Source organism: Paenibacillus sp. 01T443 (assembly GCF_056398325.1).
This window is the reverse complement of record NZ_JBFTPE010000017.1, coordinates 1-57,671: the sequence shown is the minus strand read 5'-3', so window position 1 is coordinate 57,671 and position 57,671 is coordinate 1. Positions and strand designations below refer to the sequence as shown.

46 protein-coding genes and 1 pseudogene are annotated in these 57,671 nt (G+C 48.5%); 5 read left to right on the top strand and 42 right to left on the bottom strand.

The window, feature by feature from the left end; all coding sequences use genetic code 11:
* The first annotated feature begins 69 nt into the window (after positions 1-69).
* Positions 70-972 carry a cation diffusion facilitator family transporter gene (locus AC1DLI_RS25850; protein WP_477607337.1) on the top strand — a complete coding sequence of 301 codons (903 nt, stop codon included), beginning with the start codon at positions 70-72 and terminating at the stop codon, positions 970-972.
* Between the two features lie 84 nt (positions 973-1,056).
* Here the strand turns inward: AC1DLI_RS25850 and AC1DLI_RS25845 are convergent, their stop codons facing one another.
* The 31 genes and pseudogenes from AC1DLI_RS25845 to AC1DLI_RS25695 all read right to left on the bottom strand — a co-directional run bounded on the left by AC1DLI_RS25845 (position 1,057) and on the right by AC1DLI_RS25695 (position 37,224).
* On the bottom strand, positions 1,057-1,626 hold the full coding sequence (locus AC1DLI_RS25845; RefSeq protein WP_477607336.1) for a hypothetical protein: 570 nt from the start codon (positions 1,624-1,626) through the stop codon (positions 1,057-1,059).
* 172 nt (positions 1,627-1,798) lie between these two features.
* Positions 1,799-2,710: an RNA polymerase sigma-70 factor gene (locus AC1DLI_RS25840; protein ID WP_477607335.1), complete on the bottom strand. Its 912-nt coding sequence runs from the start codon at positions 2,708-2,710 to the stop codon at positions 1,799-1,801.
* Entirely contained in the window at positions 2,700-4,019 is a 1,320-nt protein-coding gene (locus AC1DLI_RS25835; protein ID WP_477607334.1) for a phytoene desaturase family protein, read from the bottom strand. Before AC1DLI_RS25835 ends, AC1DLI_RS25840 begins: the two co-directional genes overlap by 11 nt.
* Before the next feature lie 133 nt (positions 4,020-4,152).
* Positions 4,153-4,449, bottom strand: coding sequence for a GrpB family protein (locus AC1DLI_RS25830; protein ID WP_477607397.1), 297 nt, complete (start codon positions 4,447-4,449; stop codon positions 4,153-4,155).
* Positions 4,410-4,562 carry a GrpB family protein gene (locus tag AC1DLI_RS25825; RefSeq protein ID WP_477607396.1) on the bottom strand — a complete coding sequence of 51 codons (153 nt, stop codon included), beginning with the start codon at positions 4,560-4,562 and terminating at the stop codon, positions 4,410-4,412. Before AC1DLI_RS25825 ends, AC1DLI_RS25830 begins: the two co-directional genes overlap by 40 nt.
* Positions 4,559-4,981 carry a hypothetical protein gene (locus tag AC1DLI_RS25820; protein WP_477607333.1) on the bottom strand — a complete coding sequence of 141 codons (423 nt, stop codon included), beginning with the start codon at positions 4,979-4,981 and terminating at the stop codon, positions 4,559-4,561. Before AC1DLI_RS25820 ends, AC1DLI_RS25825 begins: the two co-directional genes overlap by 4 nt.
* Positions 4,982-5,057: 76 nt before the next feature.
* Positions 5,058-5,303: a hypothetical protein gene (locus AC1DLI_RS25815; protein ID WP_477607332.1), complete on the bottom strand. Its 246-nt coding sequence runs from the start codon at positions 5,301-5,303 to the stop codon at positions 5,058-5,060.
* Positions 5,304-5,702: 399 nt separating this feature from the next.
* On the bottom strand, positions 5,703-8,132 hold the full coding sequence (locus AC1DLI_RS25810; protein WP_477607331.1) for a polysaccharide lyase 8 family protein: 2,430 nt from the start codon (positions 8,130-8,132) through the stop codon (positions 5,703-5,705).
* Positions 8,133-8,295: 163 nt separating this feature from the next.
* Entirely contained in the window at positions 8,296-10,377 is a 2,082-nt protein-coding gene (locus AC1DLI_RS25805; protein ID WP_477607330.1) for a hypothetical protein, read from the bottom strand.
* A 195-nt stretch (positions 10,378-10,572) separates the two neighbouring features.
* On the bottom strand, positions 10,573-11,805 hold the full coding sequence (locus tag AC1DLI_RS25800; protein WP_477607329.1) for a glycoside hydrolase family 130 protein: 1,233 nt from the start codon (positions 11,803-11,805) through the stop codon (positions 10,573-10,575).
* 13 nt (positions 11,806-11,818) lie between these two features.
* The gene (locus AC1DLI_RS25795) at positions 11,819-12,694 is read right to left on the bottom strand and encodes a carbohydrate ABC transporter permease (protein WP_309000224.1); all 876 of its coding nucleotides are present in this window, start codon (positions 12,692-12,694) and stop codon (positions 11,819-11,821) included.
* A 14-nt stretch (positions 12,695-12,708) separates the two neighbouring features.
* Positions 12,709-13,626 (bottom strand): ABC transporter permease, encoded by a 918-nt coding sequence (locus tag AC1DLI_RS25790; RefSeq protein ID WP_477607328.1) that lies wholly within the window; start codon positions 13,624-13,626, stop codon positions 12,709-12,711.
* A 204-nt stretch (positions 13,627-13,830) separates the two neighbouring features.
* Entirely contained in the window at positions 13,831-15,351 is a 1,521-nt protein-coding gene (locus tag AC1DLI_RS25785; RefSeq protein ID WP_477607327.1) for an extracellular solute-binding protein, read from the bottom strand.
* A gap of 190 nt (positions 15,352-15,541) precedes the next feature.
* Complete coding sequence (locus tag AC1DLI_RS25780) at positions 15,542-17,818, bottom strand: AraC family transcriptional regulator (RefSeq protein WP_477607326.1); 2,277 nt, start codon at positions 17,816-17,818, stop codon at positions 15,542-15,544.
* A 386-nt stretch (positions 17,819-18,204) separates the two neighbouring features.
* Positions 18,205-18,387, bottom strand: a pseudogene (locus AC1DLI_RS25775) (iron-containing alcohol dehydrogenase); the annotation flags it as partial.
* A gap of 21 nt (positions 18,388-18,408) precedes the next feature.
* Complete coding sequence (locus tag AC1DLI_RS25770; RefSeq protein WP_477607325.1) at positions 18,409-18,696, bottom strand: hypothetical protein; 288 nt, start codon at positions 18,694-18,696, stop codon at positions 18,409-18,411.
* A 95-nt stretch (positions 18,697-18,791) separates the two neighbouring features.
* Complete coding sequence (locus AC1DLI_RS25765) at positions 18,792-20,678, bottom strand: substrate-binding domain-containing protein (protein WP_477607324.1); 1,887 nt, start codon at positions 20,676-20,678, stop codon at positions 18,792-18,794.
* Positions 20,675-21,886: a response regulator transcription factor gene (locus AC1DLI_RS25760; protein WP_477607323.1), complete on the bottom strand. Its 1,212-nt coding sequence runs from the start codon at positions 21,884-21,886 to the stop codon at positions 20,675-20,677. Before AC1DLI_RS25760 ends, AC1DLI_RS25765 begins: the two co-directional genes overlap by 4 nt.
* A gap of 24 nt (positions 21,887-21,910) precedes the next feature.
* Positions 21,911-23,683 (bottom strand): cache domain-containing sensor histidine kinase, encoded by a 1,773-nt coding sequence (locus tag AC1DLI_RS25755; RefSeq protein WP_477607322.1) that lies wholly within the window; start codon positions 23,681-23,683, stop codon positions 21,911-21,913.
* 121 nt (positions 23,684-23,804) lie between these two features.
* The gene (locus AC1DLI_RS25750) at positions 23,805-24,857 is read right to left on the bottom strand and encodes an ABC transporter substrate-binding protein (RefSeq protein WP_477607321.1); all 1,053 of its coding nucleotides are present in this window, start codon (positions 24,855-24,857) and stop codon (positions 23,805-23,807) included.
* Positions 24,858-24,926: 69 nt separating this feature from the next.
* A complete protein-coding gene (gene yjfF, locus AC1DLI_RS25745) occupies positions 24,927-25,955 on the bottom strand; it encodes a galactofuranose ABC transporter, permease protein YjfF (RefSeq protein ID WP_477607320.1) in 1,029 nt (342 codons plus the stop codon).
* Entirely contained in the window at positions 25,952-26,962 is a 1,011-nt protein-coding gene (locus AC1DLI_RS25740) for an ABC transporter permease (RefSeq protein ID WP_477607319.1), read from the bottom strand. Before AC1DLI_RS25740 ends, yjfF begins: the two co-directional genes overlap by 4 nt.
* The gene (locus AC1DLI_RS25735; protein WP_477607318.1) at positions 26,934-28,469 is read right to left on the bottom strand and encodes a sugar ABC transporter ATP-binding protein; all 1,536 of its coding nucleotides are present in this window, start codon (positions 28,467-28,469) and stop codon (positions 26,934-26,936) included. The genes AC1DLI_RS25740 and AC1DLI_RS25735 overlap by 29 nt, the downstream gene beginning before the upstream one ends.
* Before the next feature lie 284 nt (positions 28,470-28,753).
* Positions 28,754-29,119 (bottom strand): GNAT family N-acetyltransferase, encoded by a 366-nt coding sequence (locus AC1DLI_RS25730; RefSeq protein ID WP_477607317.1) that lies wholly within the window; start codon positions 29,117-29,119, stop codon positions 28,754-28,756.
* A 74-nt stretch (positions 29,120-29,193) separates the two neighbouring features.
* The gene (locus tag AC1DLI_RS25725; protein WP_477607316.1) at positions 29,194-29,697 is read right to left on the bottom strand and encodes a GNAT family N-acetyltransferase; all 504 of its coding nucleotides are present in this window, start codon (positions 29,695-29,697) and stop codon (positions 29,194-29,196) included.
* 35 nt (positions 29,698-29,732) lie between these two features.
* A complete protein-coding gene (locus AC1DLI_RS25720; RefSeq protein WP_477607315.1) occupies positions 29,733-30,962 on the bottom strand; it encodes an MFS transporter in 1,230 nt (409 codons plus the stop codon).
* A 146-nt stretch (positions 30,963-31,108) separates the two neighbouring features.
* On the bottom strand, positions 31,109-31,654 hold the full coding sequence (locus AC1DLI_RS25715) for a GrpB family protein (protein WP_477607314.1): 546 nt from the start codon (positions 31,652-31,654) through the stop codon (positions 31,109-31,111).
* Between the two features lie 256 nt (positions 31,655-31,910).
* On the bottom strand, positions 31,911-33,086 hold the full coding sequence (locus tag AC1DLI_RS25710; RefSeq protein WP_477607313.1) for a styrene monooxygenase/indole monooxygenase family protein: 1,176 nt from the start codon (positions 33,084-33,086) through the stop codon (positions 31,911-31,913).
* A gap of 118 nt (positions 33,087-33,204) precedes the next feature.
* Entirely contained in the window at positions 33,205-34,920 is a 1,716-nt protein-coding gene (locus tag AC1DLI_RS25705; protein ID WP_477607312.1) for a cellulase family glycosylhydrolase, read from the bottom strand.
* A gap of 332 nt (positions 34,921-35,252) precedes the next feature.
* Positions 35,253-36,305, bottom strand: a complete 1,053-nt coding sequence (locus tag AC1DLI_RS25700) for a Gfo/Idh/MocA family protein (protein WP_477607311.1) — start codon at positions 36,303-36,305, stop codon at positions 35,253-35,255.
* A gap of 31 nt (positions 36,306-36,336) precedes the next feature.
* Positions 36,337-37,224 (bottom strand): sugar phosphate isomerase/epimerase family protein, encoded by an 888-nt coding sequence (locus AC1DLI_RS25695; protein ID WP_477607310.1) that lies wholly within the window; start codon positions 37,222-37,224, stop codon positions 36,337-36,339.
* A 125-nt stretch (positions 37,225-37,349) separates the two neighbouring features.
* Between AC1DLI_RS25695 and AC1DLI_RS25690 the strand changes: the two genes are divergently transcribed.
* Positions 37,350-38,234, top strand: a complete 885-nt coding sequence (locus AC1DLI_RS25690) for a helix-turn-helix transcriptional regulator (RefSeq protein ID WP_477607309.1) — start codon at positions 37,350-37,352, stop codon at positions 38,232-38,234.
* 60 nt (positions 38,235-38,294) lie between these two features.
* The gene (locus AC1DLI_RS25685; RefSeq protein ID WP_477607308.1) at positions 38,295-39,203 is read left to right on the top strand and encodes a DUF4358 domain-containing protein; all 909 of its coding nucleotides are present in this window, start codon (positions 38,295-38,297) and stop codon (positions 39,201-39,203) included.
* Between the two features lie 81 nt (positions 39,204-39,284).
* Here the strand turns inward: AC1DLI_RS25685 and AC1DLI_RS25680 are convergent, their stop codons facing one another.
* Positions 39,285-41,174, bottom strand: coding sequence for a beta-L-arabinofuranosidase domain-containing protein (locus AC1DLI_RS25680; protein WP_477607307.1), 1,890 nt, complete (start codon positions 41,172-41,174; stop codon positions 39,285-39,287).
* A 189-nt stretch (positions 41,175-41,363) separates the two neighbouring features.
* Here AC1DLI_RS25680 and AC1DLI_RS25675 point away from each other — a divergent pair, with 189 nt between their 5' ends.
* A complete protein-coding gene (locus AC1DLI_RS25675) occupies positions 41,364-42,230 on the top strand; it encodes a helix-turn-helix transcriptional regulator (RefSeq protein ID WP_477607306.1) in 867 nt (288 codons plus the stop codon).
* Positions 42,231-42,311: 81 nt separating this feature from the next.
* Here the strand turns inward: AC1DLI_RS25675 and AC1DLI_RS25670 are convergent, their stop codons facing one another.
* From AC1DLI_RS25670 to AC1DLI_RS25625, 10 genes are all read right to left on the bottom strand, one after another.
* Entirely contained in the window at positions 42,312-43,484 is a 1,173-nt protein-coding gene (locus tag AC1DLI_RS25670; protein ID WP_477607395.1) for a sugar ABC transporter permease, read from the bottom strand.
* Between the two features lie 2 nt (positions 43,485-43,486).
* Positions 43,487-45,010 (bottom strand): xylose ABC transporter ATP-binding protein, encoded by a 1,524-nt coding sequence (locus tag AC1DLI_RS25665; protein WP_477607305.1) that lies wholly within the window; start codon positions 45,008-45,010, stop codon positions 43,487-43,489.
* 86 nt (positions 45,011-45,096) lie between these two features.
* Positions 45,097-46,200, bottom strand: coding sequence for a D-xylose ABC transporter substrate-binding protein (gene xylF, locus AC1DLI_RS25660; protein WP_477607304.1), 1,104 nt, complete (start codon positions 46,198-46,200; stop codon positions 45,097-45,099).
* Positions 46,201-46,338: 138 nt separating this feature from the next.
* Positions 46,339-47,880, bottom strand: a complete 1,542-nt coding sequence (locus tag AC1DLI_RS25655; protein ID WP_477607303.1) for a response regulator — start codon at positions 47,878-47,880, stop codon at positions 46,339-46,341.
* Positions 47,873-49,324, bottom strand: coding sequence for a sensor histidine kinase (locus tag AC1DLI_RS25650; RefSeq protein WP_477607302.1), 1,452 nt, complete (start codon positions 49,322-49,324; stop codon positions 47,873-47,875). The genes AC1DLI_RS25655 and AC1DLI_RS25650 overlap by 8 nt, the downstream gene beginning before the upstream one ends.
* Positions 49,321-50,298 (bottom strand): substrate-binding domain-containing protein, encoded by a 978-nt coding sequence (locus AC1DLI_RS25645; protein WP_477607301.1) that lies wholly within the window; start codon positions 50,296-50,298, stop codon positions 49,321-49,323. The genes AC1DLI_RS25650 and AC1DLI_RS25645 overlap by 4 nt, the downstream gene beginning before the upstream one ends.
* Positions 50,299-50,579: 281 nt before the next feature.
* Positions 50,580-51,014: an L-fucose mutarotase gene (gene fucU, locus AC1DLI_RS25640; protein ID WP_308998761.1), complete on the bottom strand. Its 435-nt coding sequence runs from the start codon at positions 51,012-51,014 to the stop codon at positions 50,580-50,582.
* Positions 51,015-51,065: 51 nt separating this feature from the next.
* Positions 51,066-52,568, bottom strand: coding sequence for a rhamnulokinase (locus AC1DLI_RS25635; protein ID WP_477607300.1), 1,503 nt, complete (start codon positions 52,566-52,568; stop codon positions 51,066-51,068).
* 38 nt (positions 52,569-52,606) lie between these two features.
* A complete protein-coding gene (locus AC1DLI_RS25630; RefSeq protein WP_076266723.1) occupies positions 52,607-53,266 on the bottom strand; it encodes a class II aldolase/adducin family protein in 660 nt (219 codons plus the stop codon).
* A gap of 15 nt (positions 53,267-53,281) precedes the next feature.
* On the bottom strand, positions 53,282-55,072 hold the full coding sequence (locus AC1DLI_RS25625) for an L-fucose isomerase (RefSeq protein ID WP_477607299.1): 1,791 nt from the start codon (positions 55,070-55,072) through the stop codon (positions 53,282-53,284).
* 126 nt (positions 55,073-55,198) lie between these two features.
* On the opposite strand from AC1DLI_RS25625, the gene AC1DLI_RS25620 reads away from it, so the two are divergent.
* Positions 55,199-56,212: a LacI family DNA-binding transcriptional regulator gene (locus AC1DLI_RS25620; RefSeq protein WP_477607298.1), complete on the top strand. Its 1,014-nt coding sequence runs from the start codon at positions 55,199-55,201 to the stop codon at positions 56,210-56,212.
* Positions 56,213-57,671 lie beyond the last annotated feature (1,459 nt).

Sequence of the window (57,671 nt, the reverse complement as noted above, 5' to 3'; positions counted from 1 at the left end):
ACCCACATGAAACTCCTTTTGTATAATGGCACGGTACCTTTTAAGAATGCTGGAGGCCTGACTACTCAAATGGAATCAACAAACAGACAATCTGCTTTTGCAATTTGGACTAGCTTAATTAGCAATATACTTTTAACTGCCATGAAACTTATTGTTGGTCTGCTTTTTGGCAGCCAGGTGCTCATTGCAGATGGCGTTCATAACGCTGGAGACGTTTTTGCAACTGCAGCCGCATTAATTTCAATGATGATTTCAAAACGGCCACCAGACAAAGACCACCCCTATGGGCACGGTAAAGCGGAGGTCATAGGTGCTGGTATAGTAGCCGTAGTACTTGTCCTAGCAGCTGTCTACATGGGGTACCACTCGGTCATGGCGCTAAGGGAACCTCCTCATGGAGCAACACTACTAGTACTCATCGCAGCTGGAATCTCACTGATATGGAAACAATGGCTTTATGTCTACACCATGCGTGTCGGCAAAAATGCCAATAGCAGCGGTTTGATTGCAACCGCTTATGATCATTTAGCTGATGTATACGCGTCTCTCGCTGCAGTCGTTGGTATCGCTCTTTCCATGCTTGGAGAACGCTATAATATTCATTTTCTGAAATACGGGGATCCCTTCGCGGGCATCATCGTGGCCTATTTTGTGCTAAAGTTAGCGATTCATATGGGACGGACCTCAGTTGATGTATTAATGGAGAAAAACATAGATGACGATCGAATGGAGAAAATTTTACAGCTGGTTCAGTCCATCCCGGAAGTAAAGAGAATTGACAAAATTCGGGCTAGGGAGCATGGACACTACATGATAGTTGATGTAAGAGTGGGGATTCCGGCTGAGTTAAGCGTTCAAGAAGGCCATGATATTAGTAAGAAAATAAAGCAGGTCATTAGAGAACAAAATCCTATTGTCGAAGAGGTTCTGGTTCATTTAAATCCATGGTACAACGAAAATAATAAAAAATGAGTGAAAGTCTATTTGTCAGTGAAACAGCGGCAGTCCTGGACGATAAAATAAGTCCTAGACTGCCGCTGTTTTATTGAACTATAGTTACTTTCTCACTTTTCGTCTAATAAATATTATCATCATTACTATTACTGCAATCCCAATCCCCGTAAACCAGACAAAAGGATGTATGCGGTAGAGTTCGCCTTCAAGATTAACTTGATCAGTTGGCACTTTCCCTTCACCTAGTATAGCTAGATCCTCTTGCGCTTGAGCTAATAAATTTGTCCGATCGCAAATTATGGTAATAAGAAGCTCTTTGTCTCCATACATGGTAGATGGATGGGCATATACTAAATATTCCTTATCTTTTTCAAAATTAAATCCACAATCACCTCCACCGCTTCCTGTGTGAATAATGATTTGAGATTCAGCTCCGCCTTTCCATATTTGGCTGACTTCGAATAGTACAGCTTTCGTCATACTTCCGTCCATGTCTCTTTGCTCCTTGACTTCAAGGACACGACCGGCAAAAACGGCTTCAGAACGACTGTATTCTGCTTCGACAGTTTGGGGTTGAGCACATGAACATGCATAGACAGCCGAGGGAATAAAGATCGTCATGATACTTACAACTAAACATGACAGTAAAAGCGAATATATCGTTTTTCTCATTAACTCCCCCCCTTCTAACTCCGACGGCATAAACAGCTTAATAATGATTAAACGATCCGAAGCAACCAAATGTTACAAGTGAATTACCGTAAGTCAAAAATTTAGAGACTCGTTTTTATCCGACCTTTTCCCGATTGAATATCGAATAGCGATCAGCGTTTAACGCTCTTACTCATCCCAAATTCAAATGCCGCAGCTTATCCGGGTTGCGCATGAGATAAATCCTTTGAATCCGGTCGCCTTTAAACTCCAGGCTGACGACGGTGGGATAAGAATCAGTGGGACTGCTTAGAACAAAGCCTAGCTGGCCGTTGACTTTGACGAGGCGCACGACTCCTTCGCTGTCGCCCTTGGACGCAAGCCCTTGAATGAATGCGAGGACACGCTTGCTCGATGTAATAGGATTAATCGCCGCCATGACTTTACCGCCTCCGTCGCTGTACAGCACGACGTCCTCGGAGAGCATCGCGAAGAGTCCTTCCATATCGCCCGTAGACGTCGCATGGAGGAAGCTCAGCACGAGTTGCTCGGACTGCGCGCTTGCGATCAGTTCGGCGGGCGGCTCAGCTTGGATTTTTCGTTTAAGGCGACTGTAAATTTTTCGGCATCCAAGCTCCGTCTTGTTAACGAACTCCGCAATATCGCGATAGTCGTATTCGAAGGCTTCCCGAAGAATGAATATCGCGCGCTCAATTGGGGTAAGCCGTTCGAGCAAGACGAGGAGAGCATACGAAATCGTATCCTCCAGCACGATTGTTTGGAGCGGATCCTGTCCCGCGGCGAAGGCCGAACCTGCCATGACCGCATACTCTTGCACGAGAGGCTCCGGCAGCCAGGGCCCAACGTATACCTCTCTTTTTTTACGCGCGGATTTCATGTAATCGAGACAACGGTTCGTAACGATTTTGCACAAGTACGCTTTCAGGTTGCGGACGGGACCGCCCACCTTGTTGATTTCCTGCTGTTGCACCGTTACGAATACGTCTTGCACCAAATCCTCGGCATGCGTAACAGACCCTAACATGCGATAAGCGATGGAAAGAAGAAGCGGTCTGTACATCCGGTACACGGAATCAAGCTCCACGATGAATCCCTTCTTTTTCTTGTTTTTTACTGGCAATTATACTCCGGGCTGCCTCTTTCGCGCTAGCCAATGATGCGTTAAGCAGCATACCTGAAGATCCGACCCAATCGCCAGCGACATACAGTCCGGGTCGTCCTTCAACCGCAGGTCCGGGTCTGCCCGACAGTCCGCCGTTCCCGGCGGTTACGATGGCATGCGAGACTATCATTCGCGGCAGGAAGCGATGCCGAATAATATGCTTGCGCCAACCAGGCTGAATCAAGTCGAGAAAGCCTTCCAGCTCGCGTTCATCTTGCAGGGGTTCCGAATAGGTCGAAGCAGACAAATATTTCATGACATGCACGACCGCGTATTCCGGATTATCGGACAATGAGGCGAAAGCGGAATGGTTGGAGTAATACCAAGGATAATCGGCGCCTAATACAAATTTCGTTTTGGGTTGAGGCATCCCGGAAACGACAAGATCCAGGCATGCTGCGCGAACAGGAATCATCTGTTCATAGACTGCGGCTTCTGTAGGGGAAAGAGCTGGATTGAGGAGAGCTAGCGTATCCGCCGGTCCAGCAGTGGATAGCACATGACTGGTTGTCAGCATTGTTCCATCCTTTAGTTTGACTGACATTTGAGGAAAGCTGCCGGCAATTTCTCGTACAGGCGTGCTCGCGCGGATCGACACGCCCGCCTGAAGCGCTTGTTCCGTCAACTGGCTCACGAGGGCTTGCCAGCCTCCGTCCACATACAGCACTTGGCCATGTTTGAGCTGCTCAATTACGGCACCTGCGCTTAGCAGGTCGGGGGCATCGCAGTAGGTGGATACGCGAACGAGCGCAAGCACGACATTGCGTACGCGCGGGCTGGAGATTTGTGATTCCAAATAAGCTTGCAGACTAACCTTATCCAGAGCGGAAGTGTCTGTCTTGCGGAGGCGGCTGTAGAAGCGAAGCAATTGGGTTTTCTCGTGCCACTTAAGGAATGAACCGAGCAATAGCTGTCCGAGGGGAAGCGCTTCGTTGCTGCCGTTCGCTCCTTTGAACACAAACGTGCCTGTTGGCTTCGGCATCAATCCAGTTGGAGTAACGCCAACCTCCTGCAAAATAGGAAGCGCGCTCTTATAAAGAGCATGAGCTCCCAAGTTAACGCGCGAAGCCGCGATATCGGTCGAAGCGGCGCGGCCTCCGAGCTGCGTTCCTTTGTCAAGCAACAATACGGTCTGGCCTGCCCGTGCCAAATAAATCGAAGCAGTTAATCCGGCGATGCCGGCTCCAATAATGACAACGTCCCATGTCGGCTCATAACGATTCTCCATCATGTATATCAATCCTTTCCGGTCTGATGCAAACATGACGATTAACGAATCCCATTTGTGACAATGCCTAAAATAGCAATGCAATTGCGGTTATTCTGCCTGTTCATTTTTACGTAAGCCAGGCTAAAAATACACATCATTTCCAACCAGCACGCTGCAGTATCCCACTTATTAATTCGCTCTTAGCAATTGTATATGCCGAACGGTCATTGTGGAATCGTTGAGTGAGCGCAAGCTTCAAGTCGCCATACATTTTGGCGTCCTCTGGATGACTTCGCAAATAATCTCGAAATAGGATATGACGCTTATATTCGGCGTTTTCCATGGTACACACGTAGAGATGATGCCTGGTTACATCATCAGGAGGAACGAAGGCCTCCCGCCCTGTAACGCCTAAATCACCTTCATGTACATTGCTAACCCTGGGATGGATGTACTCCCAACATGTTCTATTGTGATTACGATGTCGCTTAAAACAGGAAGTACGAAGCGTCGTAACTCTTCAAACAACGGAACCCAACTAGGATCGTAATCGACAACTATCACACTGGTACCCAAAAAGTCTTCACTGCTCTGAGGATTTGCTCGATTTCCTCGATCGCGTGAATGAAATGGCGACGTGTTTCCTCGTCTTTTCCGGTTGGTTTCTGCGCGATCCGGTCCAGGATCAGCTTCTTATTAATGGACACCTGAATCTCGGTCCCTTGCTTATACTCCGCTTCAAAATCGAACTTTTTAAGTATGTTGTCCTTCACACAGTATTGAGCAGCGAGAGCCGGGTTCACCGTTTCGAGTCTGTTCATGATTTTCGAAACAGAGCCTTGGCCCATCGTTGTACGGAGTTCTTCACGAAGCTCTGCCACTTGTTTTTTGCTGCCCCAAATGACTACACCCGCGTCGTAAGCCAATTCTTTCCCTAGCTGCCCTGCAGTACGAACATCCGCCACTTCATTTACCATTGTCATTCTCTTCCTCACCCTTCATTTTTGGGATATTAAAAAAAGCAAAACCCTTTTGATTGGGTGCTGCTTCACACTGGGATTACTCCCGATTATCTTGTTGCTTCGCCTCTGACGTTTGCTCATTTTCAGCATCAGTGCCAACGTCGATCCTTTCATTGAGTTCCTGATGGAATTCGAAAATCTGTTCTGGTTCGTTCAGCAATTCTTGAAAAGCGGCGACAATCAGTACAAAAGCTGCAGGTGTGTTGGGTTCTACACCTTCTGGAAGCGGAACGCTAAGTCCGGATTCGAGGTAACACATTACACTTCTTTTGGCTTTTGTCATGTTTGAACATCTCTCTTTCGTGAAATTGGGTTGTTTGGGAACGCAAAAAAACGCTCCACCACAAGTTCGTAATCAAAAAAGGCAAACTTCGCCTGATTCAAGTTACGAACACATGGTGCAGCGTTCTGTTTGAGATGCTCAAGAGTCTATCGGCCAATGGCACCTGTGGCGATAGCTATTCCATCGCTCTGACGCCGTTTCACAACACTTGGGATTATGACGATCCTCGGGAGCCGGGCCATGTAACGCGGAATTGGGGACAATACAACAGTTACTCCGGTATAAGCGAAGGAGTAGCGCCATAAAACAAGGAAACATGACCTATATGACGGTCATGTTTCCTTGTTTCATATCAGGCTTGCATGAAAAAATGCTGCGCGTTTCCGCTTAGTATACCGGTTACCTGGGAATTTGGAATTTCACTTGGAACGTCTTGCCTTCAGAATCCGCGGTATCTACCGAGAAACGGATGGTTGGAACCGATTGTGTTACCGTAATACCGGGATCTGCGGAAATGACAGCGATTGCTTTTTTGTCAAGCTCGATCTCAATCGTTCCGTTATTTGCGCGCGTCGGGTCGGCTACGGAAACGGTCAGTTCACCGTCCTTTTCCTTGACCATAACGGCGGCGACTTTGTTGCTGGTTATTCCGCCTGCCTTGATTTTTTCGTTGTTCCAGAAGAAAGCGCCGGTGATGCCGAGCTTTTTCTCGTTCACCGCATGAGCGTCCGGTGAGTTCACCAATATCTTGATATCCGGTTTGGAGGCATAATCCTCCGTTTGATTTGCCGTTTTATTAGGCAGCGTTACGTATTGGTACGCGGCGTTGTTCGGGCTAATGCCGTGATCGAGCCAAAGCGTCAAATAATTGCGGGTAATCGGATTATCCGGTGACGGTCTCTGATTGACGTTCAGGTCACCCCATTTAGCCGTGCTGGTCAGGCGCGAACCTTTAACGTCAGTCTGTCCTCCTGGAAAATAGTAGCCGATGTCGGAATTCGGAACATTGCCTGCCAGGTGCGCCCACGAAACATTGTTCATCGTTTCTTCTGATCCGAGCGAGGTAAGTTTGGCCGTTCCATTTACGGTCAGCGCGTTATCTCCGGACGCATTCAGCTTCCGGTTGTCCACGATGGTTTCAACGGAATAAGCCTCTTGATCGTCCAACTGAATACCGGATCCAAGCGAAACCACTTCGTCGTCGAAGAGAAACCACGATTTTTTCCCTTTTAGCGAAGTACCCGATGCCCCCGGCGCCGTAAGGCCCATTCCGACTACTCCGAATTTCCCGTCAGACACGCCGCCGACCCGATTATCCGAATTCACGTGTACCGATTCATTGACGTTAAGCGTTCTTGGTTTTGTATCGGCCGTGGTTCCGGGAAGCCGTTTAAAATTAACGGTCGCCCAGAAATTATCGCTGTACTGTTCTTTATCTTCCGTATAGRTGTAGGTCATCCCCGAACCGGTGTACCAACCTTTACGCAACTCAAAATTGTTCTCGAAATTTGCGATTTTGTCGGAGAACATACTGATGCCGAAGCCAAATCCGGGACGCACATGCACGGCACGGGCCATTCTGCTGAATACTTTGTTATAAAAGATGTCTCCGCGGGAAGGGATCGTCGAATCCTTCACGATTTCATTGGCTCTCCAATTCATTTCGATGGAAGCATCTAAATAAAATCCGCTGTCATTGCTGACGAGATATTTAACCAGGCTTTTAAAGCTTGCCGCATCCGCTTGCGGAGCGATTTGCGACAGACGAATAATGCTTGCGGTCGCTTTATGTCCTGCCACGGAATCCTGGAAATTGTAGCGGGCCACTTCTCTGCCCCGGACCATATCCATCATTAAACCGGTTTTATACAACAATGGCTCGAAGGAATCATAGACCCATTTCCAAACATTGGCGCTCTTCGGATCGGTGACTTCCCAAGGGGTGTCTTTTAATAGATACATGACATCGGAAAGGTCTTTGAGGAGGGAGTTGCCATAGCCACCATTATAAGCGAATATTCCATGCTGTATAAAGGATCCGTCCGGATAGTAGCCATCGCCATTGGTTGCGTATTCAAAAACGTTAAACCGGCCATTCCGGCCATCGGTAACATCGCTCAAACCGTCGCGCGCCTGAATCATTTTGCCGCTGCTTTCACCGGTAATTCCGCGCAGGGCATGGACGATGGCGCGCCAAACCCGATTGGCAGCCATATATTTATATTCTTCGACAGAGCTATAGGAGATAGGGCTGTTATAATCGATAGCGGCCGTCCAGGCGGCAATTTGTTCCGGGGACAAATCGTCGTACATCATCACCATGATTTCTCCGAGCCGCAGCGGAGATCCAATTTCAATATACCACCATTGCGAAGTGCCGGGGCCGGGTTTGGTCGAATTGAAACGATTCGTGTTCAACCAGTCCAACGCTTCGATAATATCCATCTTCAAGGTGTTGTCATATTGAAGTGAGCTCCCATGGGTTGTGTAAGCTAGAGCCAATGCTTTGATCCGGTCATAGCTTGTAAATATATAAGATCTGGCGGAAAGCTCTGAGGAGCTTGCCGGCCATAGGCAATTGCAATTGATGCGGTCCGTTCCACGTTGAAGAGAATCCCGGTAACTGATAGCCGTATTTTCGATCTGTCTGATTTTCGCGGCGATTTCCGGAGTCGCTGAATCATAGTAGGCTCCGCCCGTCAATACATCTTTCCATTTCTTCCGAAGTTCGTCATAGGCAGCCTCCGATTCTGCAGAAACGGTAAATACCGATACCAGAAGGGCCATGACTATAAGGAGGGCAAAAGCTGGTTTAATGGTATGTCGCACATTGTTCATCCTTTCTAAATCACATAGTAAAAAACATTCACTTAAGCAAACGCTTTCATTTCAGGGCTATTAAGAGACAAAAAAAAACGGTTGAGCAGATACAAATACTGCTCAACCTAAACAATTATGCGTCACTGCAATTTGATTTCGTTAGGGGCCGGGTTTAGCCTCCGTTCGCATGGATTGTTTCCAGCCCCCCATTGACGTTCTTCATGATATTGACCATATCCGTATAGGGCTGATCCTGCTGGTTTACCAAGCCTGTATTGAAATTCTCGCCGTCTTTACGCCCAGTAACCGCTTGATCAAAGTACACAAACCAGCCCGAGCCGACAAACAGCGGATGTGCCGTTTGGCTTTCGATGAAAGCTTTGAAAGCCGCGCCTCTGTCCGCTATACTGGCTCTTCTTGTAGCCGCATTGACGGGCGATAACCCGCGCTCGCTAGTGCTAAATGTATATTCCAGATTCAACAGCGGTTTTCCGAAAGCTTCATATCTGGAAAGCCAGCCCGCGTCATTCGTATAATTATCTACGGAAAATGCATCCACAAATTCCATAGCTGCCGAATCCCAATCCAGACTGGTCCGCCAGGTGGGAACGATAGAAGATCCTAAGAACAAATGGTTCGTATCATATTTTTCAATAATATTCCGGATCATCGAGAAGTACGTTTTGGATGCCAGCTTGATATAGTCCGATACATCCGCAGCCGGAACGCTCGCGATCGCGATCGACGTATTCTTTAATGCGTCAAATGATTCGGCGCTCGTGCCAAGAAGCTGGTTGACGGCGGCAATGTCGTTGTTATACCTTTTCGCAAGAAAATCCACAAAGGCGCCCTTCGCCGCAGAGGTCGAATCATACTTCAAAATCTCTTTTACAATATCGGCCGTCCATCCGGCCTCGTTATCGTAAGTGTAGCCGATCAGCCACCGGTCATTCCTCGCCTTTTGAAGCTGTGCGCTCAAGGCGTTGTCGATAATGGATTCAGCCTGCGGATCGAACACATCGTACGTCCATTGTATCCTTTTCAAATTTAACGGATCTTGCAGAACCTCTATATAGGGAAACGTGACATTATTAGGTCTGCTCCACTTGCTAAAGGCATTAAATCCCCAATTGATCAAGCGCTTCTTGGTGATTTCCTCCCATTTCGACTCATAATTGCTGCCGTATTTTTTCATAATGTTGGCGATGATGAAGCTGACTCTTTCACCATTTAAGTCATTGGCGTAAGCGGGGGCATAGACGCTAGGATCAGGAAGCTCCTCGAACACCTTCCGGGGAGTGCCGTCCGTTTTATTAAACGGCGTTCCGTATCCCCACTCCCATATACTTGTCGCATCCACGCCCTTTAAAATGAATTTATAGCCGTCCGGCGTAATAAACCACCATTTATTATCGATTTGTTCAAGTCGGAAAAATCCGGTGCATTTGTACTGTCCCCCGCTTTTAATCCCGCCGTACTGATCATATTTGTTTCGATCCAGCGAAACTTTCGCCAGCGCCTTCGCCTCATTCGCATATTCCTGCTTCAATTGCGCGTCTGTTGCAACCTTTCCCGACCACGTTTCATAAATCCACTGTCCGTATTTATCCACCATTAAAGAATCTTTCTTAAGCTCAGCCTGCATCTGTTCTACGGTAAAAGCAGCAGCCGGGTTCTGCCCTTCATCGCCTGTGCCCTTATAGATTTGTATTTCCGTAAGCGGGATATGCTGATAGGCGTGCGACCGCTTAATATCGATGACAATAAACCTGGCCGTTTTGTTGTTCATCGGGATATTGACCGAATAGTTCAAGGCGGTTCCTGATTTTACATGCTTGCCGGCAATATAGTAATAATCCGTTGTAGCCTCGGGGCGGTATTTGACCGTAAATTCCTTAAACCCCCAAAAACTGTTGGGCGAATTCAATACGATGTTTATGCTGTCCAGCGGGTAGTCCTTCAGCAGGTCAAACACCACCTGTACCGTCCCTTTGGAGGTTGCGCTTCCCATCCATCCGGCATAAGTCGTCGTTAAGGTGTCAAGAAGTACGCCGCTCTCTGACGATACCAAACCGGTAGCTCCTTTGTCGGGAGAACTGCCTGCATCCGGGGCAGGGCTGTAATAATAGTTTCCGGTTCTAAGCAGCGTACCTTCCGCGAGAGCTCCCCCGGCAGGGATGAACGACAATACCAGCACGATTACTAGTAATAGTCTAAAAGCATAACCTAGATACCCTCTATACCATTTGTTCATAATTAACCTCCACCATCGTAGTCATCGACATTGTTAAAACGGTTAATTAATCCTGTAAAGCGTTTACTTACAAATTCCTTCCGCTGCGGATTAGAGTAACCGCGAGAACCTGTCTCAGAGGCATGTGTACGCTTACACAACTGCAGATATTCTTTTACTATTGAAAAATTAACCTTTTTTAATCAATTTCGCTATTTAATACCTCTGTTTTTCCACCTTCCGGCCTTCTGCGTCAAATTGCTTGATATACTCCACCAGCTCGGCAAAATTCACCCAAGAAATGCCTGCTTTCTGATCGGCTGCCCCATAAGACATAATCAGATCATCTCCTATAACGATTCCTCCTGTTGTAAATAAGCAAGGCGTAGGATAATCGCTCGGCATCTCCCATTCCTGGCTGGCGTACATCAATCGCTCGGAGCATCGATGCGCCACAACCGGGAAATCGTTATCCTGCTCGCGCAAAATCATGAAGGATTGCGTATAGCCGAAGCTGGCATCTTTCTTGCCATGGTAAGAAACCAGCCATTCGCCGGCCGAAATTTGGAGCGGCGCCCAGCTTGCCCCGATCCGATCCTCTTCCCAGTGGAATATACACGTGGCCAGCAGACGGTGGGTTACCCTGCCGCAAGCGAAATCCTGCAGCTTTTCCGCCGCAGCGAGATAGATCGACGGTTTCTTTGCCCTGGCTCCTTGAGGGAATAAGGCAGCCGTCATCGGGCGATGCAGCATCACATATTGCAGCTTCCCGCCAATCAGCATCTTGTTCGGGAACAGGAAGGCGTCGCGGTTATCGCTGACATAGCCCTCCGTCAACGGGCATACATAGGCAAAGGCTTCCTCATAGCGGCACGCTTTCAACTTATCCAGGTCCAGCTTATACAGCACGGTTACGGTCGGGTTGGAGCAGGCGGTCACGCGGAAAGGATCATCCCCCTCATGCACCCATTCCGGCACGTAGTCGTTGCGCGTATCGACCGGCGGCTCCCGATCGATAAGCCAATACGGGCCGGGTGGAAACAGTCGGCATGCCGCGGACAGATAAAGCTCCCCTTCTACCGGAAAAATGCGCGGATCTTCGATGCAGCCGTTCGAATAATCCCGTACGCGGTTACCGTTTATATCCGTTATATAAATGTCTTCATACCGCTCATTCAGTGCAGGGGCAATGGCAGGCCGGGAGAAATCGGCAGTCCACGTTCTCCCCAGGTCGCTGCTCGCCGCATATCCGAGAAAGATCGGATACGGGTCATGCTTGCCTTCCTTGCGCTTCCGGGACCATGGGCCCGTTGCCCGGAAGAGCATATGCAGCCGATCGGAAGCCGGGTCTTTAACAATAGCCGGGTTCAGCACCATTTTGCTTGCCCACTCGCAGCCTGGAACCGGCTCCAGCACCGGCTCCGGTGTATACCGGAAACGAGGTCTCATCCATCCATTCCCCCTATCCCTTAATGGCTCCGATCGTCATCCCCTTGATAAAATAACGCTGCAGAAACGGATACAAGAAAATGATCGGCCCGATCGTAATAACAACAGTCGAAAGCTGAATGCCTGTCGTCGTGACGGGAATATTGAGATTCGCATTCAAATAATCCAGATTCTCCGAATTGGAAACGATTCTTCGCAGCATCATCTGCAGCGGATGATTTTGCGGATCGTCGATAAACATCAGCGCGTTAAACCAGTCGTTCCAATAAGAAAGGGCATAGAACAGGGTGATCGTCGCAATAACTGGCATGGAAATCGGCCAGATGATCCGGAAGAAGATATACAGCTCATGCGCACCGTCCACGGTTGCCGCCTCATTCAATTCGAAGGGAAGCGTCCGGAAATATGATGTCATCAAGAAGGCGTTGAAGGCGGAGAACAAGAGCGGCAGCATAAGTGCGAGCATCGAATCCCGCAGGTTCAGCCAGTTGGAAATGAGCAAATAATAACCGACCAGACCGGGCGGAAACAGCATCGTGAAATAAATGTAGAAGGAAAGGACATACCGGTACTTTACCTTTGGATGGGCAGTAACATAGGAGAACATGGAAGTCATAAGCACTGCTGCGACGGTACCGGCCACAGTAATAAAAACAGAAACGAAACTGCTGTAATACACCTGGCTGCCCTGGAACAAAAAACGGTAGGAATCAAGCGTAAATTCCGTAGGAAACATACGAAAGCCCTTGACAATCTGACTCTCTGCCGTAAACGACCCGATATACATAAGCCAGAAAGGAATAAAGCAAATCAGAGCGAAAGTGCCGATGACTAGATAAGCCGCTGCGGAAACGGCGAGTTGCGAAGTATCCCGCTGTTTCATGCTCATTCAATCCTCCCTCTCTAGAACAGCTTCGAATCGTTATCTACCCGGCGGACAACCCAATTGAAGAACAAAATGGTGATCAGCCCCATAACAGACTGGAATAAGGCGACTGCCGAGGCATTGCTGTAGCTGTTCATATTCGTGGACCTCAAAGACCGGTAGGTATACGTATCGATCACATCCGTAGAATTGAAGAGCAGCGAATTGTCTCCGATGATGCCGTAAATCAAGCCGAAATCGCCGTAAAAGATACGTCCCAGCGAGAGAAGCGTCAGCACGATAATGGTCGGCCGCAGCAGCGGCAGCGTAATATACCAAATCTGCTGCCATCGCTTGGCGCCGTCGATTTTAGCGCTTTCATAATACTCCTCGGAGAAACCCGTCAAGGTTGCAAGATAAATAATGGATCCCCATCCTGCTCCCTTCCATACGAATAGGATCGTGAGCAGCCATGGCCAAACCTCCGGCGTTTGAAACCAGGCGATCGTCTGAAAACCAAATTCCTTCATCAAGCGATTAACCATGCCGTCCTGCCCGTTAAAGAAATTTGTGACCAACAAATTAAGGACGATAATGGAAATAAAATGCGGCAGAATGATGAGCGATTGCGTCACCTTTTTGAATACGGAATGGTGGATTTCATTCAGCAGCAGCGCAATGCATAGGGAACATACAGTTCCCGAAACAATGAACAGAAGATTCAAGTAAATTGTATTCAATGTAACCCCCAGCCAATCCGGACCGGTGAAAAAAAACGTCAGATTGTCGAAGCCGACCCACTCGCTTCCCCAGAGTCCCTTTGCCGGTGTAAACTGCTTGAAGGCCAATATATGAGCGGACATCGGCAAGTAAGAAAAAATAAACACGTACACAATGACGGGAAGCGACATCGCATAAAGCCATTTGTTTTTCCTCAGCTGYTGCAGAATCGCCATTTTAAGCCTCCTTTCTTTTCTTCTATACGTGCATATTACGCAATAGTGATGCCGTACGTATAGTCTTGAATTTATCAAAAGGTATGAACGGCAACATCCTGTGAAGGTTCGAATTCTATCACTCCGATAAGTACGGAGTTTACCGATATTAGAAAAAAAACCGGCCGGCCTTAATTTAAGGCCGGCCGGTTTTTTTTTGATGGCTTACTTGTTCTTGCCAGCCAGATATTCATCCAACTGCTTCTGATACTCTGCTTGGACTTTCTTTATATCGCCATAGGCCTTTTCCTTAAACTTGGCCAGACCCTCGTTCGGTTCCACCAGCCCCATCACGATCGGATTATAAAACTCCACGCCCGCATTGCTGAGTTGTGCCACTTCATTGGCTACCGGGCTGGGATTGAAGGTGTAGCCCGTCAGAATATCCGTTGTGAAGTTACTCGGATCCCTCTGCCACTTATTCAGCGCAATAACATCTTCAGGCAGGCTGGCATCGATTCGATCCAGCTTCGGATTCCAGCCCCATGCGAAAGGAATTCCCGCATAAGGGTTATCTTTGATCGGGTTATAAAGACCTTCTCCCGCATCTTCCCAGTTTTCCCCCTCTATACCATAGGCAAGTAAATCGTAATTATCCTTCTGGTTCAGCCAATTAAGGAATTGAATGGCGCGTTCTTTGTTTTTACTGACCACTGGAACAGCAATAAAATTGCCCGCTTTGTAGGTCGAGCTCAGCTTCATGCCTGTGTCGTATAAGGAGTAGGCTTCGGCAGAAGCTCCCGGAACCGATTTTTCAAGCGCCGTGCGGGTATTCAGATTGACGCCGAAATCGAAAAACGTGGATACAGCCGCCTTTCCTTTGGCAAATTCCGCATTTTTAAGCGTAAGAGTGTCTTTGGCCAAAATTCCGTCCTGATACAGCTTGTGGTATTGTTCGAAATTTTTCATTATCATGGGGTCCATGTTATCGAAAATATTATAGACCTTCCCGTCGTTCCCTTTGGTGTACAGTCCGGGATAGTTCAATACGGCTGCAATGTTGGCCGTCGGATCAAGCATGTTAGCAAGCCTCAAGCTGATATGTTCCGTACCGTTAGGAATGAACGGAGTGATTTCCGGAACCTTCTCTTTCACCAAATACATAAATTCGATCAGCTCGTCATAGCTCTTGATCGGTTCGACTCCCAGCTGCTCCCGAATGTCCTTGCGAATGACAAACGTCCATGGGCGTATGAAATTCACTTCAAGCGGAACCGCATACAATTTACCGTTTACCTTATTGGCTTCCATCAGCTCCGCAGAGCGGTTGGCCTTGATATCGGGCCCATATTTTTCGATCAATTCGTCCAACGGTTCATAAAGGCCTGCGGCTATATTTTGCACCGGATTATTGTCCCAGATCAGATCGTAATCTTCCGCGGAGGATAATGCAACTTGACGCTTCTGAAGAACGTCCGTCCATGGGATAAACACCACGTTCAGCTTCACATTAAGCGTACCCGTCAGACGGTTCTCCATCTCCGCCTTGACTTCATCCCAGTTAGCCGGCGGATCTCCGGGGAACATGATCTTCAATGTAGCCGGATTCAATTTACCGTCCTCGGAAGCCTGCGGCGATTCGCCGGTTTCGGAAGGGACCGGCCCATTCGAACTGCAGCCGGCCAATATTCCTGTCAGAATTAGCGATACGACCATTAACAAGAACCCTCTTCTTCTTAACTTCATGGCTTAACCCCTCCTGCTTGATGATCATCCGGGGGGCGGCCGCGACGATTTCCGTCTTGACTCGCGCATCCCGCTTCTGTCTGATCATACTCGGGTTGTTCGGTTTCCGTACAGTCCGGTATCTAACAATTGGTACGAAAGCTGATAAAAGGGCATGTATTCATTTTCCAATTGGCTAAAGTACTGATTTCTACTCTTTATCTTGCGTATTTTCAGTACGGTATTGGTTCGGCGTCATTCCGGTTGCCCGTTTGAACAGGGAATAGAAGGTGCTCTTGGTTTGAAAACCGGACTGTTCCGTTATATCGGCTACCGTCCAATCGGTCGTTGTAAGCAGCTTGATCGCGTACTCGATCCGTTGGTTTGTAATATAGTCGGATAATGAGCACTCAAAATGCTCCTTGAAGATTTGCCGGGCATAGTTTACGGATATGGACACATGAGTGGCAATGTCGTCCACGGAAAGCATCGGATTGTGAAGATGGTTGCGCACATATTCGATCATCTCGGCGGCGACCTCGTCCTTTCGGCTCGAAGCATTCTTCTTGCGGTGCTGATCCATGATCTGCAGCAGCTCACCGTACAGCCACGAGTTCACTTCTCCAATGGTTGCGAATTGCTCCAGGAAAGTATGGATGCTCTTCATTCCTTGGAACGTCTTATAGTTCTTGAAGCTTTTCATAATCGAATAAATAATATGAGTCAGCTGCATCTTGCATTCCTCATAGCTTAGCGCCTGCATATGCAAGGTAAGTTCATCCAGGTAACTCTTTAGAGCCTTATCGTTCTTAAGGTGAACGGAATAAATCACCTGCTTCAGCAAGTCTTCGTCCAGCTTGCTGTCTTCGCCCAGCTGATACCGCTCCAGATCTTCGAAGGTGAATACCCGATCCTCGTTATAAATGAACCCGATCAAAGTCAGTTCGTACATCCGGTTATAAATGGTGTGCACATTGTCTTCCAAATGAAGCAAGGAGCTGACAGCGGCATGCAATTCCAGCTTCAGCCACCGTCTGATCTGAGCTCTTACCTCCTCCATCGCTGCGATGACCGGCGCCGTATCTTCCCCCGAACCGGACGAAGAAATAAGCGCTACGAGGTGATCCGAGCTGAAATCAACCGTTTCCGCGGCAAACCCGTGATTCGCAAGCACTTCGACCATAATATTGCCCAGTGCATAGCGGAGCAATTTTCGCGAAGCGAAATCGTAACATTCCTTGAACCGCCCGTAAGATTCCAGCCGTACGACCGTCATACGGAAAGAGCCCGTCTGGAGGATTTTCGTTTCACTTCTAATAAAGGCTTCTACGGGTCCGGAAGCTTTCGAATTAAAAATCCATTGTCGTAAGAAATCCTCCTTCACCAAAGCTTTGCTGCTCTTGATCGACAAGTCCAATTGCTCGATCTGCTCGACAAGAAGATGGAAGCCGGAATGAATCCACTGAATCTCATTATTGGAATTCGCTGTCTGCGCCATCGGATGCTTCTTGCCGAGCTTGCTTTGCAGTTGAAAGGCCAAGTCGCTAATGGGCTTCAAGCTGCGGTAGGATTGCCAGAACAAGAATAACAGCAAAGCCAACAGCAGAATGATCGAGGAACCGATAATTTCCGTCCGGATCTTGGTTATTTTCGCTTGCCACAGAGAGATTGGTGACAAATGATAAACCTTCCAACCATCAATAGGAAGCTGTGCCGTCTGAATGGACCAGGTTTCATGGCCGTACTCCCATTTCCAGCCCTGTTTTGCCGCCTCCGGCTTATCCGTCCCCATGATAGCTTCCGTCAAAGCGGCATCCGTATTGCCCAGAATGAACTCCTTATTTTTGCCTTCAATAAAAATTTTGTTCTGATCTTTCTCCGATATTTGCAGCATGTGCTCATTCAGCAGCGGCTTGCTGAAGAGAATCGCCACGAATCCATGATAGTTCTGATTAGGCCCGGCTGCCGGTACGACAAGCGCTAGATGCGATTTGCCCTTCACCTCATGGTTGACAAACTGCAGATAAGGCGTTTTCTGATTCTTAATGTAATTCAGCATGGCCTGGTCATAGAAATCCTGTATCGTATAAATGCTTGAGTCTGAAGTATAGATTTGGCCTTGATTGAAGTTAAATAAATAAATGCCGTCTATGAAAGGCTCGCTGCTCATATATTCCCTTACGCTTTCGGCCGCTTTATATAACGACAGGGGGGAATAATCATTTTCACCCATGTTGATCCACATTGCGATATTTTCATCCGAATAAATTCTGAGCGCAAACTGACGCAATTTCTGCAAAGTAAATTCCGAGGTTTTCACGACCTGGTTCATTTTCTCTTGGTTGGACTTATTGATCTCATTCATTGCGCTTTGAGCGAACTGCCGGCTCAGGAACAAAGTAAACACCAGGGTGAGCAAGCTTACGGCTATGAAAGAGTAAAAAAAAATGCTGGAATACGTCTTCTTCGGCTTTATCCGGCTCCACATTGGCATCCCCCCCCCGCTATCTCCTAAAAACAATAGGATAATATTACCAACTTGTCCAGTATGAAATATATTAAAATTTATTAAACAAGTCTGTTTTTTATTACTTGATAGAGCTTTCTTATCAATTGAGTGCACAAAAAGAGCTGTATGGAATCCGATTAAGGTACTTCAAACAGCTCTTATATTTAGAAAAAATATTCTATTAGACTGGCCTTAACTGTGCATATAACCTAAGCAACTTGCTCACCGCCCTCCGAAGCGCCAAAGCTCCAATCGAACAGTGAGGTGTATTTGCCCAGCATATCGCCAAATCCTGCTGCGACCATTGCAGCCGGAGCCTTTGATAAAATGTCCAGGTCTGCGAATATCGCATCGGGTCCTATGGCGGCAATGGTCTTCTTCTCACCGCGGATGATGGTCGGGGCACCTTTGGAATTAAAGCCGTCGACAGACGGTGCTGTCGGTACCGATACGAAAGGAATGCCCGCCGTATAGGCGGCATATCTGGAAATATCGTGGATCGTTCCCGAGCCGGCGGCAACGACAACCTGCGCATTTTTCTGCTGGATATCCAGCAGCAGTTGTACGATTTAGACTTCGTCCGCAATGACGTCGCCTTGGCGATCAGGCTTAATTAGCGTGACCTGGACGGAAATGCCGAGCGCAGCTATCGCTTCTTCAAACGTCTTACCGGCAATCCCATAAGTAATCGCATCTGCTGCGACAATAACCTGAGCGTACTGCCGTTCCTTCAAATAAGGAGCAACCTGTTCGATGGCGCCCGCTTCAACGAGCAAAGGATTTATTTCAATCGATCGCAGAGCTTCGTCGTCAAAGCCTGCGGCAATCTGTTTGACTCTTTCGATCAAGGATGACATAGCAGCGCCTCTTTTCCTTAAGGGTATCGCTTTGTTCTGCTCTTGCGATGCTCAGCTTGTCAACCTATGCGAGGGGCTTGCCAAAGTCCTCTCCACTAATATTCTCTGCCTGCGAGCGCTGTTTTGGCGGATTCTTGCGTGAACACGCCTTCAGCCGTAATAATCTTCATGGGCAGCTCCTTGCCCTCCGACAAATCCTTCACGGCTTTCATCAGCTGAGGCCCAAGCAGCGCATTGCACTCTACTGCAAAGCTCAGTTTGCCAATGCTGAGCGCTTTAAGCGCTGATTTGGTCGCATCAACAGAAATGATTATAATATCCTTTCCTGGCCGCAGGCCAAAATCTTCTATGGCCTCAATGGCCCCCAGCGCCATATCGTCATTATGGGAATACACGACCTTGATCTTAGAGCCCTGCCGCTTTAATGCGGCTGCCATCAGCAGCTTGCCCTGTTTCTTCGTGAAATCTCCCTGCAGCGACTCCAGCATCGTAAAGTTTTTATCGGTCTGGATAACCTCCCTAAACCCTTGCTTGCGCCCGACAGCCGGAGCGGAATGCTGCGTGCCTTGAAGCTCTATGATTGGATAGCTTTCTCCTTCTTCTGCCTGTTGAATAAGCCATCTTGCCGCGCGTCGTCCCTCTTCACGAAAATCCGATCCGATATAAGCGGTCCACAGCGTATCATCGCTGACGTTCACCTCGCGGTCCGACAAAATCACCGGAATCCCCGCGTCCTTTGCCTCTCTCAGCACCTCATCCCAGCCGGTCTCCGTCTTAGGAGAGAACGCAATAACATCAACCTTCTGCTTAATAAACTGACGAATGAGTTCAATTTGTTTATCCTGCGATTGTTCAGCATTCTCATAGAGCAGCTCGACGCCAGCCTCCTTCGCGGCATCAATAACCGACTTCGTATGCGCGATCCGCCATCCGCTCTCCATCCCTACCTGCGCAAACCCTAAAACAAGCGGAGTTTCCGTTTGATCCGGTGTAGGATTAGGCGAAGGTGAAATGGACTGCTCGCTGCTTACCGCCCATTTATCAGTTATTTTCTGGCTTCGCAAAATCACCTTCTTCGGAATGCCCTTTTCCTTATTCAAAATATCAATAGCATACTGTATCGCTTCCTTGCCGCCTGGCGGACTCGTAAAAGTGCCGGTCAGCTTGTTCTTCGATACGAGCTGCAGGCTGCCATTCTCAGAGTTGACCCCATCGATGCCGATGATATTGACATGATTCAAGCCAAGCTTCTGCAGTGCTCGGTAGGCACCTAGCGCCATAGCCTCGTTTTGGGCAAATATTAAATCAACGTCTTGATTGTCCTTTAACCAGCCGACTAACAAATCCTCAGATAAGTCACGCTGCCAATCCCCATTCATCGTCTTAACAATGCTCAGCTTAGAATCCTGGATCGCTTCACGGAAACCCTTGCTTCGTTCCTCAACGGTAGGCGAGCCTGCTAAGCCTTGCATTTCAACTATTTTTCCGCCGGATGCCCCTAACGTCTCTCTTGCAAATTCGCCTGCTTTTCTGCCGATCATTTCATCATCCGTGCCGACGTAAAGCGTATAATCATAACCCGCGACACCCCGTCCGAGCACAATTACAGGAATATCCTTGTAAACGGAGCTTACCGTTTGCGTTAGCGCGACCGGATCATCAAGCGAAATAATAAGCAGATCTATGCCGTAGCCCACCAGCTTCTTTACATCCTGCGCTTGCTGATCACTGCTTTGCGCTGCATCGGTAAAGATGACCCGCATATCTCCGTGCTTCCCGACTTCCTGCTCAATCTCTTCATTCATCGCAACGCGCCAGGGCTCACTCAAATTGGGCTGCGAAACACCGATCAAATACTTGTAGCCGATATCGCTATCCTTGCCAGAACCCTCCGGATTCTGAATACAGGAGCGCAGGAGAAAAACCGCGGCAATAAACAGAGCAAAGAGGATAACAATCCTTAAAGCATTCCTTCCGATCATGACCGTATTCCCTTCTTGTAAACCATTGGGGAGGTTCCGGTCACCTTCTTAAAGGCGCTGCTAAAATAATGCTGGCTGCTGTACCCAACCTTCTCCGCAATTTCGTAAACCTTATATAACGGATCGCTCATAAGCTGTATCGCTTTGCGAATGCGCACCTCCGTCAAATAATCAATAAATGATAGGCCAAGCTCACGCTTAAGCTGCTTGCTTAGATAAGTAGGGCTAACCTGCACGCCCTCTGCAACATCCCCGAGCGTTAACGTTGGCATGCCATAGTTCCGATCAATAAATTTTTTGGTCAAAATAACGATTGGCGACAGGCTTCCTTTATTGCTGAGCTCCCTCATCAAGGTTCGGTGCAAACTAGGCAGCTCCTCGACTGATTCTAATGCCTGCTGCTCTACGATAATGGTCTTCTCCAGCAGTGACTCCATCTTGTCTTGAATCTTCGTACCGAGCAGCAGCCATTCCGAATAGTTATCAATACGGCCCAGTACGATAATATGGCCTTTCTTATCATTGAGAACCACGTGATTCCTTGCGCCTTCGGCTGTGAGCAGGTCCTCCGTTATATTTTTTAACGCAAACTCTAGCAAATCCCGGTCCCATACACGCATAGATTTGCCGGATCCCACGTTCTGAATGACCTTAAACGCAATCATTCCGACAGCCCCTGTCCAGCCTAGCTTTAAAAATGTTGTTTGATTATGAATTTCCTCCGGAGCTACGATGCCATCCAGCCATTTCAATAAAAACGTATCTCGAATGGCGATGGAATTTGTTTTGAGCTGCTGGTCCATCCATACCATTTTCCGCTCCTTATCCCGTTCTTGCTCGAGCTCGCCGATCGCTTTCCGAACGACGCTTTCCAGCTTGGCCTTCACGACAGGCTTAAGCATATACTCAAAGACATGAAGCTTTACCGCCTGCTGCGCATACCGGAATTCATCATGTCCCGAGATGACAATGACGATGCAGCGTTCCAACGTTTGCCGCAGTCTCTCGATGAACTCTAGTCCGTCGACGAATGGCATGCAAATATCGACGAACAGAATATCCGGCTTTCGTTCTGCTGCGAGCTCAAGCGCTTCTAAACCGTTCTCGGCTTCGCCAACAAGCTCGATACCAAGTTCATCCCAAGGCAGTACCTTTGCGAGCCCTCTTCGTATCTTTGGCTCATCATCTGCTATAAGCAGCTTCCACATGTTATTACCACCCGCCATTCAAAATTATCCAAGCATTAATGGAAGTCTAACAATGATTTTCGATCCCAGTCCCCGTTCGCTCTCGATCGTAAGGCCGTAACCAGACCCATGCGATAGCTTAATTCTCTCGTTTACGTTATATAAGCCATAGCCTCGATCCTCGCTGCTCTGCCTGATGGCATGGAATGATTCATTCATCTGGGCCAACCGTTCGGACTCGAAGCCGATCCCGTCATCCGCAACAACGAGCACAAGCTTATTGTCTTCCTTGTAGCCTGAAATCTGAATTTTCCCTACGCCAAGCTTCGCCTTGATGCCATGATAAATCGCATTCTCGACAAGCGGCTGCAAAATAATTTTAAGTACGTTTTGCGACTCCAGCTCCTTCGGAATATCGATATGATAAGACAGTTTATCCTCATATCTGGCCATTTGAATGATCAGATAGCTCTCGACATGCTGCATCTCGTCGCTGAGCGGAATAACCTCCCGGCCCTTGCTGAGACTGATACGAAACAAATGAGTGAGTGCGACGACAATATCGACGATATCGTCCGCATCCCGGTCCTGTGCCATCCACTGAATCGTATCCAGCGTATTGTAGAGGAAATGAGGCTTAATTTGCGCTTGTAAGATTTTCAGCTCGGCCTCGCGTTTTTCCTTTTGCTCCAAATAAACCAGATGAATCAAATTGTCAATTTCCTGCACCATATTATTAAAGCTGTTGCCCAGCTGCCCGATTTCATCTTTGGTCTTGCTCGGAAAACGCAAATGCAGCTCGCCCTCTTCCACTTTTTTCATTAAACTGCGCAGCTTGCCAAGGGGACGAACGATTGAATTCGTAAAGTATAAGGAAGCCAAAAAGGCAAGAAGCAAGGTAACAAGCGCAATAATAACCGTATAAAATTGAATATCGGCAACGACCTGCAGTGATTCCTTCAGCGGGAACACACCGACAATGCGCCAATCGAATTCAGGAAAAGTATTATAGATCATCTGGTATTCCAGATTATCTATATAGCGGAAAACTTTGCCCGAGCGTCCCTCCATCCATTTTCCTGATATGCGGTATACGACCTTGTTAACAGGTGAATAAACGACCCCGCCGTTTTCATCCATAATGAAGATAAAGCCGCTCTTGCCAAGCGAAGCGGATTCGACGATATCCTGAATGATGTCTAACTTCATATCGATCAAAATAACGCCAAGCACTTTGCCGGTCACCGGATCCTTCACGGCTCTAACGAACGATAATACCTGATCGGCGCTTAAATTTTGCGATGCTCTAATATTTCTGCCGATCGGGTGGCTGTACAGATGAATATGGTCCGGTTGAATTACCGCTTTCTTATACCACTGCTCCTCCGTCATGGGATCTCTAGTTATTTGCTCCAATCCGCTGCTGGCGAACTGGTTGTTACCGCTTACAATCATCGCTCCTGCGATTTCAACATGCTTCTCAATATATACCCCCTGAAGCATACGAACCTTGGCTTCCAAGCTATTGAGATGAATCGAATCCGTATTGGACCACCTCATAAACTGAATGACCGACGCATCCTGCGACAGGTAGTAAATAATGTTGTCCATTTCTTGTATGTATACTTCGATATGATTTTTTACCTGATTCATCATCTGCACCGTGTGTGCATTCGTTTCCTCTTCGATGGCATTCTTATACAGCGTGCTGCCCAAAAAGCTGAGCGCCAAAATTGAAAATAAAGTTATGATGACGAAATAAAACAAAAGCTTGAAACGGATACTTCTATTCGCAAATAAACCGCTTAGCATAGACATCTAATCCGTCCTTATAAAATAATGTTCTATATTATATATTAATCCAAAAAACGAAACTACAAAAGAGAAATTTCTCTTAAGTAGTTTCGTTTTTTACCTTACTTTTCCATTAACTTATAAATTAATATTTGCGATTAGGCAAAGCATCAATTGCTTTTTGGCCAAAATATACATCCTCATCGGATTTGATCCATTTTTCAAGTGTTGCGCCCGCTTTGTAATCAAGGATCGCTTGCTTCAATTGTGGTCCGAGCAATGGATTACATTCAACTGTAACATTCATTTTTCCTTCTGCAATTGCTTCGAACGCGGCTTTGATTCCGTCTACGCCGATGATTTTAATATCAGTGCCTGGTTTCAAGCCTGCTTCTTCAATCGCTTGAATAGCGCCTAGTGCCATGTCGTCATTGTGAGCGTATACGACTTGGATGTTTTTATCCTTTTTCAGATAAGCTTCCATAACCTCTTTGCCTTTGGCACGGGTAAATTCACCTGTTTGGGAATAAACGATTTTGTAACCGGCTTCGCCAGCGATTGCATCCTCAAAGCCTTTTTTACGGTCATTCGCTGCGCTTGCTCCAACAGTTCCTTCAAGCTGAACGATGTTCACTTGTGCGCCTGCGCCGAATTCCTCGATCATCCATTTTGCAGCATTTTGACCTTCTAGGATAAAGTCAGAGCCGATGAAGGATACATACAGATCTTCGTTACCTTTCGTAATGCCGCGGTCCAGCAAGAATACCGGAATATTAGCATCCTTCGCTTCCTTCAAAACCGTTTCCCAGCCTGATTCTACAACAGGCGCAAGTCCGATTGCGTCTACTTTCTGAGCGATGAAGGTACGAATGGCTTTAATTTGGTTTTCTTGTTTTTGCTGCGCATCAGAAAACTTTAGTTCGAAGCCCGGATCCTCGCCAAATGTTGCTTTAACCGAATCCGTTTCCGCATCGCGCCAGCCGCTTTCAGCTCCGATTTGGGCAAAGCCGACAACAAGCTTCTTATCGGCTGCAGGTGGTGCCTCCGTAGCCGCATTTTCTGTTTTCGGCTCGTTTGTCGCATTTCCGCTTGCCGGTTTGTTACCCCCATTGTTGCTATTGTTGCCACAGCCAGCGATTAAACCTACCAGCATAATTGTAGCAAGCATGGTAATGAAAAACGGTTTCTTTCTGTTCATCCTTACTTCCTCCCTTTTAACTTGTAATGGCTACACATTTAATATACAAATTTTACAATAGGTCTGTATTTACAAATTAACGACTTTATTTTCAAATTTCGGTTTATTTTTGGAAGCAGGTAATGCGCTTTTTTCTTTTCTCATCACAATAATTCGTTGAAATGCCATGAAAAGAAATAATAAAAATCCGATAGTAATCTTTGTCCACCAGGAGCTTAACGTTCCTTGAAACATAATAATTGTTTGAATGATGCCCGTGCACAGCACCCCTAGTGTCGGCCCAACCATATAACCGAAGCCGCCTGTTAATAAAATACCGCCGATCACGCATGCCGCAATCGCATCCATTTCCATTCCCATCAAATGAAGCGAATAACCGGACAGCATATAGAGCGTGAACACAACGCCGCCGATCGCCGAGAATAAACCGCTTAAGGTATAAACGAGAATCGTTGTTTTCGCAACGGGCAAGCCCATTAATACCGATGATTTTTCACTGCCGCCAATGGCGTAGACCGCCCTTCCGAAGGAGGAATAACGGCCGATCAATATAGCGGCTATGACCACAACTGCAGCAACGAGGACACTAATCGTAATAAAGTTATCGCCCCACAAATGAATCTTGTACTGGGACAGCTTAACGTAGGTCGGATTGCTGATGACGATACTCTCCGTGCTGATCAGAAAGCTGATCCCCCTGGCAAGAAACATGCCCGCAAGCGTTACAATCCAGGGATGAAGCTGAAACCGCTGGATCAAATAGCCTTGCCCTGCGCCAAACAGCGTGCCGATTAACAGCGCAACGATCGTTACGACCAACGCGTTCGCTCCCTGCTCGAACAACCCGGCGGAAACCATGCTGATGAGCGCCACAACCGACGCTACGGATAAATCGATGCCTCCCTTAATAATGACAAAAGCCATTCCCGTTGCAACGATGATCAAATAGGCATTATCAATAAAAAGATTTAAGAACACCTGCATCGAGAAAAAACCAGTGTAAAGGGCAGCCCCTGATCCGTACAAAATGAATAAGAGCAGCAGCGTCGCCAAAACGATAATGTTGTTGTGACTGATTTTTAGAGATACCTGCTTCATTGTGCTGCCACCTTCTTTTTCGCCATTTTAAAAGACTGCCTGAACATGTCGGATTGAATCAAACATACGATAATGACAACAACGGCCTTTACGAGTAAAATACTGGAGGGCTCAACGCCCAGGGAATAAATCGTAGTCGTCAAACTTTGGATAAACAAGGCGCCGACGATCGTTCCGCCTAGATAAAAGCGTCCGCCGCGCATCGACGTCCCGCCGATTACGACTGCCAAAATGGCATCAAGCTCTATCCACAATCCCGCATTGTTCGCATCGGCGCTCGCTACGTTAGCGCTAATAATAATGCCCGCGATCCCGGCACAAACTCCGGTAATGGTATACGCCGTCATAAATATTACCTTCGGACGAATACCCGCATAGCTGCTTGCTGTTTTATTGCCGCCTGCCGCCTCGAGAAACAATCCGAATGCGGTACGCGTTTTGAAGAGATACACAATTAAAAACACGCCCATTGCCAGAAATAGCGGGAACGGTAGACCAAGCAAATGCCCTTTCCCGATGAACTGGAAGGCTTTGTCACTCGTCGTCAATACTTGCCCTCCCGTAATGAGCTGAGCGATCCCGCGTCCTATCGTCAATAGGATCAAGGTAGCAACCATTGGCTGAATGCCAAGAATAGCCACCAGCATGCCGTTCCATAAACCGCATATTAAACCAGCGCCGATACCAACCAGAACAACAAGCCAGAGCGGATACCCATCGAGCATAAATACCGCGATAGCCCCCGAAATGGCTAGCACCGAACCGACCGATATATCGATGCCCTCTTTCGCAATAACCAAGGTCATCCCAATCGCGATGATGATGAGCGGTGAACCGTTCTTCAAAATATCGATGAGATTACCGAATAAATGGCCGTCCTTCCATTCCATCCTGAAAAAATCAGGAATGACTATCAAGTTAAACAAAAATAAAACAACGATCGCAAGGATCGGCCAAATGATTTTCTGCTTTCCTAAATTAAGCGCCAATCCCGTCAGACCCGCCATACATTTCCGCTCCTTTCGCAATCATTTCCATGATGACATTCTCGCGCATATTCGCACCCGTAACCTCGCCGATCTTAATGCGGTCCCGCAGTACGACGATTCGATTGCAGCATTGCACGATTTCCTCGAGCTCTGCGGAAATTATTAGAATGGAAATGCCGGTAGCCGCTAAATCGAGAATAAGCTTGCGTATCTCCATCTTCGAGCCAACATCAATGCCGCGCGTCGGCTCGTCCAGAATGAGCAGCTTTGGCTGTGTCGCAAGCCATCTCGCCAAAATCACCTTTTGCTGATTGCCGCCGCTCAGATTTTCAATCTTCTGCTCTGCGCTTGGGGTCTTTATCTTGAGCAGCTCGATATACTTATTCGCGATTTCCTTCTGCTTGCGCAGCGGAATGAACGAGAACAGTCCCTTGCGCGCTTGCAACGCTAATACGATATTCTCGCGAATCGTCAGCTCTCCTACGATCCCGGCAACCTTACGATCCTCTGGCGTGAAGCCGAGCCCTTTTTGAATTGCCTTCTGAGGGAACATCGACGAAATCTGCTCACCGTCAATGGTCAGTGTGCCTTCATCCGCTTTGTCGATGCCAAAAATCAGCTTTGCGATTTCGGTTCTGCCTGAGCCAAGAAGCCCTGCAAGCCCCAGAACCTCGCCTTTGCCGATATGAAGATCAATCGGATTGATGCTGCCGCGTTTGCCAAGCGAGCTGGCCTTTAGGAAGTTTTCGCCGGCAATACGTTCCACTGCCCTTTTTCCAGCGGCTTCCTCGGTGCTCCATTCGCGTCCAATCATATGCGACACCAGCTCTGTTTTGGACAAATCCTTCGTCACGTACTCACCAACGAGCGTACCATTCCGAAGCACGGTTATTCTGTCTGTCACCTCATATACCTGATCGAGAAAATGGGTTACAAATACGATGCCCATCCCCTCTTGCTTCAGTTTGCGCATGACCTTGAACAACTGCTTCACTTCATTTGCATCAAGGCTTGAGGTCGGCTCATCCAAAATAAGAATGCCGTTTGAAATATCAACTGCTCTTGCAATAGCTACCATTTGCTGAATGGCAACCGAGTAATGCGATAAGGGCTGCTTCACATCAATGGCAAGGTCAAGCCGCTCCAGCAGACGCTCGCTCTCTTGGTACATCTTCTCCCAATCGATTAATCCCCGTTTTCGCGGGTGACGTCCGATAAAAATATTTTCCGCAACGCTTAGATTGGCGCATAAATTAACCTCTTGATACACCGTGCTGATCCCAAGCTGCTGTGCTTCAAGCGGAGACTTCGGCGAGATTGGCCTGCCAGCCAGTTTCACCTCTCCTGAATCCCACTTGTGTACGCCGGTCGCGACTTTAATTAACGTAGATTTCCCGGCACCGTTTTCTCCCATTAGGGCATGAATCTCACCCTTCCTCAGTCCAAAATCAACATTCGACAGCGCCTTAACGCCAGGAAACGATTTACTTATTCCTCTCATATGCAGCACGTAATCTGTGCCCATTGACCTTCACCTCTTTCCAGTTTCACCTCCAATTGTAGAAAAAACGGCACCTGTACGTATTTAGAAATATAGGTCTTTTTTTTAACATTTCGGACATTTAGAAGGATGAACGGGTTTTGGAAAAGGAACAGCACAAAAAAACAGCAGCAGTCTCGGACTCGTAAATAAAGTCCATTGACTGCCGCTGCAAGCCTGATTCATTATGTAATTTTTAACGAGGGGCTTACTCCTTGTTACCACGAGCTTGCCCATACTTACTAGTTAATAAATATTGAAGATTTTCTTTAACACTTAATCAGCAGATACTTACATTCCGTATTTACGCTCGTTCTCCAATAATCAGGTGATAACCATGTCCAACCGATTTCAACATTCTTATTCAATACATCTATATCGCCGATTCGAGTAGTACCGATTATTTTTCCTGCAGCTCGATCAACAATCGTAAATGGCAATTGCGATCCTTTACTTTTATGTTCTAAAGCATTTATTAATAAATGATCTATTTCATTTACTGTAGTGATCGTTCTCCAAGTGTATTCCCATATTTCAGGAGACATTAATGCATCAGCTAACTCAGACTTGTGATCTTCCACCATCGGCAGGAGAAGAATGGACTGACCCACCAATACGTCATTTTTAATATGCATCCTTTGGATCTCCTTCTTATGTCATTTAGATAAATATCTTTATAGTACCTAAAATCCTTGTTGGCGTACCATGATTATAGTAAACGTTTTACATAACAATGCCTGAGTTTCCCTTCGTACATAAGACGGGTAAATGCAAGGGCAAATCCTTCAGACTCTAAGTTTTTTATGCTTGCATGATTGTCAGGATGCACCGTTGAATATAGGTAACGGCAGCCGTTCTCCCTAGCACGTTTCTCACGCAGCCGATGGAAATGCCGTTGTAAACCCAGACCGCGAGCTGATTCATGGACAACGGTTGCCTCCAGAAATCCTACGCCAGATAATTCTTTTTCGGGTACACCGAATTCCCTTCCGAGGTTATTTTCGCTCTGTTTCGGAAACGTCAAAACGGAATAAGCAACAAGCTTCCCAGCAAGATATGCTCCATATATTTCGCCATTTTTGAGGACATAGTCGTGAAAATAATCCTCATCATCCATCGCAAAAAGTTCTTGAGATGGGAGCCGAGACATCACGTCAACCATGAGTGCATTCAGATCAGCAATTTCTTCATTTCCTAGACGACGGATTTCCAAATTAGTTTTTCCCCCTCTCATCTTTATCCGCAAAATCAATTCATCTCCGTTACACGAGCGCTCCTCTTATACATGAACAGCAGAGCTATGCTTGCCGCGAACGAAAGGACAATCAACAAAAATGGCATCGCCGGATCCCATTTATAAGCCCATCCCCCAATAATGCCAGACGGAGAAATGACAAGCAAAATCAGTACGGATAACATGGCAAATACGCTTGCGCGGTTCTCATCGTCGATCGCGTTCGCTACTGCCGCCTCTAAATAGGGATAAGTCATCATCGTACCTACCGCTGCAAAAATCGTACTGGTAATCAGCCAAAACATCATACCCGGAAGGGGGATGATCAGCACCAAATTAGACAAAAGCGAGATGAAAAAACCCCATAGCATAATCGTATGGATCCTGTCATCTCCCAGACGGGGCAGCAGAAGCCACATAGAGAGCAGCATGAACACGGAGGTTACAGCCGGAAAGATCGACACAAGACCGCTGTCCAAATGAAGATGATCGACAAAAAAGAGCGATAAATAAGTACTTTTGAGCGTGAGCTGGAACTGGAACAAAATGTAGACCCCGAAAATCAGCAGCAGCGGTCCATTCCCTAACATCTCGCGGATAACCCCTTTGTATTCCCGCACTCCGGCCATCAAGCCTACGCTGCGGGTTTCCTCCATTTTGCGAAGCCCAATCTCCGTTTCCCGGGTAGCAAAATGGCGGCCGATAAATTGGATGGTCATACAGATGCAAGCGAGGATATACATGATCCGCRTACCGGGAATCAGGCCATAATGGGCGACCAGCAGCCCTCCCAGCGGTGCGAATAAGCCTCCAAGCATGCCAACAAACTGAAGAACCGAGAAAACGTACGTCCGGTCCTTTGGCGCGGTGTCCTCAACAAGCAAGCAGTAAAACGCGGTATGCGGAACCCTCTGAAACCCGTTCACGATTGCCGCCGCTATAAAAAACCAAATATTTTGCGATACCGCCCACAACAGAGTACCCACCGTCCAGCTTAACACGTCAAAATAAAGCAGCGCCCATTTTCTGCCGAGCTTGTCGGTTAAATAGCCGCTGATGAAGGATGAGAATACCTGCACGAGCAGAGTCAGCGTCGTAATCCAGCCGATCGCCGTTTCATCCATCCCCATCTCAAACATATAAATCGTGGCATACGTGCTGAACATGCTGTATGGGATTAGAAAAAAAGGCTCGTACAGCAAACAGCCGCGCGCGTTTTTGGGTAGCTTAGATAAACCAAACATCTTGCTCCTCCATTCCATTAACTTGCCGCTGTTGTAAAACAATAGGAATCAGCTGAATATCAGCGATTACAAGAAGAACTGCTGATCGCTGCCCGTTTGAAAAAGGCTGCCAATCGGCAGCCGGTTCAATCTTTTTTAAGCAAGCTTTACCTATTGGACTTACTTGGCTGCCAACCCACTTCTTGCGACCAAGTATGGGCTTTCTGAATAATATTCCATACGATCGGCCCTTTTCCTTCCACATATTTTGGGCGTTCATTTTTATAAAGCTCCATTAGCCGGTGTTTCTCCTGAGCGTACCTCAAACAATCCGCAGGATGTACCCGTAAATAATCTCTAAACAGCAAAGTGATTTGTTCTGAAAAACTGCCAGCCTGCCTAACGTGAATATGGGTTCTTCGGTTTCCCGGCAATTCTCGAAAATACCTCTTCGTTTTATCCGGATTTTCGTTGCGCAGCACAAAACCCGCTTCTTCAATCTTAGTCTTGTAGTTTAAAACGTTATCGTAATTTAAAACGGATATTTGAATATCAATAATTGGCTTTGCATCCAAACCAATAACCGATGTTGAGCCGACATGATCTATACGACTTGCCAAATCTCCTAATGATTCTCTTAATTTTATAGCGAGATCATGAAATAGATTTTCCCATTCCGAATCGTATTTCGATATCCTCCACTGATCCTCCATTAGTTATCTCCTTCGATTAAACTGGATTATTAAATTTGAGATCCATAGGATCGCAACAGTAACCTTTAGGTAATCAGGTAAACTAAAAGTGTCTACTTTTCAGTTATTCTATTTTGTTCTATATAATTCAAAATGAAAACTGATCGCAAATTCCCATTAATATAGATGAGGCTCTCGCAAGTTTAGCAAGAGAAATATGAAAAAGATCACCCGATCGGATGATCTTTTTCTATGCTTTATCCGACATGGGATTGCTTTAATACGTTTGTTGAAAGAATGCTTCATAAGCTTTCGACGGTTTTTCGAACCAATGGGCTACTTTATCGGCAATCTGCTGGTCCGTTGCTGCCTGTATAAGCATTTGAACAATGTGTTCAGGCATTGGCCCGGTCATGGCATTCGTCCATTCCGTCACGGCCGTCAAATAGGGGCGGGTACGTTTCCAATAGTCGATTCCAACTTTTTCATCCCAAGGGGATTCCTTGTGTGCCGTAAGAGACTCATATAATTGCTCCGCACAATAGGAGGCCGTATTGCAGCCTTGGCCCGTAATTGGATCCGCCAGGAAGACACTGTCACCGCATCCCAGCACCAAAGTACCGTTCAGCATCAAATAAGGCCGGCGAATAACCGGGGTAATCGCTGTCTGGAGATAAGCCGCTTTATCCACAAGTGCGAAATGGTCCAGATCAACACGACCGTAAATCTCCGGAAAATTTTCCTGCAGCATGCTCTTCATCCGTTCCTCAAAATCATGAGCGCTCTTCACCCCTTTAAAAGCATCCAACATGCCTTCAGGCAGCGCCTCTATGAATAAAATGGTAACCGCTCCCTGTTCGGTTAATGCGGGAATTTCAAACATTTCACCGACTCCGGGAAGTACCGTGATCGAGATCCCCACTGGCTCAACAGGTGCTACCCCTGTAAAATAACCAACGATGCATTTGCGCTGCGGCGCATCGAATGGCGTAAGCTCAGCTTCAACTGGGAAGGGCAGCAGCGGACCCGATTTCCCGGTGGCGTCGATTAATAGATCATAAGATTCAGCCAAATCCTTAACCTCATTCTGGGATACGCGGGCTTTGCGCAAGCTCACGCCTTGCTCCGCCAGATCTTCCATCGCGTTGGAATAAGCCATGCGCTGATCGATGGACGTTGCCGCTCCCGTCAGTCTCCCCACAAACAACTTTTGCTGGCCCATGTTGAAGTGGATCGTTTTAATGGAAGGGGCTGCATCCGTTTCCGGCACATGAAAACGATGCTCCCGATCTAGTGTCGGACGAAAATGAACTTGGGTCGATCTAATTTTTTCACGGCGAATATCATCCGCTTCCTCATAATGAAGCAGTGTTACGTCAAAGTCATTTTTCAAGGAATAGGCAAGCTGAAGTCCCGCGGTACCGCTGCCGATAATTCCGATTCGTTTGTTCATAAATTCATCTCCTCCATGAAGGGTTTCTATAAGGATACAGAAAATCTTCATGGACCAAAAGGGAATTTCTACCTAAATTGTGAAGAAGCCAACCGAACAATCGGTTGGCTTCCATTCATTATTCGGCGACGGTTCCGACGATGGTCGTTCCCGTCTTCGTAATCTTATATTCGACGATTTTTCCGCTCCAAAAGTGGAAGGTCAGCACAACTTCGCCGTCATTCACTTCGTTGAAGAAGTTTTGCGTGAGCTTAATCTCATTCGTGTCGTACGACGGCGAGAAAGCATACGCAAATTCCTTGAAGGATGTCCAGTTCTGCGGACCCGCGTTGCCTCCTGCAGCGTAAACAGCTTCCATCGTAGCAAGCCGGTCGCCGTTGAACGCTGTCGGGATCGAGAATTCGTTTGTCGTTCCGGCTGCATTCTGCAGCACTGGCGTAGAATAAACGATTACATCAAACGTCCAGTCCTCGCCCTTGTTGAAGTCAGCTGTAAGCTCCGCGTTCTCGCCGTATGCGCCTGATGCTGTCAGCTTGGAGAGTAAGCTTGCCTTCACTGTCAGGATATCGCCAGCTATGGAATAGTCCGTGCCTGTGCGCAGCGTCTTGCCATTATGGCGAAGAGCCGTCAGGCGATTACCGTTTAATTCGAGCCGAATGACGGCATCCTGCGTTTTCTCGCCCTTGGCCAAATAAATCAAATCGGTTTCCGCCGTTGCCGAGCGGCCCTTCCAACTCGCTTTAAGCATGCCGTGCAGCTGCGGATCGTTCCATTTCAGCTGGCTGCGGTTGAGATGTTGTCCATTATCCCACAGCATATGAGTAATGCCTCTTTCTTGGATGTAATGAAGCAAGTACTCGAAAAATTTAAGCTTCTCGCCTTGTTCGATCGTACCCGTGTTTTTGTCGAAGCCGAGCAATCCGTATTCACCCAGAATAACGGGGATGCCCTTAGCCACTAATGTATTATAGACGCGGTCGAATGTTTGAACGATGTCATTCTTGGTTTCTTCATTGAAGCGGGTGAAGCCGGCGATGTTGACGCTGAATGGCCAAAATCCATAATAGTGAACGGTGGCAATCAGGTTCGGGTCGTTCAGTTCGGCAAACGTATCTACCAGCGCGTCGAGCCGATCCTGGTTCGCGTTCGTCTCAAGCGTCGGCAGTACGAGCGGGCGCTCGGAGTTGTTGCCGCCGGAAGCACGTACAATCTCATGGAAGGATGCATTCAATTCATGCAGCATCGCGAAGTTAGCTTCGCCGTTTCCACCCCAGCCGTCAGAGAAGCGAGGTTCGTTGATGCTTTCGAACGAAAGCTTCTTCGATTCGTTTTTGAACCTTTCGGCGATTTGCGTCCATGCTGCATTATATCGGGCTAGAACAACATCATGTTCGCTGCCCATACGGTTAACCCACAGCCAAGAGTCGTGGTGCAGGTTGATCATGACGTACAAGCCGGCGTCAAGAGACCAGTCAACGACCTCTTCAACCCGGTCCAGGAATGCCGGATCGATCGTGTAGTCTGGAGCCTCGCCCATCCGGTGATCCCAAGTTATCGGAATGCGAATGCTCTTGTAGCCTTGTGAAGCGATATGCTTAATGAGCTGCTTCGTCACGCGCGGATTGCCCCAGGACGTCTCGTCGACTCCTGTCGCGTCAAACGTATTGCCGAGATTCCAGCCAGGCTGCATTGCTTCGACGTAAGATTGAATCTTGCTCTTCGGAATGGCGGTCGCGGGCCGTTCCTGCGAGGCAGCGCTCGCGGATGGAAGGATCATAGCTAACAAAAGCGTTACCGACATGATGATGCTAATGAGCTTTTTGGATGAATGCATATAATAAACTTACCTCCTCTAGGTTTTGGTTCCGAAACAAAATGCCGTGCATGTCGAACAGGTTGGAGCTCCACTCCTTTCATGAAAGCGTTATCATAAACAGGATACAGGGATGATTGTACCATGTCATAATTTTTGGAAAAACCCTAACAATCAGAGAAAAAATCAGATGGAAATTACAGGATGGCGGCAGTTATTGAGAGTAGATTACGCATTTAGTTAGTATTGAAAAACTTTTAACTCTCCAAAAAAAAAGTATCCCCTGCGGCTTTGCCGCTTTGGAGATACCCTCTGCTAATCCTATTTTAAAACAACTCTCTCTGCAGCTGCCGTTACCTCGCAGCCGCTGCCTCCATGAAGTCGGCAATCTGAACCTTACGGCCGGTTTTTGCGCTCTCCACCGATGCCAGCACCATTGCCATACTATAAATATTGTCGCTGCAGTCGGTTTCAGGCTTACGGCCTTCCGTTAGCGAAGCAAACATATCGTCCAAACAGCCTTTATGCCCGGTGTTCACCATGTTAGGGAGCTGCGTTTCCACTCTCTCATAGTCTCTGATAAACTTTCCGGTCTGATCACCGGCAGCTACAATCTCCGCATAAGGATTTCCATGCCCGTCCCAAATCGCAGTACCATGTTCGCCTGTTACCCGCCATGACGCCTCCCATGAGGTCGTTACGCCTTCCGCGCACCATGATCCGCGGTAATTAAACACGGAGCCGTCAGACATTTCAAAGATGCAGATCGCCATTGCGTTACCTTCGTACCATGAGCCGGGAGGATTATACTCATGGCAGTAAACCGATACCGGATTTGCTCCCACAATAAATCTCGCTTGGTCAAACGTATGAATCGACATGTCGAGCAGCAGCGGACTGTCCATCGCATCGCGGAAGCCGCCGAAATGGGCGCCTAGAAAGAAATCAGCGCCAACAAAGCCTGGTTTGCCGATTACCCCCTCCGTAAGCAATTGGCGGAAGGCGCGAATCCGCGGATCGAACCTGCGGTTTTGCATAACCGCATGCGTCCTCCCCAGCTCATTTGACAGCTGAACGATTTCGTTGCAATCATTCATCGTTTCGGCGAGCGGCTTCTCCCCAAATAAATGGCAGCCAGCCTCTAAAGCAGCTTTGCTAATCGAATAGTGACTTGCAGGAATCGTAACATCAAATACCACAGTGGCACCTGTCTCCGCAATCGCTTGCTTAATATCCGTAAAGATCGGACATGCAAGCCCTTGACGGTCAGCCATTGCCTGTGCGAATTCCTCTTTAATATCAACAAGGCCGACGATTTCAATGTCCGCTCTTTGTTTCGCGTAATCTACCCATGTATTTGCCATGCCGCCGCAGCCGGCGACGACTACCCGATGCTTTATTGTCATCTTCATCTCTCCTCGCATTCATTTTGATTTATTAGACCGGATTTGGAACAAAATCTCCGCCGCGGCAGTGCTTCAAATAGTTTAATGCATGCACCTGTCCGGTCATTTCCAGCTCACCCTTATAGACGGGATCATGCCAGCCTTCAATATCGATTGTGCCTTTATAGCCATTTTGTCTCAAAATCGAAATCACATCGGTCCAGTTCGTATCGCCAAAGCCCGGTGTACGGTGCCATACAAATTGCTGCTTACCATGTACACCATGCTCTTTGACAATGTCCCATGCAATGGTTGCATCCTTGCCATGCACGTGGAATACTTTATTTACCCATTTGCGAAGCTGCGGAATGGGATCAATTAAGCTCACCATCTGATGGCAAGGTTCCCATTCCAAGCCAATATTGTCTTCCGGCACGGCGTTAAACATAAGCTCCCAAGCCGTCGGGTTATGCGCAATGTTCCAATCGCCTGTTTGCCATGTGCCGCCCATATCGCAATTTTCAAAAGCAATCCGCACGCCTTTGTCCGCTGCTCTGCGCGTCAACTCGCCGAACACTTCCTTAAACTTCGGAATCGATTCATCGATCGGCTGGTTTGTTATGCGGCCCGTGAAACCGGATACAATATCAGCTCCGAATAAATGGGCATGATCGATAAGACGCTCCCAACTTGCCAGCGTATCGGCATTATCGCCCGCGCCCGTCAACGGATTACCGAATACGCTTACAGCCGGAACAACAAAATCATGCTCATCCGCAAGCGCTCTCACCCGCTTCGCCATTTCAACCAAATCTGTCTTGCCGGTCGTTTGCCAGAACGTTAAGTTAAATGATTCGAAGCCATGCTTTACAATTTGCGGAATGACATGGTCCGCGTTTCCCCCGCCTACTAGTGTTCCAATTCGCAATTTGTTTTCCATCCTTGTATATCACTCCAATATTGGCTTATAGTATTCGTAACAACTTCATTATAGCTAGGAGCTTTGCAGATTACTCTATACAATCTTGCGCAATACTAGTCTAATCTTGTGGTGGTGAACGGAAGATGTCTTATCCGAAGGAACTGCGGGAAAACACCCGTCTGGAGCATAAAACCTATCCTATTCAGTTATTTCAAAATCACTGTGACGATGTCAAGCCGAATGACTGCATCCTTTATCTCCATTGGCATGAGCACTTTGAAATCATCTTCATGCGGCAAGGCAGCGCCTTGTTTCATATCGACAGCCGGCCGTATATTGCCAATGAAGGGGATGTGATCATCATCCCCGGCGGCGGCCTGCATGTCGGCTACTCCCTTGGCTACGGGCATATCTATTATGATTGCGTCGTCCTGAATGCTTCCCTCTTCAATGACTGGGTCCATGATCCTGTGCATGCGCAATATGTAGCTCCCTATTTGGAAGGCCGTCTTCATTTTCCCGTCAAGCCAGCGGATCAGGAAGAAACCTGCCAGCGCTATTTCGCATTGCTTGATGAAGCGATTGCTGAGCTTGCAGCAAAACCTCCCGCGTATCAGCTTGTCGTAAAGTCAAAGCTGCATGCTTTGTTTACGCTGCTGTCCCGCACCTTCCTCGAGCGGCAGCTCGCGGGCAAACCGGCGGAGCCCTACTTTGTTAACCGTGACCGCTTTAAGCTGCTCATCCAGCGAATCGAGTCTGATTTTTGCGAAAAAATATCGATCGAGCAGGCTGCGAAGCAGGTTAGCCTCAATCCCTATCATTTTTGCAAGCTGTTCAAAAAGCTGACAGGACGTACCTTTGTCGAATATGTAAATGTCAGCCGGATGAATGAGGCAGAGCGTCTGCTTCGCGAGAGCAACGATACGATAACCGAAATCGCGGCAATGGTCGGCTGCGAGAATCCGAATTATTTTACAAAGCTGTATAAGCAATATAAAGGGATGACGCCATCACAGACGCGAAAATAGCAACTTTACCTCCCAAACTAGCGTCTATACTTAACAACGATGTCTAAAGGGGCTAATGGAATGCTCACGCTTAAAACTAAATTTTTATCCATTGCATTATTGACTGTTGCCATTGCGGTAATGACGGCTAGCTGCAGCAATGCAAGCCATCAACCGAAAAATAGCGATAGCTCAGCGAACATATCTAATGCAGCTGGTGAAACGGATGAGCCGCAAGAGACAGCATCTACCGAGGAACCTGAAGCTGCCGTTACGCCGGCTCCGACAGAAGAGCCAACAGCCTCACCTCTCCCGACGGCAGCCGCCCCCACGGAAAAGCCGGCTGCCACTGATAATACGTCAGATGAAACGAACAAGAAACCGGAAGCGACTGCAAAGCCGACTAAAAAACCGGCAGCTTCGCCAAAGCCGTCGCCTACCGCAAAACCGACCAAGAAGCCTGCCACAGCGGCTCCTTCTGTGAAGCCAAGCGTGAAGCCGACAGCAACGCCAAAGCCTTCACCGCTCCCGATTGCTACTCCGTCGCCTACGCCAAAACCGACGAGTAAGCCGGACCCAGAGAATCCGTCTGCTGAAGTTACGGTTGCCGATATTGCCGCTAAATTAACAACGGATGCCGGTCTAGGACCGCTAAGTCCTGTAGAAGGAGAGCAAATTAAGGATATCTACGGGATCGAACCGGAAAAACAGCTGGTCGACGGCAGCTTTTATCAAGCGATGATGATGATCCAAGCCGGTGAGTTTTCGGTCGTACAACTAAAATCTGAAAAAGACTTTGACGATGTCAAAGCTGGCTTTGAGAAGCGCGCCGAAACGGTGATAAAAGCGTTTGAATCCTATTTGCAGGACCAATACGAGCAGGCTCAAAACTATCAGATTATCCGAAACGGAAACTTTGTCCTCTTCTCGATAACGCCTGATCAGAAAAAAACGGCTGAAATCTTCAATAGCTTCTTTAAAAAAGAATAGAGTGTCCTTACAAAAAAGACTCCTTACAGCCTTTCGGCTCTATGGAGTCTTTTGCTTTAATCATACAAGGCTGCCGGCTTCTTAAGGATGCCTTGTAACCGGCTTTCGCTGTCCAAGCAGCGGGAATTCGCCGATGCGCAGCTTTGCGCTTCCGTAAGGGACCAGCTCAAGCTCCTTCGTAGGCTGCCCCTCTGTATTCGGGTTGAGCGGCGGCGTTCCTGCATTATTGCCTTCCATTCGCCAGTCGCTCACCAGCTTGCCTTTCGCTTTCAGGCGAACCGGTGCGGCGGAAGCAACGAAGGGCTGATAAGGAATGGCTTCGCTGCTCACGGTAACCTCGAAGTCCGTATCGGCCAGCAAACCGTATTTCCATGCAGAGGCCGGATAAACCTCCCAATCATGGAACCTTTCGCGCTCACGCAGCAGCTGCCAATTTTCCGCGATTGGCAAAGCATACACAAGCGGTCCGCGTTCAACGCTTATCGCGTATAGATTGCGGGAAACGGTCCGAACCTCCATCGGCAGCTGGAGCAGCAGCTTATCGCCGCTATTCCATTCGCGCTCAATTTTGGCATATCCTTTAACCGGCTCCAGCACGACCCGTTCGCCGTTTACATGCAAGCTAGGCTCCGTACACCACTCCGGCACACGCAGTGAAATGCCAAACGTCGCAGCCCGATCCAAGCTAAGCTCAATCGCAACCGAATCCCGGAACGGATACTCACCGCTTACGTGAACCTCGATTGCTTCCCCGCCAGCAACATACGTTTTTACATGGCAAGGCGCATAAGATACAGCAGCCAGGCCGCCGCTTGCATCCGTCATCCATAGATGTGAAACCAGCTTCGGCCAGCCTTGATGCATATTTGCCGTACAGCAGCCAAAGTTAGGCTCTAAGCCAAACAAATTCGCGTCTGCGCCGTTACTCCAATTTCTTGGTGCTACGTTGCACATCATTTGGTTCACCTGCTGATCATATTGATGAGAGGTCCAGTCCTTGGATATCGTTGCCGGCAGCGCATTGAATGCCACCTTTTCCAAAATATCACCGAAACGCCCTTCGCCAAAAATCCGGGTCAGCTGTTCCATCGAATACATGTACTCCACCACAGCGCAAAGCTCGACGCCTTGGCTCGGATGCGTGCCTGATAACCATTCATCGCCGGAGAACATGCCATGCGCCTGCCCGTGATAAGTCGTCAGGCTGTCGATTCCGCGATGGACCGCATCGCGCTGAAGCTCTTCTCCGAATAATTCATAAAGTATGCCGGGCGTTTTGATTCCCATTGCCACATTGACGACATGAGTCCGCCAATCCCATTGTTCAACCTTACGCCAGAAAGGGAAATCATGAAAGATATCCGTCCAATCTAATGTTTGGCCCGCAACGATGTCGGCCAGCTTCAGCAGTTCATTGTCACCCGTTTTTTTGTACACCCACAGAATACATAGCAGCATTTCTGATCCGCGCGACTCCGCCCACCCGCGCAGCGGTATTTCTTCAATTGTAGCGCGTACATATCCAAGGAACTTGCTCAGAAACGGGACAATCCGTTCGTCTCCTGTCGCCTCTTCAAACTGCATCATCACCTTCAGCATAATCATGAAATGCCACCAGTCATGCTGCTTATCGACGTCATTGTTTACCGTTTCGATGCGAGCCGGACCAAATGAACCGTTTTCCTGTTGGCTTGCGAGCGACCACTCTACCCATCGGTTCGCTTTGGCAATAAGCTTCTCATCACCCAGTATATAGGCTAACGGCAGCAGCCCGTCCACATAATAAGGTCCGCGCTCCCAGCTCTCGCCATTTCCGCCGATCCAGCCATTATTAGGCCCCACGTCTTCCCAGTGCTCCTCCAAATGGCCTGTTAATCCGTCTGCTTGTATCCGAAGCTGATTGTACAGCCAGCCTTCAGCCTTAATGCTCCCTAACGGCAGCGCTTTAAATGCTTCGTGTAATTTACTCATGCTTCCTTCTTCACTCCCTTTGCCGAAATGTTTACTACCCGACTATAACATGCGGAAAGGGCTTTCTTGGATAGCTAATCCCAACTACTTTTTATCTAATCACAATATCAAACTTCATCGATAGCTTTGCGCATAAAACCGTAATCGCTTATGATTATTCCAATAGTTTGCAGCAAGGAGCGAAGGGGAATGTTCCAATTCATTTGTCCGCCTATGCCTCATTACATTGATGGGGGCGAAGATACCTACCCTGTTCAAGGTAAGCATGCCGATCGTTCCCGCATCGGTGTCTTCGATCTCATATTCGTCACTAGGGGCTGTTTATATATGGAGGAGGAAGAAATACCGCTCCATATTTCGGCCGGTCAATTCGCGATTTTGCGTCCCGACCGGTCCCACCGATCAACGATGCCGTGCAGCGAGGAAACCCATTTTTACTGGCTTCACTTTCAGACTGTTGGAGAATGGAGCGAATCGCAAGAGAAACTTCCTTTTGCATTAGCAAGACAGAGTCAGCCCTATGCTCATATTGATTATTTTCCGTTTCATCTTCCAAGGCACCGGTCCCTGCAATCGCCGCAAGCCATTGAGGCCCAAATGCGTGAGCTGCACCGGCTGCGCGAGCAGCCCTCCGCTCATTCGCGCTGGAAGCAGCAGCAGCTTTTTCACGAGCTGCTTCAGCAGCTTCAGGAGGAAAGCGGTGCCGCTTCCGACAGTCCGCAGCTGCAAATTGCCGAAGCCGCAGCTTTGTACCTGCGCCGGCATTATCAAGACCCGCTCAAATATAAGCAGATGGCGGAGGAGCTCCATTTTCACCCCAACTATATTGCCATTTGCATGAAAAAAACGTTCGGCTGCACTCCCCTCGAATATTTAACAAGCCATCGGATCGAACAGGCCAAGCGTCTTCTCATCCATACGGATGAGCCGGTTGGCAAAATAGCTGAAGACACGGGCTTTGGCTCCTTTCCCTATTTCGTCCGGTGCTTTACCAAGCACGCGAATACCAAGCCAAAAGCGTTTCGGATGCAGTACCGCAGCAAGAAACCGGAATAAAGCAGTAACACGAAAAAGCGCGGAGCTGTATCCTGCAGCCCCGCGCTCTTTATCACTCTTTGTCTCTATTTCACCCTCAAGCTAGACCTTCTTCCGCTGCCGTGTATAAATATCGACGTAAACAGCAAGGATCAGGATACCACCCTTAACGATATACTGCCAAAAAGATTCAAGATTCATCAGGCTCATGCCGTTATCCAAGCTAGCCATAACGAGCGCACCGATAATGGCTCCCGCAATAGTGCCGGTGCCCCCCATCAAGCTCGTGCCGCCAATTACACACGCTGCGATAGCGTCAAGCTCATAGTTTTGACCGGCACTCATCGTTGCCGCATTCAATCGCGCCGTTAGTACGAGCGCGGCAATCGCCGCTAATGTATTGCATAGCACGAACACTAGCAGGATACGCCGTTTAATGTTTATTCCAGATAAACGCGCCGCTTCCGCATTGCCGCCAATCGCGTAGACCTGGCGGCCAAACGTCGTATTTTTCGCAATGAAGGTAAAAATGAGTGAAAGAACAATGACCATAACGAAAGGTACCGGGATTCCCTTATAACTGTTCATTAAATAAACAAAGCCGATGACAAGGGCGCCAATAACGCCTAAACGAAGAATGCTTACCGCAAACGGCTCAACGTCGAACCCGAATTTTACCCTTGCCGCCCGCTTGCGCATAACCATATACCCCGCAACCGCCAAAGCCGCAATACCGAAAATCCATCCGATGAGGTCCCCTACATACGATTGTCCGATCGCTTTCATGGAAGGCGTAAGCGGCGCGATCGTAACGCTGCCGGTCGTTCCGAACAAAATGCCGCGGAAGATAAGCATGCCGCCTAAGGTAACGATAAAAGCCGGCACCGCCCGGTAAGCAATAATCCACCCCTGTATGAATCCGATAGCAGCGCCAATGGCCAGCGTAGCCAGAATAACCGGTATCGTATTCCACTCGTACCAGACATTAAGAATCGCAGCGATCCCGCCCGTCAAACCGACCAGCGATCCAACCGACAAGTCAATTTGACCCGCAACAATGACAAGCACCATTCCAATCGCCAAAATGGACGTTACCGACATTTGCAAAAATAAGTTAGAAATATTCGTCGGCGACAAAAATCGGTCATGCAGCAGAGAAAACAATATCCATATGGATATTAATGCTCCAATCATCGTATACGCGCGCGCATCGAATTTGAACCAATTCGGACGCTGTTTCGTTTTACTTGGACTGAGTACGGTTTCTTGATTCATGCTCATCTTCCTTTTCCTCCCGTTGCGGCGGTCATAATCAGCTCTTGTGTTGCCTCTTCCGCCATAAACTCCCCGGTTTGTCTGCCTTCGGCAATCACAATAATACGGTGACTCATCCCAAGCAGTTCAGGAAGCTCTGACGAGACCATAATGATGGATACGCCCTGTCTGATTAGGTCGTTCATTATCGTATAAATTTCAAATTTGGCACCGACATCAATCCCCCGGGTCGGCTCATCCAAAATAAGGAGCTTTGGAGCAGTCATCAGCCATTTTCCAAGGACTACCTTCTGTTGATTGCCGCCGCTTAAGGTGCCGACTATCGTCTCGACCGAATTTGCTTTTATGCGAAGAGATCGTAAATATTGATTGCCTGCCGCGATTTCCTCATTATGGCGAAGGATGCCGCTTGAGGATACCGCTCCAAGACTTGCAAGGCTCACATTGCTCTTTACATCCATTCCAAGCACCAGTCCGTATTTTTTCCGGTCTTCCGATACGAGCGCAAGGCCTGCTTTTATCGCTTGCTGCGTATTTTTGAGCTTCACCGGCTTACCTTCCATTTCGACCGTGCCATAGCTTTGACCTGAATACGAGCCGAATAAGCTCATCACCAGCTCCGTGCGTCCCGCTCCCATCAAACCGGCAATGCCTAGTATTTCCCCTTTGCGTACCTCAAAGCTGAGATTATCAATCACCTTCTTGCCCTGCCGTTCCGGATTCATGACCGTATAATCCTTCACCCTCAGCACCACATCGCCCGGATTTGCTTCCATCCGCGGGAATCGCTCCTTGAGCTCCCGTCCGACCATAAGCGAGATCACCTTGTCCTCGTTGATGTCTGAGATTTTATAAGTCCCCACAGACTGACCGTCACGAAGCACCGTGACCGTGTCGGCCACCGCAAAAACCTCGTTAAGCTTATGAGAAATATAAATGCAGGTGACGCCGCGTTTCTTGAACTCTTGCAGGATTTGGAGCAAAATATCAACCTCTTGCTCTGTCAAAGCGGCGGTCGGCTCGTCTAAGATGAGAATATTCGCTTTCTTGGACAGCGCCTTGGCAATTTCGATCTGCTGCTGCTTGCCGATGCCAAGCTCTCCGATTAATTGCTCCGGGTTAACGTCATCCAGACCGACCTCCCTTAGCCATCTTTCGCTCTCCTTGAATACGCGCTCCCAGTTAATAATGCCGAACACAGCCGGTTCCTTGCCTAGGAACAAATTCTCGCCGATGGACAAATCCTTGACCAGAGCAAGCTCCTGATAGATGATGGCGATGCCAGCCTCTTCTGCATCCTTGATTTTCGCAAAGCGCCTTTCTTCACCATTTATTAGAATTTGACCTTCATAGGAACCATACGGGTATAGTCCGCTTAGCACCTTCATCAAAGTTGATTTACCGGCTCCGTTCTCGCCGCACAGCGCATGCACCTCACCCTTTTTCACTGAAAAAGTAACGTCGTTCAGCGCCTTGACGCCTGGAAATTGCTTCGTAATATTGCGCATCTCTAATGCCGCCGTCATCTCAAGAACACCTCCGTGGACAAACGTAAAGGGGGAGAGCGTCATGGCACCCCATCGCTTCTTCCCCCCGCTAAGCTCAAATGCTTCTATTTCACGTTTTTGTATACATCTTCCTTGGAATGGAAGCCGTCTGCGATAACCGTAGTGTCAATGTTTGTCTTATCTACCGCTTTAGGATCAAGCAGAACGGATGGGACATCGATTTTCCCGTTGTTGACCGTTTTGTCTGCGCCGACTTCCTCGCCTTTGGCCATCTTCACCGCCAGCTCAGCCGCTTTTTCAGCCAAATCCTTAATCGGTTTATATACCGTCATGGTTTGCGTGCCTTCCACGATCCGCTGCGCTGCCGCGAGCTCGGCATCCTGGCCGGATACCGGTATTTTTCCGGATAGCCCTTGCGCGGCAAGCGCTTGAATGACACCGCCTGCGGTACCGTCATTGGCAGCTACAACCGCATCGATTTTGTTATCGTTCGCGGTAAGCGCATTTTCCATATTCGCCAGTGCATTCGCCGGGTTCCAATCCTTCGTCCATTGGTCAAACACAACCTCAATGTCGCCGCTGTCGATGAGCGGCTGCAAAATATTAAAGGCGCCTTTCTTGAATAAATGCGCATTGTTATCCGTTTCGGAGCCGCCGATGTAAACGAATTTGCCTTTTGGCGCGAGCTTAACGATAGCCTCCGCTTGCATTTCGCCAACCTTCTCATTGTCAAAGGAAATGTACAAATCCAAATCCGAATTTTTAATCAATCGATCGTAAGCGATTACTTTAATGCCGGCAGCATGGGCCTTCTCTACGATGGCAGCCGTTGCTTCCGCATTATGCGGGACCACGACCAACACGTCAACGCCTTGGCTGATGAGGTTTTCTGCTTGCGAGATTTGTTTCGCATCATCGCTGTTGGCTGCCTGCACCTCAACCTCTGCTCCAAGCGCCTCGGCCGCGGCGATGAACAAATCACGGTCGCGCTGCCAGCGTTCTTCCTGCAGCGTATCGAGAGAGAAGCCGATGACTAACTTGTCATCGCCAGCTTTAGCGTCGTTTGCCTCGGCCGTCGTTTCTTTGTTGTTCGACTGCGCGCCTTCATTCCCGTTGCCGTTGCCGTTTCCCCCTGAGCAAGCCGTCAAAACGAGCACCAAAGCTAATACAAACGATACAGCCCCGCCTCTTGTAAACCTTTTCCCCATTTTCTTCGCTCCCTCATTCTTCGAAATGTAACTGCTTACATTTTTAAATATAGCACGCGTCTGGAAGACGAGAGCGCTGTTCTTCCAGTACTCTTTTGCCATCGTCTGTACTTTTTTAATACAACAGGTTTTTCGATTTCAGTATCCAAGAATCGTCTTACGGTAATCGGACGGTGATGCGCCGCAAACCTTTTTGAATACCTTGCTAAAATAATTGGGATCATTATAGCCAATCTCGAACGTAATTTCTTTTAAGCTGCGCTCCGGGTCCGCCATCAGCTTCTTCGCTTTCTCGATTCTGCATTCTGTCAGAAAATCAATATAATTGATCCCTTCATGGTCCTTGAACATTTTACTCATATAAAAAGGGCTCAGTCCGATTCGCTGCGCCATGCCTTCAAGCGTAATATCCTTTTCCGAATTTTCCATAATGTACTGTTTCATCTGCCGGGCAGCATCCGGCTGCACGCTGCTTTGATACGCTACGATACAGGCGATGAGTTTGCTCAATAATCCGTCCGTTTCGGCTCTAAGCTGTTGGTGCTGCGTGACTTGAAAGGAAAATAGCGGCTTCTCAACCTCAATTCCCATTTCCTCGGCAACGCGGGTTATAATCCATAATCGCTCTAGCACGTCCTGTGCCGAATGCGGAAGCGGGGTTCGATGCTGAGCATGCCTGTCCAGCAGTAACATGACCGCTTCTCTTACCGTCTCCCACTTTCCCTGACGTATATTTTCTATAAATTGTTTTTCGGATTCTCTGTCCTGTTTGCCGTTTGTAATCGGGATGCCGGTCTCTGACTCCCCGTAAAAACAATGCCTCGCAGGCTGCTCCGTTTGCGCAGATGCCAGAAGCGCTTCTTGGTATGAAAGCTTCACATTTTCTAGTCCCTCATAAGGCCTTCCTATTCCGATGCATAAATCCCCGCTCGATTCTCGCTGCCGGAGCATAAGAAGCTGCTGGACAAGCGAATTCGCTTGAGAACGATACGATCTTCTTTCTTCACGGAATACAATAATCGGGATTTGCCTCCCGGTTATCGCACCTACCCAACCGCTTTCCGAGAGGTGTACCTTGCCTTTAATCGCGGTGTACATCGTTTCCTTGTGCGAATCACCAGGCAGCAGGACCAGCATAATAAACGCCTCGCTTGTCAGCTCTCCGCCTAGAAGCTGGAGCATATCGCTGAAATGGACATCATGAACACGGTCAAATAAAAGCTGCGTGACCACATCGGATTCCACGAGAGGCATCATCTTCCTCAGTGCCGATTTCTCCTCCTGCTGCTGTGAGATCATGATTTTTTCCAGGCGGATTTCCTCGATCACCTTGCCAATGATGCTGATGATTTCACTCGCTTTGCTAGGCTTAAGCAAATAGTCCTTCACGCCCAGCCTAATCGCTTGCCTCGCATAATCGAATGTATCGTAAGCCGTCACCATAATAAATTTGGTCATGGGCAGCAGCGCTGAAATTCGCTCGATCGCCTCTAAACCGTTAATGCCTGGCATCTTGACATCCATTAGTACGAGATCAGGCTGCCATTCGGCAGCCGTCTCGATCGCTCTGGCTCCATTGCGCGCCTGCTCGAATTGGCAGGAAGGAAAACCTTTGTTCAAAATAGCCTGCAGCCCTTCCCGCTCGATCTGTTCATCATCTACGATTAATAGTTTAAGCATGTTTTACTGCTCTCCCTGTCATTGGTATTTTGACGGTCACCTTCGTGCCGCACTCCGGCGAGCTAATGATATCGATCACATCATCCTCGCCAACAAACAGCCGAAGCCGCTTAATAACGTTGCTGAAGCCGATGCCCGTGGAGTGTCCGGTTCCGTCTGCATTGCCGCCTTCTGTCAAAATATGATTTGCCTTCTCGGCAGACATGCCGGCGCCGTCATCCTCTATTTCGATCATGACGCGGCTCTCCTTCTCATAAATGCGAAGGATAATGGTACCCCCGTCTTCTAGCGGCTCTACAGCATGGATGACCGCATTCTCGATAATCGGCTGAAGGGTTAGGCACGGAAGGCATGCCGATAGACAGCGCTCGTCCACCTCCTGCAAAAACCGGAGCCGATCCGTAAACCGGGCGCTTTGAATTTCGATATATTTCATTGCGACAGAAAGCTCTTCCGCAAGCGTAACGAAACGATCCAAGCGGCGGAGATTATATCGCAGCAAGCCTGCTACATTTGCAATAAGATCACTCGTTTCCTCCGAGCCGTCCAGGTATGCTTTTTTGGAGAGGGTATCTAGGGTGTTAAACAAGAAATGTGGGTTGATTTGGCTTTGCAGGCTGATCAGCTGACTTTCCTTAAGGAGCAGCTTGCTCTGCTGCAGTTCGCTCTCGAGCTGTGCCTTCTGTTGAATCTCGGAGATAAGATTGTTGATATTCACGCGCATGCGGTCAAATGTCTTGGCGAGGAAGGAAATTTCGTCGTTGGAGTATATCTCTATTTGCTTATCGAAGCGTCCCCGCGACAGCTCCTTGGCGGCAATCGTCAGCTTCTGGATCGGTTTTGTTATGCTGAGTGTGAACCAGTAGGTAAATAAAAGCATTATTATCGTAATTAAGGAGAGCAGCCATATGCCGAGCCGCTTCAACTCCGAACTCTGTTCAATAATTCCGCGGTAGAAGGCATCGTAGGTCCTCACTTCTTTATCAATCAGCGTAATCGTAGTCTCGGCGATATACTTGTCGATACGGGCAGCTTCCTCGAATTTCTCGGCCGATTGCTCCGCGCTGCCTTGCTCCAGAAACATGACCGACAGATCAGCCGAGGCCACCAAGCTGTCAATCATATTAATATAGCTTGCTAGTGTAAAAGCATTATCCTTATTTCGCAGGCTCACCGTTTGCAGCTTTGCCATCATCATGCTTTCCTTGTTCTGATTAAGCTTATCCAGTTTTAGCGCCGACGGCTTCTGCAAATAATCGTTTAACGAAATAATCGTTTGGCGGCTGTGATCCGTCACATCATTCATCCTTAAATAACGCTGCAATATTTCATTGTACTGCTCCTGCGTTTTCTGATTATAGTAAGTAAGCACCATCCAAATGGTCACCATAATAAACAAAATGATAATCGACATCGTCAAAATTTTTCGCTGAATGCTGTTCACTGCGCATCCTCCGCCCTTAATACCCGTATATCCGTAAAATAACCGTCTGGGTTCAGCGGAACCTGCTCGCCGGTCAGCCACTTAATCATATGAGTGACGCTTTCCTCGCCCATTGTCTCCGGGGATTGCGCAATCAAGGCATCGATCTGGCCTTGCTGCATCAGTGTTAGCGTCTCCGGCGAATCGTCGAAGGAATAAATATAAAAATCATCCACCTGCATCCGTTTGCTAATTTCCTGTATGATAGACCCCGCATGCTTTGCCGAAACGGCAATGAACGCATCTGCATCCGGCTCTTCATTTAGCAGTTGGTTCGTTGCGACCGCCACGTCCTCGCGCGAATCGCCTGCTGCTACAATTTTGGTCTCAATCTTGGTGTATGGCCTCAGCACATTGAGGATTCCCGTCAAACGGGAGCGTTGAAAATCTTCCTGGCGATCCGAAACCATCAGCACAACCTGTCCTGCAAAACCCATATCCGACACAAGCTGCCGCGCGATCATGCTGCCTGCCTCCAAATGATTGGAGCCCACGTAAGTCCGGCGCAAGCTCTCGTTCATTGGAACGTCATTGGCCACGGTGATAATCGGGATTCCGCTACCCGCTGCCTTAACCTTCGTTAAGTACTTAAACTCGTCCGTATCCAGCCCCTGAACGATGATTCCGTCTACCTTGGATGCGATCGCAACCTCCATATTTTTCAGAAAATCATCCCGGTTTGAGCCATATGTGCCCCATACCTCCAAGCTCGCTCCGTACTGCTCGGCCGCTTTCCTCGCGCCACGCTCCACCTTTGCCCAAAAAGGGGTATCCAGCTCTTGCGTAATGAGGACGAGCCTATAGCTGTTATGCTGCTCAGCCGTCATGACGGGCTCATTCAAATCGGAGGAGAAAACCTTAATCATCGAGGTCAGCGTAAAAAATAAAATCACTAAACAGCCTGCAAATAAACTAACAATAATTGATTTGCGCAAGCCCTTTTGCCTCCTGCCAACAAAATAGAAATATTTTATGATAGCGTTTTCATATTCAAATCATAATCAATGCTTCGCTCGCTGTCTACGGGCAGTATTGATGATCCTATTCGAGATTGCGCCGAGTCGCGAGCAGCATGTGCATTACAGAAGCATGGCTGCCAAATCGCCGGGTTGCCCGGTGCTGACGTTTTCAAGCAGATGCGAACAAAAAAAGCTGCCCCCGGATTATAAACCGCGGCGGCAGCTCCTTGCTTACATACCTAAATTCGCAAACCTGACTAACTGTCTTTAATAACGCCCTTCTTCAAAATCAAGTTGGCGTAAAGCGCGCTCTCTCCTGTTGCAATAACAGCGTAGGCCTTTTTCGCCCGTTCATAAAAGGCGAAGCGTTCCACCTGCTCAAATGGCTCCGCCAAACCTGTGCGCTGTTCAATTATGGTGCGATACTGCTCCCAGATGGGCGTTTGTACCGTATCCCCGGGCATAACCTGCATAAGCGCGGCTGGCTTTTCCACATATTGATCAAGCGGAAACAGCCTTAAAATACCGTCCAGCAGCTCGGGAATGGGATGACCGTCCACTCGGATCAGCCTTTGCGCGTGGCTGGCCCCCGGAAAGTTGGCATCCGCTAAAACAATCTCGTCGCTGTGTCCCATCTCGCTAAGCACCTTAAGCAGTTCTGGCGAAATCAGTTTCGATATGCCTATCAGCATAGGAGGATCTTCCTTTCAGCAAACCAACTTTGTCGGTTTGATCAAATGCTTTTATTTTTCCGGACGCAAGCGCTCAAAAATTTCAAACGCTTGATTCCAATCATTCGATTGCACCGGGGCATATTCAATAATAGGGAATGAGGCAGCCACCACACGGCGCGCATCCTCTAGACCACTGTACTCGCCTAGCGCGACAAGCTGCATCAGCATATTCCCTACAGCGCTTGCTTCGACGGGCCCTGTCCAAACGGGGCGGCCAATCGCGGCAGCGGTTAACCGGCAGAGCAGCTCATTCTGAATACCGCCGCCTACCATATGCAAGCCGCGGTACGCCTGCTCCGTCAAAGCCTCCATTTGAATAAGCGCCTGACGATACCTAAGCGCGAGGCTCTCCAGAATACACCGTGCAATTTCTCCCACTGACTGTGGGACTGGCTGCGAGGTTGCCTGGCAATAGGCTTGAATGCGGCCAATCATGCCCGATGGCGCATAAAAGGCAGCGTCATCGGGATTTATAAAGCTCCGAAAAGGCTCTGCGGCTTCAGCCTGCGCGACAATTTCGGCGAAGGATACATGCTCACCTTGCTCATCCCATTCCCGCTTGCATTCCTGCAAAATCCACAGCCCCATTATGTTTTTTAGGAGCTGGTAGGTTCCGCCGACACCCCCTTCGTTGGAGAAATCGAGTGCTCGCGCCTCCGGGGTGACAAGCGGACTCCCAAGCTCCGTCCCGAGGAGTGACCAAGTGCCGCACACAAGATAAGCGAAGGAAGACTCGCCGCTTGCGGGTACGGCTGCAGCCGCAGATTCAGTATCATGGGTTCCGACCGCGACCGCTTCAATCGGCGGAACATCCAGCTCCGCGCAGACTTCATCGGTTAAACGGCCAAACCGCGTGCCAGGATGAGTCGGCTCGAGAAACAGCTTGCTTGGAATACCAAGCTGTTCCATCAAAGCCTTGTTCCACTGCTGTTCCTTAGGCTGGTAAAGCTGGGTAGTCGTCGCCATCGTAAACTCGCAAATTTTCTCCCCTGTCAGAAAATAAGCGAGCAAATCCGGCGTAAGCAGCAGCGTGCTGGCCGCTGCAAGCTTTGGCGATCCCGCCTTTTTCATGGCATACAGCTGATTCACCGTATTAAAGGGCATAAACTGCAGGCCGCCTTGCTCGTACAAACGGTCATTGCCTATCAGAGCATCAAGCTCCTCTACGATTCCCTCCGTCTGTGAATCGCGGTAATGATAGGGATTTCCTAGCAGTTCCCCATTTGCGTCCAGCAGGCCGAAATCCACGCCCCATGTGTCAATGCCGAACGTTTGGGGTGCATAGCCTAGCTGAAACGCTTTGCGGATGCCCGTTTTCAGCTCCTGCAGCAGGCGCAGGATATCCCAGTGCAAATGCCCCTGAACGGCGACCGGCTGATTAGGAAAGCGATGGATCTCCGTTACCTTCAGCTGCTTTTGCCCGCTTGCCTCATCCGGCACCAGCTCGCCGATTAAAGCCCTGCCGCTGCTGGCGCCAAGGTCAAAAGCGAGCACCGTCGCAAGCTTCGTCATGCTCCGCTCCTCCCTTCCTAAAGGCTCCTGAAGCCCGCTTATTTCATCTTTTGCAGCAATTCAATGCGGTACGCTTCGCTCTCGAGCGATGCGATCTCTTCAAATTCTTCCTTCGTCAGCACCTTTGGCTCACGGATCGCCTTGGCAATCAAGTAGATTTTGGTGCTCTCCTCCACAACCTCAGTGCGGTAATAAGCCTCGCGCAAATTGCGCCCCGAAGTAACAAGGCCGTGGTTGCCGAGAAGCACCGAGCTMGCTTCGTTTACTTTGGCCACATAAGCATCGGCCAGCTTATCGGTAGTAGGCAGTACATAAGGAACATAAACCGTTTTGCCAACCAGCGCCGCTTGGTCAGGGAACATAATAGGAAGCTCCTGCTCCACCAGCGTAAAAGCGATGCAATACGGCGGATGCGTATGGACGATCGCACCGATATCCGGATTAGCCCGGTAAGCATAAAGATGCATCAGCACCTCGGAGGACGGACGCAGGCCGATATCCGTAATTTCCCCCGTTTCGATATCCACCTCTACCCATTGATGCGGTTCAACCTCATCAAGCGCAAAACCGCTTGGTGAAAGGTACATTTTACCTTCGAATTTAGCGCTGATGTTCCCGCCAGGTCCGACGACCAGTTTGTTCGTAACCGTTTTACGCGCATATTTGCAAAGCTCGTTGCGAATGTCCGTGCTGCTCATTGTAAAACCTCCAATTTATTTATAAATGGGACCGAAATTTTGGCATGCGCGGTAATCTGAGCTCTCCGCATTAGCGGTTCCGAACAATCCCCATGCTCTTGGACGGAAAATGCGCTCTTCCGGAACGTTATGCATATTGACCGGAATCCGAAGCATCGAAGCGAGCGTAATCAAGTCTGCTCCAATATGTCCGTAGCTTATGGAGCCGTGATTCGCGCCCCAGTTGTCCATTACTTCATAGACGGAGTGAAATGCGCCCTCGCCTGTCAGCGTTGGAGCAAACCAAGTCGTCGGCCATGTAGGGTCCGTACGGTTGTCCAGCGTTTCATGCACATCCTGCGGCAAATCAACCGAATAACCTTCGGCGATTTGAAGAACAGGACCGATTCCTTTGACCAGGTTGATTCGGGACATCGTCATCGGCATGCCGCCGCGCGTCAAGTAATCGGATGAATAGCCGCCGCCGCGGAAGTATTCGACGGAAGCCGGACGCCACGACGTAGCATTGAGGCATTTTTGCGCTTCGTCCTCGGAAATTTCCCAGAAAGGCTTCATCGCCGGCTGGCCATCCTTCGTTTGCTCGCCTGTACCGTCCATCGTCGCGGAGCCTGAATTAATCAAATGAAGAATTCCGTTTTCCGCTGCGCCAGCCAGCTTGTGGCCTGTTACGCGCTCAACCGATTCCGGGCTCCAATATGTGCGGACGTCAGCGAAAATTTGAGCCGTATTCGTCAGCAAGTAACCAAACAGCATCACCACGCCGTTCAAGCTGTCATTTTCCGTCGCCACCATGTAAGGCGCGCGGATACCGTTCCAATCGTAAGAGGAGTTAAGAAGCGTTTCCATGAAATCGCCGTTTGGAAAATGATCCGTCCATTGCCGCTGGCCTTGGAAGCCCGCAACGATCGCGTTGTGGCCGCCCGCTTCCTCTCCGAAGCCAAGCTCGGCAAGTCTTGGGTTGCCGACCATGAGGTCACGCGCGATTTGGGTCATTTTCACAACCGTTTCCCAATCCGCATTCTTTTGCTCTCTTGAGGTTTGAAGATGAGCTGGATTGTTGTCCGGTCCCTCAATGCAGTTTTCCTTCACCCACGAAAGCGCTTTCTCGAACTCCTCGCCATCAAAAATGCCTTCTTCCATACGACGAACGAATTCCGTCATGTCGATATATTCCGTACGCATGCCCAAGTACTCCTGGAAAAACGCATCGTTTACGATCGATCCGGCAATCCCCATAGAAACCGAGCCCATCGACAAGTAGGATTTGCCGCGCATGTATGCAACTGCAAGACCCGCTTTTGCGAAGCCGATTAGCTTATCTTTTACATCAAAAGGAATGGATGTATCGCCTGAGTCTTGTACATGCTCGCCGTAAATACCGAAAGCAGGAAGACCTTTTTGAGCATAACCCGACAATACCGCAGCCAGATATACAGCTCCTGGACGTTCCGTACCGTTAAAGCCCCATACCGCTTTTGGAATGGATGGGTCCATATCCATCGTTTCCGTGCCATAGCACCAGCAAGGTGTTACCGTTATCGATACCCCAACTCCGGATTTGGCAAATTTATCAGCGCAAGCCGCAGCCTCGGACACCCCGCCGATACAAGTATCAGCGATTACGCACTCGACTGGCTCGCCGTTTGGATACCGCAAATGCTCCGATAAAAGCTTTGCCGTTGCGATTGCCATGTTCATTGTTTGCTCCTCTAACGATTCGCGAACGCCTTTCCGTCTGCCGTCGATCGTCGGACGTATGCCGATTTTAGGAAAGCCTGCTTGAAAACGAGTGCTTGTATCCGTCATAATAAAACCTCCATTTGGTTATAATAATGTTATCGATAACCTCAAAATAACAAGATTAAGGCTTGCTGTCAACAATGATTTTTTTGTATGATAGAAACTATGATTTATCGATAAGGGGACAAAGATATGGTAACGATTTATGATGTAGCGGCTAAAGCAAGCGTGTCCGCTATGACCGTCTCCAGAGTTATCAATAACACTGGCAAAATAAGCGAGAAAACAAGAGCGAAGGTAAAGCGTGTCATGGAGGAGCTTGGTTATGTGCCTAATCAGACGGCCCGAAGCCTCGTACTCCAGCAAACAAAGCTGCTCTTTCTGCTCATAACCGATATTATGAACCCGTTTTACACCACGCTTGCCCGGGGTGCCGAGGATGCCGCAAAGCGCTCTGGTTACCGCCTGTTGTTTGGTAACAGCGATGAAAGTATCGATAAGGAATCCGATTACGTGACGACTATTTTGACCACGCGCGTGGATGGGGTCCTTGTCGCTCCTGCCGGCGATCCGTCGCTCCCCCATTTGGAAACACTGCGGAAGCATAAGGTTCCGTTCGTGCTCCTCGATCGGGAGGTTCCAGGCATCGAATGCGATATCGTACTGGGTGACAGCAAAGACGGCGCAAAAAGACTGGTTGAGCATCTCGCTACGCAAGGTCATCGCAGCATCGCGATTGTAAACGGCTCGCCCTCGATCTCCAGCGCAAGGCTGCGGCTGCAAGGCTACCAAGAAGGCATGAAGCTCAATGATCTAAAATATGACGACAGATATGTTTTCGAGACCAGCTTCGGACCCTTGAGCGATTTGACGGAAATGGGGCAATGGCTGGATCAGTTAAACCCGCCTCCGACCGCAATCGTTGCAGGGAACAATGTGCTTGCCGTCGAAATGTTGCGTCTGCTTCGCGAGCGCGGCATTAGTGTGCCGGATGAAATGTCTATCGTTTGTTTTGACGATTTAGGTCCTTATTCGGAGGTAGAGCCGTTCCTGACCGTTGCTGCCCAGCAGGCTTATCAATTTGGCTATATGGGCATGCAAATGCTAGTTGAGCGCATTCAGGAGCGAGAAACCGTCCTGCCATGGAAAAAAATTGTCCTTCCCGCCGATCTCATCATCCGCAGGTCTGTGAAAGCTTTACCATAGCCGGCGCTCGATGCCGTCAACCAAAAAGAGACTGCTTATTACAGCCAATTTTGGCTTCGTAAGCAGTCTTTTGTTTGGGGTTTACAGCCTCGGGGCATGAGCAGCGGTTTTGTTTAAGCCTCGCAGACGCTGCACAGGACCGCGCATCAGGAAAAAAGTATGGAGGAAGATGCAAAGTAGGTCGATGTAACGGGCATGAAGAGACGGTGCGATGCAGACTCGTGACTCGACCTAAAGATTAACAGGCACGCACGTACATACACGTGTTTGTCTAGGGTCGCTTCAACGGCTTGTTTCTTGGGGTGTTGGGGTGTTGGGGTGTTGGTTGGGGTGTTGGGGTGTTGGGGTGTTGGGGTGTTGGGGTGTTGGGGTGTTGGGGTGTTGGGGTGTTGGGGTGTTGGGGTGTTGGGGTGTTGGGGTGTTGGGGTGCTGGCCTACATTGCAGAAAATACAACAGAATTCGCCTACAGCACAGCTTCTGGCTAGAAATGATCATTTCTGCTGTACAAAGTACACTGTAGCTGAGCAAAAGCGCGTTTGGATGAAGATACATTGTATAAAGTGCATTGTAGCTCACTCAACGACAGAGCCACCGTGATTGCAGCTGCAGCGCGCAAATACTCTTCAAGTATCGAGCAGCATCTTGCCTACGTTGCAGAAAATACAGCAGTATCTGCCTCTAACATCACTTTCGAGCTAGAAATGATCATTTCTGCTGTACAAAGTACACTGTAGCCGAACAAAAGCACGTCTGGGTATAGGTACATTGTATAAAGTGCATTGTAGCTCACTCAACGACAGAGCCACCGCGATTGCAGCTGCAGCGTCGCACCTACTCTTCAAGTATCGAGCAGCATCTTGCGCCTACGTTGCAGAAAATACAACAGAAACCTATCAATGTTACTCAACCGCGGAACTACATTGCAGAAAATACAGCAGTATCTGCCTCTAACATCACTTTCGAGCTAGAAATGATCATTTCTGCTGTACAAAGTACACTGTAGCCGAGAAAAAGCGCGTTTGGATGAAGATACATTGTATAAAGTACATTGTAGCTCACTCAACGACAGAGCCACCGTGATTTCGCTGCAGCGCCGCACCTACTCTTCAAGTATCGAGCAGCATCTTGCCTACGTTGCAGAAAATACAACAGAAACCTATCAATGTTACTCAACCGCGGAACTACATTGCAGAAAATACAGCAGTATCTGCCTCTAACACCACTTCCGAGCTAGTAATGATCATTTATGCTTTACTGAATACACTGTAGCTGAGAAAAAGCGCGTTTGGATGAAGATACATTGTATAAACTCTTAGGCCCCCTAATTAAACTGGAGTCCTCCCATCCAATAATTTAAACTTAGGACAAGGGAGATGATCCGTTATGGGAGGAAGAAGAGTTAGTGAAGAAACACAGATGAGAGTAGTTCGAGAGGTGCTTGCAGGTGTTAAGGTGGGG

Bases quoted from the DNA above. Each gene is read 5' to 3' on its own strand.
- xylF (WP_477607304.1), bottom strand. From the start codon at position 46,200: ATGGGGAAAAGGTTTACAAGAGGCGGGGCTGTATCGTTTGTATTAGCT.
- AC1DLI_RS25705 (WP_477607312.1), bottom strand. From the start codon at position 34,920: ATGCATTCATCCAAAAAGCTCATTAGCATCATCATGTCGGTAACGCTT.
- AC1DLI_RS25740 (WP_477607319.1), bottom strand. From the start codon at position 26,962: ATGGCGGGTCTGACGGGATTGGCGCTTAATTTAGGAAAGCAGAAAATC.
- AC1DLI_RS25675 (WP_477607306.1), top strand. From the start codon at position 41,364: ATGTTCCAATTCATTTGTCCGCCTATGCCTCATTACATTGATGGGGGC.
- AC1DLI_RS25635 (WP_477607300.1), bottom strand. From the start codon at position 52,568: ATGACGAAGCTTGCGACGGTGCTCGCTTTTGACCTTGGCGCCAGCAGC.
- AC1DLI_RS25845 (WP_477607336.1), bottom strand. From the start codon at position 1,626: ATGAGAAAAACGATATATTCGCTTTTACTGTCATGTTTAGTTGTAAGT.
- AC1DLI_RS25815 (WP_477607332.1), bottom strand. From the start codon at position 5,303: ATGACAAAAGCCAAAAGAAGTGTAATGTGTTACCTCGAATCCGGACTT.
- AC1DLI_RS25700 (WP_477607311.1), bottom strand. From the start codon at position 36,305: ATGACAATAAAGCATCGGGTAGTCGTCGCCGGCTGCGGCGGCATGGCA.
- AC1DLI_RS25690 (WP_477607309.1), top strand. From the start codon at position 37,350: ATGTCTTATCCGAAGGAACTGCGGGAAAACACCCGTCTGGAGCATAAA.
- AC1DLI_RS25680 (WP_477607307.1), bottom strand. From the start codon at position 41,174: ATGAGTAAATTACACGAAGCATTTAAAGCGCTGCCGTTAGGGAGCATT.
- AC1DLI_RS25620 (WP_477607298.1), top strand. From the start codon at position 55,199: ATGGTAACGATTTATGATGTAGCGGCTAAAGCAAGCGTGTCCGCTATG.
- AC1DLI_RS25850 (WP_477607337.1), top strand. From the start codon at position 70: ATGGAATCAACAAACAGACAATCTGCTTTTGCAATTTGGACTAGCTTA.
- AC1DLI_RS25835 (WP_477607334.1), bottom strand. From the start codon at position 4,019: ATGATGGAGAATCGTTATGAGCCGACATGGGACGTTGTCATTATTGGA.
- AC1DLI_RS25760 (WP_477607323.1), bottom strand. From the start codon at position 21,886: ATGTGGAAGCTGCTTATAGCAGATGATGAGCCAAAGATACGAAGAGGG.
- AC1DLI_RS25695 (WP_477607310.1), bottom strand. From the start codon at position 37,224: ATGGAAAACAAATTGCGAATTGGAACACTAGTAGGCGGGGGAAACGCG.
- AC1DLI_RS25755 (WP_477607322.1), bottom strand. From the start codon at position 23,683: ATGTCTATGCTAAGCGGTTTATTTGCGAATAGAAGTATCCGTTTCAAG.
- AC1DLI_RS25750 (WP_477607321.1), bottom strand. From the start codon at position 24,857: ATGAACAGAAAGAAACCGTTTTTCATTACCATGCTTGCTACAATTATG.
- AC1DLI_RS25770 (WP_477607325.1), bottom strand. From the start codon at position 18,696: ATGTCATCCTTGATCGAAAGAGTCAAACAGATTGCCGCAGGCTTTGAC.
- AC1DLI_RS25780 (WP_477607326.1), bottom strand. From the start codon at position 17,818: ATGTGGAGCCGGATAAAGCCGAAGAAGACGTATTCCAGCATTTTTTTT.
- AC1DLI_RS25785 (WP_477607327.1), bottom strand. From the start codon at position 15,351: ATGAAGTTAAGAAGAAGAGGGTTCTTGTTAATGGTCGTATCGCTAATT.
- AC1DLI_RS25765 (WP_477607324.1), bottom strand. From the start codon at position 20,678: ATGATCGGAAGGAATGCTTTAAGGATTGTTATCCTCTTTGCTCTGTTT.
- AC1DLI_RS25795 (WP_309000224.1), bottom strand. From the start codon at position 12,694: ATGAGCATGAAACAGCGGGATACTTCGCAACTCGCCGTTTCCGCAGCG.
- AC1DLI_RS25710 (WP_477607313.1), bottom strand. From the start codon at position 33,086: ATGAACAAACGAATCGGAATTATCGGCAGCGGTACCGCGGGACTTCAG.
- AC1DLI_RS25730 (WP_477607317.1), bottom strand. From the start codon at position 29,119: ATGCATATTAAAAATGACGTATTGGTGGGTCAGTCCATTCTTCTCCTG.
- AC1DLI_RS25625 (WP_477607299.1), bottom strand. From the start codon at position 55,072: ATGACGGATACAAGCACTCGTTTTCAAGCAGGCTTTCCTAAAATCGGC.
- fucU (WP_308998761.1), bottom strand. From the start codon at position 51,014: ATGCTGATAGGCATATCGAAACTGATTTCGCCAGAACTGCTTAAGGTG.
- yjfF (WP_477607320.1), bottom strand. From the start codon at position 25,955: ATGAAGCAGGTATCTCTAAAAATCAGTCACAACAACATTATCGTTTTG.
- AC1DLI_RS25805 (WP_477607330.1), bottom strand. From the start codon at position 10,377: ATGAACAAATGGTATAGAGGGTATCTAGGTTATGCTTTTAGACTATTA.
- AC1DLI_RS25685 (WP_477607308.1), top strand. From the start codon at position 38,295: ATGCTCACGCTTAAAACTAAATTTTTATCCATTGCATTATTGACTGTT.
- AC1DLI_RS25800 (WP_477607329.1), bottom strand. From the start codon at position 11,805: ATGAGACCTCGTTTCCGGTATACACCGGAGCCGGTGCTGGAGCCGGTT.
- AC1DLI_RS25820 (WP_477607333.1), bottom strand. From the start codon at position 4,981: ATGACAATGGTAAATGAAGTGGCGGATGTTCGTACTGCAGGGCAGCTA.
- AC1DLI_RS25665 (WP_477607305.1), bottom strand. From the start codon at position 45,010: ATGACGGCGGCATTAGAGATGCGCAATATTACGAAGCAATTTCCAGGC.
- AC1DLI_RS25735 (WP_477607318.1), bottom strand. From the start codon at position 28,469: ATGGGCACAGATTACGTGCTGCATATGAGAGGAATAAGTAAATCGTTT.
- AC1DLI_RS25670 (WP_477607395.1), bottom strand. From the start codon at position 43,484: ATGAATCAAGAAACCGTACTCAGTCCAAGTAAAACGAAACAGCGTCCG.
- AC1DLI_RS25655 (WP_477607303.1), bottom strand. From the start codon at position 47,880: ATGCTTAAACTATTAATCGTAGATGATGAACAGATCGAGCGGGAAGGG.
- AC1DLI_RS25715 (WP_477607314.1), bottom strand. From the start codon at position 31,654: ATGGAGGATCAGTGGAGGATATCGAAATACGATTCGGAATGGGAAAAT.